This is a genomic window from Pseudomonas guariconensis (assembly GCF_900102675.1).
In the GTDB taxonomy this organism is placed as follows: domain Bacteria; phylum Pseudomonadota; class Gammaproteobacteria; order Pseudomonadales; family Pseudomonadaceae; genus Aquipseudomonas; species Aquipseudomonas guariconensis.
The window spans coordinates 343,762-400,045 of record NZ_FMYX01000001.1; the positions used below are offsets into that span (position 1 = coordinate 343,762).

The window sequence follows — 56,284 nt, forward strand, 5'->3', positions numbered from 1 at the left end:
CAGGCTCTGCAGGCACTGGGCCGGGAAAGCCGCCTGAGCCTGCGCTCGGTCCAGCCTTATCTGATGGCCGCCTATAACCGCTGCTCGGCGCAACTGGAGGAGGGCGATTTTCTTTTCGTGCTCGCCGAGCCACGGCGCAGTGTGCTGCTGCTGGCCGCTGGGGGGGCCTGGCAACAGGTATTGGCCCAAGGCTGCGCCGACAACGACCAGGCGCTGCAGGCGCTGATCGAGCGCACCTGTGAGCTGTACGGCGAGCACCTGCCCAGGGTCTACCTGCATGCGCCGGGGCGAGGGGATGTGCCGCGGTTGGCCGCCGTGCAACTGTGCCAGCCGGCAGGCGACAGCGATCCGCTGTGCGCCATGTGGCGGGCGGTGGCTTGATATGCGCCGCCTCGATCTGGAATTCCAGCCAGCCCCCGGCCGCCCGATCGCCTGGTCGCTGTTGACCCTGGGATGCGCCGTACTCGCAGCGATGCTGCTGATCGAGCAGCACTTGCAGGACGAACAGGCGGACCTTCAGGCCCGGGTCCATCTGCTCGAGCAGCAGCTGGGACGCCGCCCGGTCAGCGCCGCCCCCCTGAGCAGCGCCGCCAGCCGCGAGCAGGCCGAACAACTGGCGCAGATGCGCAGCGTCTCCCAGCAACTGCAACGGCCCTGGCAGCAACTGTTCGCCATGCTCGAGGGCATGCCCCAGGAAGACGTGGCACTGCTGAGCCTGACTCCCGATGCGCGCAAAGGCCAAGTCCGTATCGCTGCCGAAGCCCGCAACCTGGAAGCCATGCTCCAGTACCACCAGCGCCTGGAGCGCAGCGAGGAGCTGCGCGATGTCTCGCTGCTCAACCATGAGGTGGTGACCGGCCAGCCTGAGCATCCGGTGCGCTTCAACCTGACCGCGACCTGGGAGACCGGCCATGCGCGTCCCTAGTCTGATTCTCCATGAGCGCCTTGCACGCCTGGGCCGTGTCGGGTGCGCCGCAGTCGCCGTCGGCACCCTGGCGCTGTTGGTCGGGGTCACCTGGGTGCTGCCGCAATGGCAGGCCGTGCGGGAACTGCGGGCCAGCGAGGCGGACGCGGCGGTGCAGGTGCAACGGGTCAAGCGCGGCGAGCTCAAGGTGGCGCTTCAGCCTGAGCAGCAGGCGCTGGACAGTCTGCGTCAGCAACTGCCTGGACAACCCCAGGCCAGTGAGCTGATCGAGCGCCTGTATCACCTGGCCAGCGCCGAGCGCATCAGCCTGGCGCGTGGCGAGTACGCCCTGGGCGTCGACCCGAAAACCCAGCTGGCGCGCTACCAGATCGTGCTGCCAGTGCGCGGCAGCTATCCGCAGATCCGCGGTTTTCTCCAGGCGCTACTCGGCCAGGTGCCGACCTTGGTGCTCGAGGACCTGGAGCTGCAGCGCAAACGCATCGGTGAGCGCGAGCTCAACGGTCGTCTGCGCATGACCCTTTACCTGTCGAGGTCGTGATGAACACTCAACGCGCGGTGATGTGGGTCGGCTTTCTCGGACTTTCAGGCGCTCTGGCCTGGGCGCCAGGGCACTGGTTCGGCGAGCAAGACGGTGTCGAGCCCTTCGCGGGTAAGCCCGCGCCCACGACAACCAGCGCCCGCACAGCACCTGTGGCAGCGGATTTGCCCGCGATAGGAAAAGCAAAGGCCTCGACAGACCTGTTCCCGGCCCAGCAATGGACCGCGCCAAAAACCATGGCCACCGTCACCGAGCAACCCGTTGCCCCGGCGCCGGTGGTGGAGGCCGCACCCACCGCCCCGGTGTTGCCTTTCCAGTTCGTAGGCCGCCTGGGGGATCGCGACGACCTGCAGGTGTTCCTGCAGAACGGCGAGAAACTCTATGTCGTGCGCCAGGGCGATGTCATCGAACACACCTACCGCCTCGACCGGATCTCGGCCACCGAGCTGGACCTGGTCTACCTGCCTTTGCACCAGTCACAGACATTGTCTGTCGGGAGCGCACCATGAAGCCTTCGAAGTTGTGCAAGCCTGCTCCGTTCATGATGCTGGCTTTGTGCGTGGCCCTGGCGGGCTGCGGCTCCAGCGGTACGCGCAAGGACAGCGCCGAGCTGATGAAGGAGGGCCAGTACGAGGCGGGCATCGCCATGCTGGAAGACGCGCTGCGTGAAGACCCGCGCGACACTGAGCTGAACATCGCTCTGGCCCATGGTCGCCAGCAGGCTGTCGAAGCGCTGCTGACCCAGTCCGACGCCGACCGCATCCGCCATGACTTCGCCAGTGCACGCATGGGCTATGGCCGGGTCCTGACCATCGAGCCGAACAACCGTCGCGCCCAGGAAGGCATTCGCCAACTGGAGCTGGTGCGCAACCTCGACGAACGTGTGGCCATGGGCCAGGCCGCGCTGCGCCAGGGCGATCTGTTCGGTGCCGAACGCTACATGCGCGATGTGCTGCGCCTGGATCCGCAGAACCAGAAGGGCATTGCGCTGCGCAGCGACATCGAAAACGTTCAGGCGCGCACCGCGCAGCCGTTCCCGCAGTTGCGCAGCAAGCTGGAGCGGCCGGTGACCCTGGAGTTCCGCGACGCCAATCTCAAGACCATCTTCGAGGTGCTGTCCCAGGTCGCCGGGATCAACTTCATCTTCGACAAAGACCTGCGCCCGGACATGAAAGCCACCATCTTCGTGCGCGATGTGCGCATCGAAGACGCCGTGGCCCTGCTGCTGGAGCAGAACCAACTGCACCAGAAGATCGTCAACGACAACACCTTGCTGATCTACCCCGATTCCCCGCAGAAGACCAAGGACTACCAGGAACTGGTCATGCGCACCTTCTATCTGACCAGCATCGACGCCAACACCGCGTTGAACATGGTCAAGACCATGCTCAAGACCCGTGATGTGTTCGTCGATGAACGTCTGAACACCCTGACCATGCGCGATACACCCGATGCCATCCGCATGGCCGAGAAGCTCTTGCAGTCCCAGGACCAGTCCAACCCGGAGGTGGTGCTGGAGGTGGAAGTGATGGAGGTGGCCCGGTCACGCATCCTCGACCTGGGCCTGCAATGGCCCAGTACCTTCGGTGTGCTCAACGACGAGGGCAACCCGGTCAGCGTGCTCGACCAGCTGCGCGGCATCGACTCCAGCCGCATCAGCATCGCCCCGGCGCCCCAGGCCAAGATCAACGCCGCCGACAAGGACATCAACACCTTGGCCAGCCCAGTGATCCGCGTCAGCAACCGTGAGCAAGCGCGCATCCACATCGGCCAGCGGGTGCCGATCATCAGCGCCACTTCGGTGCCGTCGACCCAAGGCCCGGTGATCACTGAAAGTGTCACCTACCTGGATGTAGGTCTGAAACTCGAAGTGCAGCCCACCGTGCACCTGAACAACGAAGTGGCGATCAAGGTGGCCCTGGAAGTGAGCAACGCCACCCCGCTGGAGCCGACTCGCCAGGGCACCATCCCGGTCCAGGTCGATACCCGCAACGCCCAGACCAGCCTGCGTTTGCATGATGGCGAGACTCAGGTACTGGCGGGCCTGGTACGCAACGACCTGACCTCCAGTGGTAACAAGATCCCCGGCCTGGGTGACATCCCCGGCCTGGGGCGGCTGTTCGGCAGCAACCGCGACGACAAGAGCAAATCCGAGCTGGTGCTGGCGATCACCCCGCGCATCGTGCGCAACCTGCCGTACCAGAGTCCGTCGGACATGGAGTTCGCCACGGGTACCGAGTCGAGCCTGCAGGTCCGTCAGCAGATGATGGCCCCTGTCGTGCAGCCTGAGGCCGAGCCGACCCAGGGCACGGTCGCCACCGTCCCGGCCGCGATCACCACCCCAGTGGGCCCACGGCCATGAAACGCCAGCAGCGGGGGTTCAGCCTCATCGAAGTAGTGGTGACCCTGGCACTGCTCGGGTTGCTCGCCAGCATGGCCGCGCCCTTGACCGAAACCGTGGTGCGCCGGGGCAAGGAGCAACAGCTGCGCGAAGCGCTGTATCAGATTCGCGACGCCATCGACGCCTACAAACGTGCCTTCGATGCCGGCTACATCGAGAAGCGCCTGGACAGCAGTGGCTACCCGCCGAGCCTGGAGGTGCTGGTCGAAGGGGTGCGCGACGTGCGCAGTGCCAAAGGGGCGAAGTTCTACTTCCTGCGGCGCATCCCCCATGACCCGTTGGTGGCGGCCAAGCGTGAGGACGAAGGGGGCTGGGGGCTGCGTGCCTACGACAGCAGCGCCGACAATCCGCGTGATGGCAAGGACGTCTTCGATGTGTACTCCAAGGCCAGCGGCATTGGCCTGAACGGCATCCCTTACGGGCAATGGTGACGGTCATGAAACGCAACCGTGGCTTTACCCTCATCGAACTGCTGGTGGTCATGGCGATCATCGCCACCCTGATGACCATCGCCTTGCCGCGCTATTTCAACAGCCTGGAGGCCTCCCGCGAGGCCACGCTGCGCCAGAGCCTGGCCGTGCTGCGCGAGGCCCTGGACCATTACTACGGCGACACCGGCCATTACCCCGAGTCCTTGGAGCAACTGGTGGAGCAGCGCTACCTGCGCAACACCCCGGTGGACCCGATCACCGAGCGCAGCGATGCCTGGCAACTGGTGCCGCCGCCGGAGGGCGTGACGGGCGGGGTGGCCGATATCAAAAGCGGTGCAACCGGGAGGGCGCGTGATGGCAGCCTCTATGCCGAATGGTAAGGCCTGCGCGGGCTTCACCTACCTGGGCGTGCTGTTTCTGATCGCGGTCAGCAGCATGGCCCTGGCCGCCACCGGCACCCTGTGGGCCACGGCCGCCCAGCGCGAACACGAGCGCCAGCTGCTGTGGATCGGTGGCCAGTACGCCCAGGCGCTGCGCAGCTACTACCGTGCATCGCCTGGCCTGGCCCAGTACCCGCAGGCGCTGGCAGAGCTGCTGGAGGACAACCGGTTCCCATCGCCCCAGCGGCACATCCGCCGCTTGTACCCCGACCCGATCACCAACGGCGAAGATTGGGGCCTGCTGCGTTCGGAGGACGGGCGGATCACCGGCATTCACAGCCGTTCGGATGCCACGCCACTCAAACGCAGCGGGTTCGATGCCCAGTGGTCCGGTTTCGAGGGGCTCGAGCACTACAGCGACTGGCAATTCGTCGCCGAGCAGCCGTTCGCCGAGGGTAGCGGCGCAGCCCGTACCCACAGCGGCCCAGGAGATACGCCATGAAGCCGCTCGCTGCCCTGTGCTGCCTGTGCCTGCTGCTTGCCTTGCCTGGCACCCCGGCCCGTGCTGACGCCGAGGACGAGATGAAGGGGTTCATCGTCGACAACACCATCTCGCACATCGGCCATGACTTCTACAACGACTTCACCGACCGCCTGCGCGCCACGAGCCGCCTGGATTTCAACCTGGTGGTGCGCGAACGCCCCGACGCCCGTTGGGGCAGCCTGGTGACGGTGGAGTACGAACGCGAGGTGTTGTACCGGCGCTTCCTGCCACCCAATACCACGCAACTCAAAGACGAGGCCGTCGCGGCGGCGGACCTGGTCAAGCAGCAGATCATCCAGCGCAAGCTGCAACGGCTGCTGCAGGACACCACTGATCTGGAGAGGGACGAGCTATGAGCAACCACATTTCCCGGTGCGTCGCCGTCTGCCTGCTGGCCGGCGCCTTTGCCGGTCATACCCAGGCCACGGAGCTTGTGTACACCCCGGTCAATCCGGCGTTCGGCGGCAACCCGCTCAACGGCACCTGGCTTTTGAACAACGCCCAGGCGCAGAACGACCATGACGACCCAGACCTCAAGGACCGCGCCTCGGCCTTCGCCGGCACCTCGGCCTTGGAGCGCTTCAGCAACCAGCTCGAGTCGCGGTTGTTGTCCCAGTTGCTGGACAACATCAACGACGGCAAGACCGGCAGCCTCTCTACGGATTCGTTCCTGATCGATGTGATCGACGACTCCGGGGCCCTCAGCATCAAGGTCACCGACCGTGCGACAGGGGAAGTCTCGATCATCGAGGTCAGCGGCCTGAACCCCTGAGAGGGACGGGCCAATAGGGGAGAACGACCATGAAACGCTTGCTGAGCACACTGCTGATCCTCGCCACCTTGCAAGGCTGCGGCCTGCGCGAGCCGATGCCCGCCGAACAGGATACGGAGACCCCGACCCTGACCCCGCGCGCCTCGACCTACTACGACTTGATCAACATGCCACGGCCCAAGGGCAGGCTGATGGCAGTGGTGTACGGCTTCCGTGACCAGACCGGGCAGTACAAGCCGACCCCGGCAAGCTCCTTCTCCACCAGCGTCACCCAAGGCGCGGCGAGCATGTTGATGGACGCCTTGAGCGCCAGCGGCTGGTTCGTGGTCCTGGAGCGCGAGGGCCTGCAGAACCTGTTGACCGAGCGCAAGATCATCCGCGCTTCGCAAAAGAAACCCGACGCGCCCTTGAACATCCAGGGCGAGTTGCCGCCACTGCAGGCGGCCAACCTGATGCTCGAAGGCGGCATCATCGCCTACGACACCAACGTGCGCAGTGGCGGAGAGGGTGCTCGGTATCTGGGCATCGACCTATCCCGTGAGTACCGCGTCGATCAGGTGACCGTGAACCTGCGGGCGGTGGATGTGCGCAGTGGCCAGGTGCTGGCCAATGTGATGACCAGCAAGACCATCTATTCGGTCGGTCGCAGCGCCGGGGTGTTCAAGTTCATCGAGTTCAAGAAACTGCTCGAAGCCGAGGTGGGCTATACCACCAACGAACCGGCCCAGCTGTGCGTGCTGTCGGCGATCGAGGCGGCTGTGGGACACCTGCTGGCCCAGGGCATCGAGCGCCGGTTGTGGCAGGTGGCGGATGCAGGGGAGGGCAACGGGCAGGTGGACAAATTCCTGAGCCAGAACCAGCAGCAGTGATTGGCTTAACTGCCACTTCGCGGGACAACCCGCTCCCACAGGTACAGCGTCGCCTCCCGATGCGGTGCGATCCTGGTGGGCGCGGGTTCATCCGCGAACAGGTCAGAGCGCTTTCTATCGTCAACGCGCCTTGCGCAGTGTCAGGTTGATCCGCCGCTCACCCATTCTCGGGTGCACGCCAGGCTTGATCGGCATCACCCCGTGATAGCGCAGTCGATCCTCGCCTCCCCATACCAGCACATCGCCGTGGCTCAAGGGTATCCGTTGAGTCCGGTCCGAGCGCTGCAGTCCACCGAAGAGAAACACCGCTGGTAATCCCAAGGACAGCGACACGATCGGCTGGCCGAAATCGCGCTCGTCACGGTCCTGGTGCAAGGTCAAGCGAGTGCCGGGGACGTAGTGGTTGATCAGGCAGGCGTCCGGGACGAAGCCATCGAAACCGGCAGCGCAGGCGGCGCGATCGGCAAGATCGAGCAGAACCTGGGGCATGGCCGGCCAGGGCAGGCCGGTCTTGGGGTCGGTGGGGCTGTAGCGGTAGCCTTGCTCGTCGCTGACCCAACCCTGGGCGCCGCAGTTGGTCAGTGCCACGGCCATGTGCAGGCCGCCCGGGGTGCGCATATGGCGAAAGGGCGCGGCGCGCAATACCGGGCGCAGGGCATCGAGTACAGCCTCGATTTCGGCCAGGGCGAAGCCTGGCAGCAGCACCGTGTGGCTGGCCAGGCGTTGCGGCTGCGGGCCGAACAGGTCGAGGTCGGATTGGATCATGGGGTTGGCGTCGGTTGGGTCTGCACGCATTGTAATGCCGGCGGCCTGTCCGTGGGCCAGTCGAAGCGACGAACCGTTCAGCCTGCGCGGTGTGAGCGCTGCCCCCTTTGCGGGTGTATCCGGGAAGGAGCAGCGGCGACTTCAAGCCAAGCGCTGTGACAGGGGAGAGGGTTTACCGCCAAGGAAGGGGGAGTAAAAAGGAACCGCGGCGCCAGGGAGAGGGAACACCGCGGTCCAAGGGGGGACCCGCTACTGCTGGGTGACGATGGCAGTGTTGGTGCTGCCGTACTGGGTAATGGCGGCGTTCTGGTTCATGTTGCTCTGGGTGACGGTCGCCAGGTTGCCGGTGCCGCCCTGGGTGACATAGGCGACGTTGGCGACGTCGGTCTGGGTGATGTTGGCGGTGTTGCCACTGCCATACAGTTGGTAGGTGTAGCTTTGGTTGCCCTGGCCGGACTGGTCGAGGTTGATGACGTTGCCGTTACCGGCGCTCAAGCCCTCGGCGTAGTTGCCGCCGTCGCGTTGCGCGGCGATGAGCAGGTTGTCGCTGCCATTTTGCTCGAAGTACAGCTCGTTGTTGCCATCGACCTGGTTGGTCTCCATGGTGTTGCGGTTGCCGTTCTGCTCGAGCTTGGCCACCTGGTTCATGCCTTCCTGGTTGAAGTTGACGCTGTTGCCGTTGCCGTTCTGCTTGACCTGGGCTGTCTGGCTGCTGCCGAACTGGCCGCCGAACTTCTCGCCCTTCCAGTTGCTGGCCAGGACCTTGTTACCGTTGCCGGTGGTGTCGATGGTCAGGCTGTGGTTGTCGCCGGTCTGGTAGGTGAAGTGCAGGTTGTCCTTGCCGTTCTGGGTGATGTCGACCACCGAGTGGGTGGACTCGAACTGGTCCGACCAACTGGCGTTACGCTGGCCGCTCTGGGACAGATGGGCGGAGTTGGCCTCGCCGAAGCTCTGGTCGATGTAGCCCTCGTTGAGCTGGCCTTGCTGATAGACACTGGCCTGGCTGGCGACCTGGGTGTCCTGCCATACCTCTACAGAGTGGCCGCTACCGACCTGCTGGATGTCGATGGTGCCGCCCAGGCCGTTGCGCTGGTCGCCATAGGCCCAGCTGGCCTGGCCCTTCTGCCCGATGCGGATGTCGCCGTTGTCATGGAGGATGTGCTCGGCGGCGGCGGTATTGCCGGTGCCTTCCTGCATGATCTGGGCGCGGTTGTTGGTGCCGCCGATCAATTGTTCGACCACGGCATCGTTGGCACTGCCTTGCTGCAGCGTGGTGGCCTGGGCTCCAGTCTGGAACTCCTGGAACACCCTGGACATGTTGCCGGTGCCCTGCTGGACCTGCAGCACCTGGTTGTCCTGGCCCAGCGACTGGCTGGAGAAGTTGTCGTTCAGGCTGCCGCCGGAGCGCTGGAGGGTCTTGCTGCCGTTCTCCAGGATCTGGTCGGCGTAGCCGGCATTGAAGGAGCCGGTAGCGCTCTGGCTGATATCGCTGGTGCTGGTGTCCTGCACGGCCAGGTGGTTGTGGCCCTGGCCGTTCTGGTCCTGGGTGGCCGAGGCGTAGGGGGCGACGGTCTGCTGGACTTCGGCGATGTTCGCCTTGCCCTGCTGGCTCTGGGTCGAAAGGCTGTCATCGGCCATGACCTGGCCGGCGATCGCCAGGACAACGGCGGCGCTTAAGGGAGCGAGCTTGAACATGGTGGTGCCTCCAGGTCTAACGGTATTGAGTGATCTGAACATGTTGGCCATTGCCAGCCTGGGTCACGGCGCTGGTGAGCCCCGTGCCGCTTTGCTGGATGCTGGCGGTGTTGTAGCTACCGAACTGCTCGATCGAGGCGCTGTTGTTGCTACCGCTCTGGCGGATGGCAGCGTTGTTGCCCTGGCCCTGTTGCACGATCGAGGCCATCAGGTCGCTGCCTTCCTGCAGGATGTACGCCTCCTGCGCCCCCCCGGCCTGGACGATCCGGCCCAGCAGGGCCTGACCGTTCTGATCGAGGGCGGCGCGGTTGCCCGAACCTTGCTGCTCGATGACCGCCATCTGGCCGGCACCTGCGGGGATCAGGCGCACGATCACCGGTTCTCCCAGGTCGTTGCCCAGCGCAAGGTCGGCATTGTCCATCAGGTCGTCGGCCCAGCCGCTCTGGAGGGCCTGGCCCGCCAGGGCCAGGCAGAGCAGCAGTGGATTCAGGCGTTTCATGGCAGCCTCCCGGGCTTACTGCAGCCTGACCGGCACGGTGCGAACAGTGCCTTGGCTGGTACGGATGGTCGCTGACGGCGTGGCGGTCGGTACCAGGGTGGTGCTGTTGCTCACGATCACCCGCCAGCGTCCGGTCAGTGGTACTGCAGTGCTGCCCAGGGTCACCAGACCGTTACGGGTGGTCACCTGCACCGTGACGGTGTTGCCGGTGGTCACCGAGGACGTACCGCTGATGTCCCAGTTGTAACGGTTGTTGGAGCGTGCGGTGACCGTCGCCGCGGTGACCGTGAGGGTCTCGGTCGGCGGCTTGGGCGAGACCTGCACGGTGACGGTGCCATTGCCGGACAGCGCGCCGATCGAGTCCCGTACCACATAGGTGAACGTGGTGGTGAAAGGCGCGGTGACGGTGGCCGGTGGCGTGTAGGTGACCGTGGTGCCGTTGTGGCTGACCGTGCCGCGACCGACCGGTGGCTGAGTGACACTGGCCACGGCCAGCGGCAGGTTGCCTTCAGGGTCGGTGTCGTTGGCCAGCACGTTGATGGTCAGCGGTACACCCAGGGTCGCGACACTGTCGGCGACAGCGGTCGGTGCGCGGTTGGGCACGACGTTGACGGTCACCGTGGCAGGCTCGGACTTCAGCCCTTTGGCGTCCTGGGCGCGGTAGCTGAAGATCGCCGGGAAGGCCGTGGTGGCACCGACAGGCGGGGTATAGGTCACCGAGGTGGTGCCGTTGAGAACCACCGAGCCCAGGCCGGTACCCGGTTGGGTGAGATCGGTGATGGTCAACGGCAAGTCGCCGTCGGGGTCCGTGTCGTTGGTCAGCAAGTTGAGGGTCAGCGGTACGCCGACACTGGTCCCACCGACATCGGCCTGAGCCAGCGGCGGCTGGTTCTCGGCGACGACCGGTGCGTTGCCCACCACTGTTACCGGTTCGACGTCACTGCCGCCGCGGGCGGACTTGACCGTGACGGTGGCAGGTGGCTGGGTCAGGTCGGTGACGGTCAAGGTCTGCAACGTGCCGGACTTGGACAGGCGACCATAGCCCTGGGCTACCAGGTCCGGTATCAGCACTTCGTCACTGGAGCTGGCCTCGATCACCAGGCGTTTGCTGGCCCAGTCGAAATGCGCGGTGCGAATCTTCACCACGTCGCTGAGCTTGCTGGACAACGCTGTTGGCCGAGTGCCACCTGTGGTGCTGCTGGCGGTGACCACCAACACAGGTGGCGGTGCGGCTTGGTTCAACTGCTGGCTGAAGAACAGCCCGTTGTTGTCGGACAACAAGGTGAACTCGCAGGGCGAGCCCGGGGTGCCGACCAGGGCCAGGCCATAGCGCATGCACAGGCTGGCATCGCTCGGTGCCTTGGCGAACACCTCGACGCGGGTGCCGTTGCCGTTACGTTGATAGGTGGCACGCTCCAGGTTCACGGGTGTCTGCGCGCGCGGGTCGAGGACCTTGCCCGAGAGCGTGAACACGTCGGTCTGGATGTGTCCGGCCGGGCCGTCGATGGCCACGAAGTTAGTATTGAACGGGCTGCCGGTCACTGCCTCGGTGATATTGGGGTCGCCGATGAAGGTATCGGTGGCGCCGGTGTCCGGGTTGAGCTCGGTATAGAAGCCCGTGGCGCTGCGCAGGAACGGCCCGATGTCGCCTTTGAGTGCACCGCTGAAGTCACCTGGGGCGCCGATGCCGATGTCACGGGTGATGTTGATCGCGCGCCGGCCGGGGGTGTTGACCACCACGGTTTCGACGCCATAGGGGTGGGTGATGCGGTAGGTGCCAGCGGTCGGCACCGAGGCGCGGATACGAATGCGGGCGAAACTCTGCTGGTCGCCGTCAACCGGGTTCTCGGAGGCGAACGCCGCTTCGATGCCGGCGACGTACACCTCCAGTTCATAGCCGCTGTTGCCCACGGCAGGAATCGACGTTTCGGCCAGGAACCAGAACATCTCAGGCGGCCAGTTATCCGGGAATACCAGCGGCAGTGTGTCGTCATACACGCCCGGCTCTGGCAGCAAGGTGCACATGTACGCAGGTGCTCCGGGGGCGCCGGGTGCCCGTGAGCTGGTGGCGCGCGACTGGCACAGCTCCAGCGACAGTTCGCTGGCGTCCTTGTACCACATCGGATAACCGCCGGTGGCCAGGGTGTAGGGGCCTGGATCGACCTCGGTGAGCGCAGCCGATACCGCGCCGCTGAGAGAGAGGGAGAGCCCGGCGGCGTAAAGCGCCCGGCGCGGCCAAGTGTTCATGCTGCCTCCTTGAAGGCGAAGCCTTTGTCTGTTCATGGCACCAGCACCACGTCTTCGCTGTCGCTACCGCCGTTGTCGCTGGTGACGTGCACCTTCGCGGGCGGAATCGGCGAAAGCCCTGTGCTCAACGTCTTCACCGCACCGTCGCCGGAGAGGCTGCCGATCAGCGCGCCATTGCCGGTGCGCGCGACCATGGGCGGTGGGGAGGTCTCGTCGCTGCTGCTGGCGACCAGGGTCAGCTGACCGCTGGACAAGCTGTATTCGGCGCGGGTGATGGTCACCAGGTCGGTCAGCGGCAGATTGGCGGTGGTGGCGGTGCTGGTGGGAATGGCCAGGCTGTTGTCGGCGCTGAGGGTCAGGGTGGCCGGCAGCGTCGGGTCGAGCGTGGACTGGCCGTACCAGGTGCCGGTCTTGTTGGCTTCGGTCAGCGGCAGGTTGGGGGACTGGCTGGTCAGGCTGACCGTGGCCGGTGGCGGCGGCGCCAAGGCGAACACATCCTGCTGGGCGCGCAGGTCCCCATTTTCGGTGTGCCGTGAGTAGGTGCTGCGTTGAGGCAGCAACGGGGTCGGCAGGTTGACCGAGGACAGTTTGCCGGACACGGCGAACAGCTCGGTACGCAGGTCGATGCCGTTAGGGCCCTCGATGCGTACGAAGTTGGTATTGAACGGGCTGCCGGTCACGGCTTCGTTCAGGTTGGGGTCGCCGATGAACTGCTCGCTGGCCCCGGTGCTGGGATTGGTTTCGGTGTACGGGCCGTTGACACTGCGCAGGAACGGGCCGATGTCACCTTTGAGCGCACCGGTGAAGTTGCCTGGCGAGCCGATGCCGATGTCGCGGGTCATGTTGATGGCCCGACGGCCCGGGGTGGCCACGTCGAACACCTCGACGCCGTAGGGGTGGGTGATGATGTAGGTCCCCGCAGTGGGGACATCGACGCGGATGCGCACCCGGGCGAAGCTGACTTGGTCGCCTTCAAGAGGGTCGCCACCGCCGAACGCGGCCTCGATCGCCGAGACATAGCCCAGGTTGACTCCGCGGGCGGCATCATTGATGGCCGCGTCGGCGGTGAACCAGAACGCCTCGTCAGGGAAGTTGCTGGGGAAGACGATCGGCTGGGTATCGTCGAACACGCCCGGGGTCGGCAGCAACGTGCACATGTACGACGGCGCGCCTGGAGCACCTGGCACCCGTGAGCTGACCGCTTTGGTCAGGCACAGGTCCAATACCCGGCCATGGGTGTCCTGATACCACGCGGCGAAGCCGCCGTTCTCCGGTGTGTAGGTGCCCTGGTCGACTGCATTGAGCGCAGCCTGGGCCGGAAGCTGGAGCATGCTGGCGAAGATCGCCACTGCCAGCGGGTGGGGTGTCGGTCGGTGCATGAGTCAAACCCTCCTGCAAACGGGCCCATGGGTTGGGGCGTCTGCACAGGGATCGGCAACAGCCGTGCCAGTTTTTTGATATTGCGCTGCAGGCCTTGCAGGACTTGGCGTCTGGCACACTGCAGGTTGCTTTTTCGCCAGCCGGTGGTGGGCTGAGTCCCCCAGCATTGGGGAATTGGGGCGCGACTTGTGGGGCGTCGTCTTGGCGGTCAGGCCCGCTCCCTCAGGGGGCACGCCGACCGGTAGCGCGGATACACCTGCGAAAGGTCGCGCACCGGCAGTCAGTGCCTTTACGTAAACGTAAGCTTTATGCCAACCTCCACCTCAACCGGATGACGGCCCGGGGATTCTGACGCACACTGCAACAAGTCCCGGAGCCCTTCCCCTGTGGGGGCACAGCTGGAGTAAACGATGGCGCGACAATACCCAATAACAAACGCCTCTGACCCTTTGCAGGAATCCCGCCAGGCCCGGCTCAAGCTGGCCAACGAAGGCGAACTGCCCTCCGGGATGCTGCGCGAGGAGATCGATGCTTCCTGGCGCCGCAGCCTCGGCCATGGCCTGGACTGCCTGCAGGACGAACAGGTGGGCCTGGGCACCCAGCAGGGGCTCGACCTGCGCTCGCTGCTCGAACACAACCGCCTGCTGATCGACGCGGTCGCCCCGGAACTCGATTACCTGGTCAAGCGCCAGGGCAAAAGTGGCATCGTCATCCTCGGTGACGCCCAGGCCAACGTCCTGGCGATCGAGGGGCAGACCCACGTGCTCGGCCGTGAGGGCCTGCGTGATCTGCACCCGGGCAGTTGCTGGAGCGAGGCGCTGCGCGGCACCAATGCCATCGGCACGGCGGTGGTCGAAGGCCGACCGACCCTGATCAACTGCGGCGAACATTATCTGGACCGCCTGAGCCCGTTCTCGTGCACCTCGGTCCCCCTGCGTGACCCGCATGGCGAGGTGATCGGCGTACTGGACATCACCCGCGAAGGGGTGATGACGCAACCCCAGGACAACCTCTCCACGCTGATGCTCGCCGCCGGCAACATCGAAAGCCGGCTGTTCGGCCTGTGCCACCGCGAGCATCTGGTGCTGGCATTGCACAGCCGTCCGCAATACCTCACCAGCGCCTGGCAGGGGCTGTTGGCCCTGAGCCTGGACGGCGAAGTGCTGGCGGCCAACGACAACGCCTGCCAACTGTTGCAGGTCTCACGTCAGGCGCTGATCGGTCGGCGCAGCAGCGACCTGCTCGGCGAGCGCTCACCGGCGTTCATCGCCCGCTTGTGGCAGGGCGGTGTGAGCAGTGTGCAGACCGCCAAGGGCGAGTTCTTCTTCCGCGCCTTGCAACTGCCGCGTCACGGCAACCTCAGCGTCAACGTAGCGCCTGGCAGGGCGTCTGCCTCGAACCAATTCCCAGCCCTGCAAGCCCTGGCCGGTGGCGATGCGCGTCTGTCCCGAGGCCTGCGCATGGCGCGGCAGGGCCTGGTCAATGGCCTGCCCGTGCTGCTGCTGGGCGAGACAGGCACCGGCAAGGAAGTGGCCGCCCGTGCCTTGCACCAGGCCAGCCCGCGCGCGGACAAACCCTTCGTTGCCGTCAACTGCGCGGCGATTCCCGAAGGCCTGATCGAGTCCGAATTGTTCGGTTACCGGGAGGGCGCCTTCACCGGCTCGCGCCGCGGCGGCATGGTCGGACGCCTGATGCAGGCCCATGGCGGCACCTTGTTCCTCGACGAAATCGGCGACATGCCCCTGGCCCTGCAGGCCCGTCTGCTGCGGGTGTTGCAGGAACGCCGCGTGGCGCCCTTGGGGGCTGGCGAAGAGCAGGAGATCGACGTGGCATTGATTTGCGCCACCCACCGCGACCTCAAACGCCTGGTGGCCGAACAGCATTTTCGCGAGGACCTGTACTACCGGGTCAACGGCGTCTCCCTGCGCCTGCCGGCGCTGCGCGAGCGGGACGATCTGGCGAGCATCATCGAAGGCCTGCTGGACAAGTTCGGTGCCAAGGGCGTGACCCTCGACCCGCCCCTGGCCGAGCTGCTCGAGGGCTTCGACTGGCCGGGCAACATCCGCCAGCTGGAAATGGTGCTGCGCACCGCCCTGGCCATGCGCGAGGACGATGAGCAGGTGCTGAGCCTTGAGCACCTCACCGACTGCCTGCTGGACGAGCTGGCCAGCGGCGCGGCGCCCTCCGGCAGCCTGCGCGAAAACGAACTGGAACTGATCCGTGGGGCCTTGACCCGGCACCAAGGCAATGTTTCGGCCGCCGCCGAGGCCCTGGGCATCAGCCGCGCCACGCTGTACCGCAAGCTCAAGCAGCTGCGCAGCTGACATGGGCGGGCTGTTCGCACGGCTGGTGGAAACCAGTGACCCGCAACTGATGCGCCAGGCTCTGGCCTGGTTGTACAGCTTCGTGCGCCCGCACCGGCGGGCCATCGCCATGCTCCTGGGCTTGTCGCTATGCGCCTCGCTGTTGGCCCTGGCCCAGCCTTGGCTGGTCAAGACCCTGATCGACGAGGGCCTGTTGGCACGCGATTACACGACCCTCTGGCACATGGCTGCGGTGATGATCCTGGCCGGCGTGTTCGGCACGCTGCTGGCGGGCATCAACCGCTACCTGCACACGCGCTTGTCGGGGCGCATCCTGTTTGCCCTGCGCGATGACCTCTATCGGCATTTGCAGCAGCTCTCGCCGACGTTCTACGGGCGTCGACGTACCGGCGACATCCTCTCCCGGCTCGACGGCGATGTCGCCGAGATCCAGCGCTTTGCCGTGGACTCGCTGTTCTCGGCGGTGTCCAGCGTGATCGGCTTGCTCGGCGCGTTGGCACTGATGCTGATGCTCTCCTGGCAATTGTCGCTGTTGCTGGCGCTGTTGATTCCCATCGAAGTGCTGTGGCTGCGCTGGATGCGGCGCAAGGTCGAGCGCGAGGTGCGCAGCCTGCGCGAGCGTTCGACGGATGTGTCGTCGTTTCTGGTCGAAACCTTGCCGGCCATGAAGTTCATCCAGGCGGCGGGGCAGCAGGCCCGCGAGGCCAGGCGCCTGGAGCAGCTCGGTCAGGGCTACATGGGCCAGTTGCTCAAAGTCCAGGTCACCGAGTTCTTCACCCAGGCGGTGCCCGGGACGCTGACCTCCCTGTGCCGCGCCTGTGCGTTTCTGGTCGGTGGTTGGTGGGTGATCCAGGGCACCTGGCAGTTGGGCGCCCTGATCGCCTTTTCCACCTACCTGGGGATGGCAGTAGGGCCGGTACAGAGCCTGCTGGGCCTTTATGTGGCGGTGCAGCGTATGGCGGTGAGCCTGGGCAGGGTGATGGAGCTCAAGCAGGAACCGCTGGCGGTGCATGAGGCCCAGACGCCCAGGCCCATGCCCGATGGTCCGGGCGAGCTGCGTCTGGAGCAGGTGGCTTTCGCCCACGAAGGACGCCAGGGCGCGGTGCTGCAGGACGTGAACCTGTGCATACCGGGCGGGCTGAAGGTTGCCATCAGCGGCGCCTCGGGCGTGGGCAAATCGACCCTGATCGACCTGCTGCAACGCTTTTACGACCCCGATGCCGGGCGCATCCTGCTGGACGGCACGGACCTGCGCGAGCTGGACCTGCAGGCGCTGCGCCGACGTATCGCCGTGGTCAGCCAGGACATCGTGCTGTTTCGTGGCACCTTGGCGCAGAACCTGGCCTACAGCACGCCCGAGGCCAGCCTGGCCGATCTTGAGCGCGTGGTGCGTCTGACCCAGCTCCAGAGCCTGGTGCAAAGCTTGCCGCTGGGCCTGGATGGCCTGCTCGGCGAGCGTGGCCAACAGTTGTCCGGCGGGCAGAAGCAACGCATCGCCATTGCCCGCGCGCTGCTACAGGACCCTGCGATCCTGGTGCTCGACGAGGCCACCTCGGCGGTGGACGAAGCCACCGAACGTGAAGTCATCGCGGCCATCGACCAGCTGTTCGCCGGCCGCACTCGCATCCTCATCAGCCACCGTGCCTCGACCCTTGCCGATGCCGACCTGCACCTGCAGGTGCAGGATGGCCAACTCAAGGTCAGGCCCCGGGAGGTTGCCGGCCATGGCCACTGAACTGCGCATCGGCGTGATCGACAGCGGCTGCTCGCCTGAGCAGGCCGCGACGTTGGTGGCGGCTCGGCGCTTTCGGCTCGAAGAAGGTGTGCTGTGCGAAGGGGAGCCGGTGCCCGACCACCTGGGACATGGCAGTGCGGTGTTGGCCCGCCTGCAATCGGAGGCCGGCCAGTTGCCGGCGCTGATGGCCCAGGTCTTCGATCGACAGTGGAGCACCAGCGCCCTGCAGGTCGCCGGGGCATTGCTCTGGCTGGTGGAAGAGGGCGCGACCCTGGTCAACCTGAGCCTCGGCCTGCATCAGGACCGACCTGTGCTGCGCCAGGCCTGCGCAGAGGCACAGGCCGCTGGCGTGCTGCTGTGCGCCTCAAGCCCCGCCCGGGGTGGGCCGGTGTATCCGGCCAGCTATCCTGGCGTGCTGCGTATCACCGGCGATGCCCGTTGTGCGCCAGGGCAGTGGTCCTGGCTGGGCAGCGGCCAGGCCGACCTCGGCGGGTATGTCGGCGGGCAGGGCATGGCCGGTGCGAGCCTGGCCTGCGCGGCCTTGAGCGGGCAGATAGCGCGTCTGCTGGCGCAACACCCGGACATGGATCATCCGCAGTTGCTGGCGCACCTGCGCGACGCGGCCGCCTTCACCGGCCCTGAGCGCAGAGGTGCCTACAATGGCTGACCCGCGCATCCTGGTATTGGGCGCAGGCCCTGCGGGCGCGGCTACGGCCCTGGGCCTGCGGCGCCTCGGCTACGCCGTCACGGTCGTCTCGGACTGGCGCCGTTTCGCCGCGGTCGAGGGGATCTCCGAGCGGGTGCTGGAGGGGCTGCGCCATGCCGGTCTGGGCAGGGCGCTGGGCGAGGCGGTGAGCCTGGCGAAGCGCCAAGTGCTCTGGAATGGCGAGCATCTGCGACTGAATCAGGAATACTTGCTCGACCGCCCAGCGTTCGACCGTGCCTTGCGTGGCGATCTGCTGCGGGCAGGCGTGACCGTGATCGAAGGCCGGGTGCGCGAGCTCCTGCACGAGGACGGGCACCAGGTACGGCTGGAAGATGGCCAGGTTTTGCGGGCCGATTTTCTGGTGGAAGCCCGTGGCCGCCAGGCACCGCTGGCGGCTGACCGATCACGCGGTCCGGAAACCGTCAGCCTGCTCAACCGTTGGCAGGGTGCGCCCGGGGAAACGGCATCGGCGGTGCAGAGCCTGGACGACGGCTGGGCCTGGATGGCACGCCTGGCTGATGGGCAGTGCTACTGGCAGATCACGCTCGATGCCGGTGCGGCAAGCCTGCCGGGCAAGGCCGCGCTGCCGGCGTACTGTGCCGCGCGGCGTCGGCAGTCGACGCTGGTGGCACAGCTATTCGATGAGCAGGCGTTGCTGCCTTGCCAGGTGCATGCCCGTAGCAGCACAGCGATCCTGGCAGGCGAGTGTGTGGGCAATGATTGGATCCGGGTGGGCGATGCGGCCATGGCCGTGGACCCGCTGTCGGGCAATGGCATCTTCCAGTCGCTATCGTCAGCGCTGCAGGCACCGGTGGTGATCAATACCTTGTTGCGCCGGCCCGAGCGCGCGGTCTTGGCGCTGCAGTTCCACCAAGCGCGGGTCGAGCAACTGTTCCTGCGCTTTGCCCGCATCGGCCGGGACTTCTACGCCCAGGAGCAGGGCCGTGCCGAGCACATGTTCTGGGCCCGGCGCCGCGCGTGGCCAGACGCTCAGCCGATGCACGCCGAGGCGCACTGGCAGGCTGTGCAGGTGGCGCGTCGACCGGTGCTGCGCGACGGCCTGGTGGAGGAGGCCGAGGTGGTCGTGACCCGGGACCAGCCATTGGGGATCTGGCATCTGCAGGGGGTCGAACTGGCACCGGTGGTGCGAGCTGTGCAGGCGGGCGAGGCGTTGCAGTCGGTACTGGCCGGGATGGCTGTGGAGCAGCAGGGGATGGTGCGCCGGTGGTTAGCCGAGCAGGGGTATCGGTGAGAGCGTTGAGGCCCATCGCAGGCGAAGCTGCGAAGGGCCGTTCAGCAGCTGCGCGTTGCTAGAAGAAGGTCCCGACCAGCAGTTGCAGGTAGGTTCCGGTATCCCGCCCACCCAACTGAACGCCGCCGTCACTGGCGCTGCGCTCAGGTTTGTAGAACCCCACCAGAGGGCTGATCAAGACGTGGTCATTGACCATCCATTCCACATACAGGTCCAGTTCACGCCCGCCCAGATTGCCCTGGTCGGTTTCGAGGGTATCGAAGTCGAAATACAGTGCGCCCAGGGTCAGGTTGTCCCTTGGCTTTGCCTTGAGCCCCACGTGATGCACCTGGGTGTTGCTGTTGAATGGCCCGGCATAGTTGGCCGCTACCTCGCCCTGGAACCAGGTGCCATAGCCACGGCTGGCGCCATAGGACAGCGGGTCGAAGTCTTCGGAGAAGCGGCTGTAGCGGTAGGTGGCCGTCGGCGACCAGGGCACGTCGGAGAAGGTCCAGTTACCTTCCAGGTACCAGGCGTCCTCGCGCCCGCCGGTACGGTCCTGGGTGACGTATTCCGCTGCCAGTTCCAGGTCTTTCACTCCTAGGCTGCCGCGCCCGCGCAGGCTGTAGGTATCCATACCGTCGCGGTGCTCCAGGCCCATGATCTGGGCATAGCGCCGGTCGACGTCCAGCCCGCGGATCCAGCTCACGCCAAGGGTACCTGCGTCGGCGACATGCTCCAGATTGGTCACGGCCAGGGAGGTGTCCGCCTGGTAGTGGTTGTCGGATTTGAGCCACATCAGATCGCCTCGCCAGCCCTGGCTGCCACCCAGGCGCAGCACGGCGGTACGGTCGAAGGCCTTGCGTGCGGCCAGGTAATACGCGCCACCTCGGTCGAAGTTGGCGCCCAGATCGACGTTGCCGAGATTGACCGGGTCGCCCTGGATCAGGAAACCATCGCCCAACGTCACCACCTGGCGTCCGCCGGAAACATCGATGCCATCTTCGCCCAATGCCGGGAACAGGGTACCCGAGCGCCAGCCCAGGTAAGCGTCCTCGACGGCGGTGCGGCGCTCATCGCCCAAGGACAATCCGGCAGCATCGCCATCGCCCCAGGTCGCGGAACTGAGCAGGCTGAAGGCGCCATACAGCGTGCCGGTGCCGGCCAGCGCCTGGCTACCGCTAAGCCCATACTTGACGTAGCCCTCGCGCCAGTCACTGCTGCCCGGTCGGCGGTTGCCGGCCAGGTTGAAGCTCTCGTCACTGTGGAACGCGCCGAACAGGGCCTCGAGCTCAGCGTTCAGGACGGTGCCCTCCTGGTTGTAGAGTTCGTGGGCCTGGGTCAGAGGGGCGGCGGCCAGCAGGGCCAACGTGCAGGCGAGTGTGTGCCTCATGGTGTGCTCCATGTTTGTTTTTGTTGTGTGTGTTGCCTGCTCCGGCCTGTTCGCGGGGGTTCACACAAACCCCGTGGGAGCGGGTCTACCCGCGAACGGACCGCAACGGCGTGCGCGTCAGAGCTTGATCAGCACCGACTTGAGCTCGGTGTAGTGCTCGATGGCATTGGCCCCCATCTCGCGACCGACCCCAGAGAGCTTGTAGCCGCCGAAGGGCAGGGATGGGTCCAGGGCGCTGTGGCAGTTGACCCACACCGAGCCGGACTTGATACGCGGAATCATCCGGTGCACCGCGCCCAGGTCGTTGGACCAGATGCTCGCGCCCAGCCCGTAGGGGTTGTCGTTGGCCAGGCGTACCACTTCGTCGATGTCGTCGAAGGGCATGGCCACCAGCACGGGCCCGAAGATCTCCTCCTGCACCAGGCGATGGCGTTGGTCGACATCGACGATCACCGTCGGCTTGACGAAGTAGCCTGGCCCGAAGCCCTCGCCGCCGCAGGCAATGGTGGCGCCCAGCTCACGGCCGAGCTCGATGTAGCCGGTAACCCGATCCTGTTGCTTGGCCGAAATCAGCGGGCCCATCTGCACCGACGGGTCCAGGCCATTGCCTAGCTTCATGCCATTGGCAATGCCGGCGATGTCGGCGACCACATTGTCGAAATGCTTGCGGTGCACATACAGACGCGAGCCGGCGCAGCACACCTGGCCCTGGTTGAAGAAGATCGCCGTGGCGGCGCCGGCGGCGGCCACCTGCAGGTTGGCGTCGGGCATGACGATGGTCGGCGATTTGCCGCCCAGCTCCAGGGTGACCCGGGTCATGTTGTCCATGGCCGCCTTGCCGATCTGTTTGCCGACTTCGGTGGAGCCGGTAAAGGTCAGTTTGTCCACCCCAGGATGGCTGCTGAGGGCGGCGCCAGCGTTAAGACCGGTGCCGGTGACTACGTTGAAGACCCCGGCCGGATAGCCGGCTTCATCCACCAGCTCGGCAAGCTTGAGCGCGGTCAGCGGGGTTTCGTCGGCGGGCTTGAGCACCAGGGTGCAACCGGTCGCCAGGGCCGGCCCGAGTTTCCAGCAGGCCAGCAGCAGCGGGAAGTTCCAGGCCACGATGGCGCCGACCACGCCCACCGCCTCGCGGCGGATGAACCCATGGAACTGCTCGTTCGGCATCAAAGGCAGGGACGGCTCGACCGTGCTGCCTTCGATCTTGGTCGCCCAACCGGCCATGTAGCGCAGAAAATCGATGGCCAGCTGCACGTCCATCACCTGGGCCACGGCAGCGCTCTTGCCGTTGTTCAGGCACTCGAGCTCGGCCAGTACCTGGGCGTCGCGCTCCATCAAATCGGCCAGGCGCCACAGCAGGTTCTGCCGCTCCCGTGGGCGCAGGCGGCTCCAGGGCGAGTCGTCGAAAGCCTGGCGCGCGGCTTTGACTGCGCGGTCCACATCCTGCGGGTCGGCCGAGGGCACTTCCCCCAGTACCTCGCCAGTGGCCGGGTTGCGAAAACTCATGGTCCGTCCGCTGGCGGCGTCCTGCCAATCGGCGCCGATGCGCATTTTCAGCTTGCGCTCGAGAAACGCACGGGTGGCAGGGAGGAGGGGCAGTTCGCAATGCATGGTTCGTTGCCTCTTGTCATGGGAGTGTGAAGGCACCTGCGCAATGGCCGTGCCAAGGCCGGGCGGGTGCGGCAATGGCCTTGAACGACAGGGGTTTGGTGCTGGGTGGAGGTCGACTGCCAAGGGCTATGCTGTTGCACATTGAGACGGGATGAGACGGTGCTGAAACAGTGGGGCCGGGCCGGGTGCTTCGCGGGTTTGGCGCCGCGAAGCGCCCGATGCCGGAGCTGTGTCTCACACTGAAACAGTCTGTCGCGAAATGGGACGTTCCGGTTTGCCGGTGGCTAGATGAAATCCTCGGAGAAAAGCCCCCAATCTATTGAAAACAAAGGTTTTTGCGCAGGCTGGCACACTTTCTGTATCAGCCCTCGTCACATGCACCAGCGGTATCAGAGCGTGCGATAACGATAAGAACAACACCGTGGAGGTCTGACCTTGAAGACGACTCGACTCCGGCGGCATGCGGGCAAACTGGCGCTGGTCGCCGCCGCACTGCTGAGCACCCAGGCCATGGCGGCCGAGCAGGGCCCGAGCCTGTTGCAATCGAAGTGCATGGGGTGCCACATCCCCGAAGGTAACGACAGTTACAGCCGCATCAGTCACCAGCGCAAGACCCCCGAAGGCTGGCTGATGAGCATTGCGCGCATGCAGGTGATGCATGGGCTGCAGATCAGCGACGATGACCGTCGCACCCTGGTCAAGTACCTGGCGGACAAGCAAGGCCTGGCACCCAGCGAGACCGAAGGCGTGCGTTACGCTATGGAGCGCCGGCTCAATACCGTCGAGCATTTCGACGACCAGACCAGCCAGATGTGCGGCCGTTGCCACTCCGGTGCCCGCGTCGCCTTGCAGCGTCGCCCGGCCCAGGAATGGGAACACCTGGTCAACTTCCACCTCGGCCAGTGGCCGTCCCTCGAATACCAGGCCCAGGCCCGCGACCGCGACTGGCTGGACATCGCGCTCAAGCAGATGGTCCCGGACCTGGCCAAGCGTTACCCCCTCGACAACCCGGCCTGGACCCAATGGCTCAAGAACCGGCCCAAGGCCGATGCCTTGCCGGGCCAGTGGGCCTTCAGCGGGCACATGCTGGCCAAGGGCGATGTGCGCGGTGTGATGAGCGTGACTGCCGACAAGGACGACACCTTCAAGGTCGAGGTCAAGGGCACCTACGCCGACGGCACGCCGTTCAACGGCAGCGGCTCGGCGATTCTCTACAACGGCTATGAGTGGCGCGGCACTGTGAAGGTCGGCGACAGCAACCTGCGTCAGGTGTTCGCCGCACTCGATGGCGAGATGAAAGGCCGCATGTTCGAGGCCGAGCACGACGAGCGTGGCCTGGACTTCAGCGCGGTGAAGGAGGGCAAGGCACGCCTGCTGGCGGTGCAGCCGGCGTTCATCAAGGCTGGCAGCGAAAGCGAGATCACCCTGGTCGGCAGCGGCCTGTCCGGCAAGCCGGCATTGGGCGCCGGGGTCGAGGTGACCGAGGTGCTGGAGTCCACGCCGACGCAGGTGCGGGTCAAGGCACGCGCTGCGGCCGATGCCGCGCCGGGTCAGCGCGAGGTGGCCATTGGCGCGCTCAAGGGCGTGAATCTGGCGGTGTACGACAAGGTCGAGGAGGTCAAGGTGGTCCCGGCCTTCTCCATCGCCCGTATCGGTGAGAATGGCGGCTCCACGCCCAAGGTCCAGGGCCGCTTCGAGGCCGAAGCCTGGGGCAAGGACGCCAGTGGCCAGCCACTGCGTATCGGCTACCTGCCGGCCAAGTGGAAGGTCGAGCCGTACAACGAGCGCGCCGTGGAAGACGAGGACGTGAAGTTCGCAGGCCAGATGCAACCTGACGGCATCTTCATGCCGGCCGGTGCCGGCCCCAACCCCGAGCGCAAGATGATGACCAACAATGCCGGCAACCTGAAGGTCATCGCCGAACTCGAAGACGGCGGCCAGAAGGGCGAAGGCCACATGATCGTCACCGTGCAGCGCTGGAACAACCCACCCTTGCCATGACGGCCGGTTGTCGCGCGTGCCATCCAAGAACGGGCTGAAGAATCATCGAGAGGTCGCCATGGGCGCACTATTGAACCTGGTCGAACGCAACCTGCACGAGGTGCGGGTGGATGCCGACCGCATGCTCTTTCATATCCCCAGCAGTTCGCTGTTCGCCGCCGACGCGGTGACCGGCGACATCATCGACACCCTGCGCCAACAGGGCTGCTCGGCCGAGGAGCTGGTACAACGCCTGGGCCAGCGCTTCGCCGGCCAGGACGTCGAAGACACGCTGCGCGAGCTGATCGCCTTGGAGCTGGTCAGCGACGGCTCGCCACTGACGCCGGAGATCGCCCTGCGCAAGGTCGAGCGCACGGCGCTCAACACTGTGGTGCTCAACGTCAATACCGGCTGCAACCTCAGCTGCACCTACTGCTACAAGGAAGACCTGGACAAACCCTCGGCCGGCAAGAAGATGAGCGCCGCCACCGCCGAGGCCTCGGTGGAGATGCTGCTCAAGGAATCGCCCGACGAGCAGCGCTACAGCGTGGTGTTCTTCGGCGGCGAGCCGCTGTCCAACCGGCCGCTGATCGAGCACATGGTCGCCTACTGCGAGCGGCGTTTCGCCGAGGCGGGCAAGCAGGTCGAGTTCATCATGACCACCAACGCCACGCTGCTGACCGAAGAGATCGTCGACTGGCTCAACGCCCATCGTTTTGGCCTCTCGGTGAGCATCGACGGACCCAAGACCGTGCACGACCGCAACCGCATCACCGTGGGCGGGCAGGGCACCTATGACGTGGTGCGGCGCAAGGTCGACATGCTGCTGTCGCGCTACCACAGCCGGCCGGTGGGTGCGCGGGTGACCCTGACCCGTGGCATCACCGATGTGGAGACCATCTGGAACCACCTGTTCAACGAGCTGGGGTTCGCCGAAGTCGGTTTCGCCCCGGTCACCTCAGGCGACATGGCCAGCTTCAACCTGACCGGCGAGGAGCTGGTGCAAGTCTTCGCCAACATGAAAGCCCTTGGGCAGCGCTACCTGGAGGCGGCACTGGAGCATCGCAACATCGGTTTTTCCAACCTGCATCAGCTGATCACCGATATCCACGAGGGCCACAAGAAGGCCCTGCCGTGCGGTGCCGGGCTGAAAATGCTGGCCGTGGACCACGAAGGCGAGCTCAACCTCTGCCATCGCTTCACCGGCTCCAGCCTGCCCACCTTCGGCAATGTGCGCCAAGGCGTGAAGCAGGCGCAGCTCAATGATTTTCTGTCCCAGCGCCTGGACCGCAGCGGCACCGGTTGCGACAGCTGCCGTATCCGCAACCTGTGCTCCGGTGGCTGCTACCACGAAAGCTACGCGCGCTATGGCGACCCCACCCACCCGACCTATCACTACTGCGAACTGATGCGCGACTGGGTGGACTTCGGCATCGAGGTCTACAGCCGCATCATGGCCGCCAATCCGGCCTTCATCGATCGCTACATCACTCCGCGGAAGGCGCACTGACATGAAGCACTTGAAGCCCCTGAACAACAAGGCCCGCATCCTTGAGCAGGCCGCCGCCGAAGACCGTGTGGAAGAGGTCGTGGCCATGAGCGCGGTGGCAGGCTGCACCGCCACCACCGACCCGGGCTGGGAAGTGGACGCCTTTGGCGGCGTCAGCTCCCTCTGCCAGCCGATGGAGGCGGACCTGTATGGCTGCTCCGACCCGTGCTGGTGGCCTGCCCAGGTGCCGGACATGATGAGCACCTACCAGGACTGGAACGCCCAGGCCACCAACTCGATGGAAGACTGGCGCAACCTGGGCACCGTATTCCCGAAAGACAAGTGACCGGCCAGACAAGAACAACAAGGGGAAACCGCATGAAACCTGGATTCTGCGCACAGCTCGCGCTCACCGCCGCCGTCTGTGCCGGCGCCTGGACGGCCCAGGCGGCCGACACCGGGCCCGCCCTCAAGGCCGGCCACGAATACCTGATCGCCACCAACTACCCGAACAACCTGCACGTGGTGGACGTGGCCAGCGACACGCTCTACAAGACCTGCCGCATGCCCGACGCCTTCGGACCCGGCACGGCGATGATGGCGCCGGACAAGCGCACCGCCTACGTGCTGAACAACCATTTCGGCGACATCTACGGCATCGACCTGGACACCTGTGGCACCACCTTCCATGCCAACCTGTCCAATGTGCCGGGGGAAGTGGGGCGTTCGATGTTCTCCTTCGCCATCAGCCCCGACGGCAAGGAAGTGTATGCCACGGTCAACCCGACCCAGCGCTTGAACGATCACTACGTGGTCAAGCCGCCGCGCCTCGAGGTGTTCCGCACTGCCGATGGGCTCAATGCCAAGCCGGTTCGCCACTTCCCCATGCCGCGCCAGGTCTACCTGATGCGCGCCGGGGACGATGGCAGCCTGTACGTGGCCGGGGCGGACATCTACAAGATGGACGTGAACACCGGCAAGTACGAAGTGGCCTTGCCCCTGCGCAACTGGAACCGCCCAGGCTATAGCGCGCCGGACGTGCTGTACTTCTGGCCGCACCAGACTGGCCGTCACGAATTCTCGATGCTCTACACCGTGGCCAAGTTCAAGGACGCCAAGCAGGACCCGAACGAGGCCGCGCTGCTGTATGGCTACCTGAGCGTGGACCTGAAAACCGGCAAGACCCACACCCAGGAGTTCGCCGACCTCACCGAGCTGTACTTCACCGGCCTGCGCTCGCCCAAGGACCCCAACCAGATGTACGGCGTGCTCAATCGCCTGGCCCGCTATGACATCAAGGAGCGCAAGCTGATCCAGGCTGCGAATTTGGACCACACTTACTATTGCGTAGCGTTCGACCGTGCTGGCAGCAAGCTGTACCTGGCCGGGACCTTCAACGACATCGCGGTGTTCGACCCGCAGACGATGAAGAAGGTGAAGAACATCAAGCTGCCCGGCGGAGACATGGCGATCACCACCACCCAGGTGTTCGTCCGCTAGGTCGGTGTGGGCTTCTTCGCGGGTTTACCCGCGAGGAGGCCGATCGGTAAACGCCAGAACAACAAGAGAACCCCCATGCCTGAGCCAAGCTACTCCCAGGGCAGCCCGGACAAGGCCTTGCTCACTCACTGTATCGGCGATGCCTTCGACGCCACCGTCGCGCGCTTCCCTGATCGCGACGCCCTGATCGTCCGTCACCAAGGGCTGCGCTACACCTGGCGCGAGCTGGCCGAGGCCGTCGACCGCCATGCTCGTGCATTGATGGCCCTGGGTGTACAGGCCGGCGATCGTCTGGGCATCTGGGCACCGAACTGCGCCCAGTGGTGCATCACCCAGTTCGCCAGCGCCAAAGTCGGGGCCATCCTGGTCAACATCAATCCGGCGTATCGCAGCAGCGAACTGGACTATGCGCTGGGGCAGGCTGGTTGCCGCTGGGTGATCTGCGCAGGTGCCTTCAAGACCTCCGACTACCACGCCATGCTGCTGAGCCTGGTGCCGGGGCTGCAGGGCAGCCGCCCAGGTGAGCTGCACTGCGAACGGTTGCCTGAGTTGCGCGGGGTCATCAGCCTGGCCAAGGAACCCCCGGCGGGCTTTCTCGCCTGGGATGATTTGCAGGCACGTGCCGATGAGGTCAGCGCACAGGCGTTGGCCGAGCGCCAGGCGCAGTTGCAGCCAAACGATCCGATCAACATCCAGTACACCTCGGGCACCACCGGTTTTCCCAAAGGGGCGACCCTGAGCCACCAGAACATTCTCAACAACGGCTACATGGTCGGCGAAAGCCTGGGCCTGACCGAGCACGACCGCCTGGTGGTGCCGGTGCCGCTGTATCACTGTTTCGGCATGGTCATGGCCAACCTGGGCTGCCTCACCCACGGTAGCACCCTGATCTACCCCAACGACGCCTTCGACCCGCTGGCCACCCTGCGCGCGATGGCCGAGGAACATGCCACCGCGCTCTATGGGGTGCCGACGATGTTCATCGCCGAGCTCGATCATCCTCAGCGCGGTGAATTCGACCTCTCCAGCCTGCGCACCGGCATCATGGCGGGCGCCACCTGCCCGATCGAGGTGATGCGCCGGGTGATCGACGAGATGCACATGGCCGAGGTACAGATCGCCTACGGCATGACCGAGACCAGCCCGGTGTCGCTGCAGACCGGCCCGGACGATGAGCTGGAACTGCGCGTGACCACGGTGGGCCGTACCCAGCCTCGGCTGGAAAACAAGATCATCGACGCCGAAGGTGCCACCGTGCCCCGAGGGCAGATCGGCGAGCTGTGCACCCGCGGCTACAGCGTGATGCTCGGTTACTGGAACAACCCCAAGGCCACCGCCGAGAGCATCGACGCCGAGGGCTGGATGCACACCGGTGACCTGGCGGTAATGGACGAGCATGGGTATGTGCGCATCGTCGGGCGCAGCAAGGACATGATCATTCGTGGCGGCGAAAACATTTATCCGCGTGAGTTGGAGGAGTTCTTCTTCACCCATCCGGCGGTGGCCGATGTGCAGGTGATCGGTATTCCGTGCAGCAAGTATGGTGAGGAGATCGTGGCCTGGATTCGCTTGCATCCTGGGCATGTCGCCAGCGAAGAGGAACTGCGCGAGTGGGCCAAGGCCCGCATCGCGCACTTCAAGGTGCCGCGTTACTTCCGCTTCGTGGAGGAGTTTCCGATGACGGTGACGGGGAAGGTGCAGAAGTTTCGGATGCGGGAGATCAGTATCGAGGCGTTGAAAGGGTAGGTTTGGGTTTTTTTGGTTGTGTCCATTTTTTTGTGGTGGCACGGCTGACGCTTTCCGCCTTTACTGCGGGTTACTTTGGTCTTGGCCAAAGTAACCAAAGCCGTTGGCTCCCCCATACGGCCCCTGCGCTGCGCCCCGGGGTTCCCTGCGCTCCGGTGCCTTGCGGGGCTTCGCGACCTCCGGCTTGCTGCGCAAGCCTCCATCTCGCGACTTCGGCTGCGCCGAAGGGCGCTGCGCGCCAACCCCTCCAGACACCTCCACTTGGCCTTCTGAGGTCGCGATTGGTGGTGTCTGGACTGGCGTGTAGTAAGTATCCGTGCGGTCGGTGGTGGTGTCTGGGCTGGCGTGTAGTAAGTATCCGTACGGTCGGGGATGGCGCCTGGGGGTACTGGCCAAGCCTGCTATGGGCCGCGCAGCGGCCTTGGTCACTGTTCGAGCCACTGGGGGCTGTTGAAGTTGCTCAGCCGACTATCTGTCTCGGTACATTCCAGCCCTTGCACGGACGTGCGCAACAGGGCCTTCTGCAAGCTCCGTTCGCCAGTGCTCCAGGCCTGTTCCAGCAGCGGCAATACCTTGCGTGGCAACACACTGAACATCGGCTGCCAGAACCCACCTTGGCGCACCATGGCCGGGCTGTCGTGCTCGACTGCCAGGCGCAGCAGGTCGGTGACCAACGCTTGATCCAGGCGTGGGGCATCGCACGCCAGCACCACCACCCAGTCATGCCGTGCTGCCGCGAGCCCGGCGATCACGCCGGCCAGCGGGCCGGGGAAGTCCGCCTCGGCGTCGGACACCAACTGATCGGCATAGGCCCGGTATGCCTCGTGGTTGCGGTTGCACGAGATCACCACATCGTCACTCAGCGGCCGTACCACCCGCTGCACATGGGCCACCAGCGGCTCGCCGTGCCAGGGCACCAGGCCTTTGTCGCGGCCGCCCATGCGCTGGCCGCGGCCGCCGGCAAGAATGAGAACGGAACAAGGGGGCAGGGGAGCAGACATGAAAAAGGGTTCCAGGCAGTCATTGCCCGGAACCCTCCCATGTCACGCAGGTGTTGTCCAGTCAGGCTTCGTGGGGCTGCGCCTGGCTGTCCTTGGCCTGGCGTCGCCCGGCCAGGCGCATCACCACCACGAAGAACACCGGCACGAACACCACCGCCAGGGTGGCGCTGAGCATGCCGCCGATCACGCCGGTGCCGATGGCTTGTTGGCTCGCCGAACTTGCGCCTGTGGCGATGGCCAGGGGCACCACGCCGAGGATGAACGCCAGCGAGGTCATCACGATTGGCCGCAAGCGCAGACGCGCGGCCTGCACCGCGGCGCTGACCGGGTCTTGGCCCTGGTCCACCAGGCTTTTGGCGAACTCGATGATCAGGATGGCGTTCTTCGCCGACAGGCCGATCAGGGTGATCAGGCCGACCTTGAAGAACACATCGTTGGGCATGCCGCGCAAGGTCACCGCCAGCACGGCGCCGAGCACGCCCAGCGGGACCACCAGCAACACTGCGGTGGGGATCGACCAGCTCTCGTACAGCGCCGCCAGGCACAGGAACACCACCAGCAGCGACAACGCCATCAGCAGCGGCGCCTGGCTGCCGGACAACCGCTCCTGCAGCGATAGGCCCGTCCACTCAAGGCCTGCGCCGGCCGGCAACTGGTCGACCAGGCGCTGGATTTCGGTCATGGCCTCGCCGGAGCTGTAGCCAGCGGCGGGCTCACCGGAGATGGACACCGCCGGGTAGCCGTTGTAGCGGGTCAACTGCACCGGGCCACTGACCCACTTGGCCTGCACGAACGCCCCCAGAGGCACCATCTTGCCGCTGCTGTTGCGCACGTGAATCTTGAGCAGATCTTCCACCTGACTGCGTTGATCGCCTTCGGCCTGCACCACCACCCGCTGCATGCGGCCCTGGTTGGGGAAGTCGTTGACGTAGTTCGAGCCCACGGCCGTGTCGAGCACCGCGCCGATGTCGGCGAACGACACGCCCAACGCGTTGGCCTGGCGTCGGTCGATCTCCAGCTGGACCTGCGGGCTCTCGGCCAGCGAGGCTTCGCGCACGTTGGTCAGCACTTTGCTCTTGCGGGCCTCGTCCAGCAATTGGTCTCGGGCTGCCATCAACGCCTCGTGGCCCATGCCGCCGCGGTCCTGCAAGCGGAACTCGAAGCCGGTGGACTCACCCAGCCCGTCGATGGGTGGTGGCAGCACGGAATACGCCACCGCGTCCTTGAGTTGGGCAAAGGCCTCGGTTGCGCGGTCGGCGATCGATTGGGCGCTGTCCTTGGCACCGCGCTCGGACCAGTCCTTGAGCGTGGTGAATGCCAGTGCGGCGTTCTGCCCGCTGCCCGAGAAGCTGAAGCCCAGGATCAGCGTGGTGTTGCCCACGCCAGGCTCGCCGGCGTTGTGCGCCTCGATCTGCGCGGCCACCTGCTCGGTGCGCATGCGACTGGCACCTGGCGGCAACTGGATGTCGGTGATGGTGTAGCCCTGGTCCTCGGTGGGCAGGAAGGCGCTCGGCAGTTGGCTGAAGCCATAGCCGAGCACCGCCAGCAGTACGCCGTAGACCAACAGGTAGCGGCCGCTGCGCTTGAGGGCATGCACCACCCAGTGTTGATAGCCTTCGCTCATGCGTTCGAAGCGACGGTTGAACCAGCCGAAGAAGCCCTTGCGCTCGTGGTGCTCGCCTTTGGCCAAGGGCTTGAGCAGGGTCGCGCACAGGGCCGGGGTCAGGCTCAGGGCCAGGAACGCCGAGAACAGGATCGATACCGCCATCGACACCGAGAACTGCTGGTAGATCACCCCCACCGAGCCCTTCATGAAGGCCATCGGCAGGAACACCGCCACCAGCACCAGGGTGATGCCGACGATGGCGCCGCTGATCTGGCCCATGGCCTTGCGCGTGGCCTGCTTGGGCGAGAGGCCTTCCTCGGCCATGATCCGTTCGACGTTCTCCACCACCACGATGGCATCGTCCACCAGAATGCCGATGGCCAGGACCATGCCGAACAACGTCAGCACGTTCACCGAAAAGCCCAGTGCGAGCATCGTGGCGAAGGTTCCCATCAGCGCCACGGGCACCACCAAGGTCGGAATCAGCGTGTAGCGGATGTTCTGCAGGAACAGGAACATCACCAGGAACACCAGCAGCATGGCCTCGAACAGGGTGCTGATCACTTGCTGGATCGACACCTTGACGAAGGGTGAGGTGTCGTAGGGGATGTCATAGCGCACGCCCTCGGGGAAGTAACGTGCCAGCTCTTCCATCTTGGCCCGCACCAGGGTCGCAGTCTCCATGGCGTTGGCGCCCGGTGAGAGCTGGACGCTGAAGGCGGTGGACGGTTTGCCGTTGAGGCGTGTGCCGTACTGGTATTCCTGGGCGCCGATCTCCACCCGGGCGACATCGCCGATGGTCACCGTGGAGCCGTCGGGGTTGGCGCGCAGGACGATGGCGGCAAATTCCTCGGGTGTGCCCAACTGGCCCTTGACCACCACGTTGGCGGTGATTTCCTGAGTGCCGCGCCCCGGCAGATCGCCGATGCTGCCGGGGGCGACCTGGGCGTTCTGCGCGGCAATGGCGTCGGCCACGTCATTGGGCGTGAGGTTGAAACCGATCAGCTTCTGCGGGTCGATCCAGATCCGCATGGCTCGCTCCGAGCCATACAGCTGGGCCTTGCCCACGCCCTTGAGGCGGCGGATCTCGTTCATCACGTTGCGCGCGAGGATATCGGAGAGGGCGGTCTCATCGAGGCTGCCGTCCTCGGAAGTGAGGGTGGCCAGCAGCAAAAAGCCCGTGGAGACCTTCTCCACTTGCAGGCCCTGCTGCGTCACCGGGCGTGGCAGGCGTGACTCGACCACCTTAAGGCGGTTCTGCACGTCCACCTGGGCCAGGTCCGGGTGGGTGCCCGGCTCGAAGGTGGCAGTGATGGTGGCGCTACCCAGGCTGCTCTGGGACTCGAAGTACAACAGGTTGTCGGCGCCGTTGAGCTCCTGCTCGATCAGGCTGACCACGCTTTCGTCCATGGTCGCCGCCGAGGCGCCCGGGTAGACCGCGTAGATTTCCACCTGTGGCGGCGCCACGTTGGGGTATTGGGCCACCGGCAACTGGGGCAGGGCCAGGGCGCCGGCAAGCAGGATGAACAGCGCGACCACCCAGGCGAACACCGGGCGGTCGATGAAGAACTGCGGCATGAATCAGGCCCTCACTGGCCAGTGTGCTGAACGATGGGCAGGGCATCTGGGGCAGTGTCGACCTGGACCTGGTCGCCTGCCTTGACGTGTTGCAGGCCTTCGATCACCACGCGCTCGCCTGCGGCCAGCCCCTGGGTGACGATCCAGCGATCGCCCTGGGCGTTGCCCAGTACCACCTGGCGTTCGCTGATGCGCGCCTGCTCATCGACCACCAGCACCTTGGGCACACCGGCGCTGTCGCGCAGGATCGCGCGCTGCGGCACGCTGATGCCCTTCGGTTGCACGGCCTGGTCCAGGCGCACGCGCACATAGCTACCCGGCAGCAGGTCGAGGTCCGGGTTGGGGAACTCGCTGCGTAGGGTGATCTGGTTGGTGCTCGGGTCGACGCTGATGTCTGAGAACAGCAGCTTGCCCGGCAGCGGATAGGCCGTGCCATCGTCCTGGATCAAGGTCGCCCTGGCCTGGCCTTCGCCGACCTGCTGCAACTCGCCGGCGCGCATGGCCCGGCGAAGGGTGTTGAGCTCGCGGGTCGACTGGGTGACGTCGGCGTGGATCGGGTCCAACTGCTGGATGGTCGCCAGCGGTGTGGTTTCGTTCTGGCCCACCAATGCGCCCTCGGTGACCAGGGCCCGGCCGATGCGTCCGGAAATCGGCGCGGTGACCGTGGCGTAGCCCAGGTTCAGGCGGGCACGTTCCAGGGCTGCCTTGGCCTCGGCCACGACAGCGCCGGCCTGGAGGAAGGCGGCGCGGGCATTGTCGTACTCCTGGCGGCTGACCGCCTTGTCGTCCACCAGCTCGCGGTAACGCTGCTCTTGCAGGCGCGCCTGGTACAGGTTGGCCTCGGCTTTGGCAAGGGTGGCGCGGGCGGCGTCGTGGTCGGCCTTGAACGGCGCAGGATCGATCAAGAACAGGACATCGCCCTGTTTGACGTCGCTGCCTTCGCGGTACACGCGCTTGAGCACCACGCCGCTGACCCGTGCGCGGACCTCGGCGGTGCGCGGCGCGAGGATGCGACCGCTGAGCTCAGTGCTGATGGCCAGGGGCTGAACCTGCACGGTTTCGACCCGGACCTGGGGCGGGGGTGTCTGTGCGTCCTGCTCGGCGGCGTCGTCGCAGCCGGCCAACGACAGGGTCAGCAGCGCCAGAAGCGCCAGGGGGCGCAGACGAAAAGGGAAAGAAATTGACATGCGGATCTTCCGAAAATGACCGAGCCTATGCTAAGGCAGCCGCTCCTGCGTTGGCTGTGAAGCTATGTAGGGCGAATGTGAAAAAGTGTAAGAATTCTCATTGACGGCCATGGGATTCTATATCCTGCAGCGCGTCAATCCTCTTCATTCACCCGTTCTTCTCACCGCCTATGCCGAATATTCTCCTGGTCGAAGACGACAGTGCCTTGTCCGAACTGATCGCCAGCTACTTGCAACGAAACGATTTTCACGTCCGGGTGATTGCCCGAGGCGACCACGTGCTGGAAGAGTTCCGCCGGCAAAAGCCCGATCTGGTGGTGCTTGACCTGATGTTGCCGGGTCTGGATGGCCTGCAGGTATGCCGCTTGCTGCGTCAGGAGTCGCAATCCCTGCCGATCCTCATGCTCACTGCCCGCGACGACAGCCACGACCAGGTGTTGGGGCTGGAGATGGGCGCCGACGATTACGTCACCAAGCCGTGTGAGCCACGCGTGCTGCTGGCACGGGTACGCACTTTGCTGCGTCGCAGCACGGTCAACGAACCTCGCCTGGACAGTGACCTGATCCAGGTCGGGGGCTTGCGCATCGACCTGGCCGAGCGTGTCGTCACCTGGCGCGGCGACGAGGTGGAGCTGTCCAGCAGCGAGTACAACCTGTTGGTGGTGCTGGCCCGCAATGCCGGCGAGGTGCTCAGCCGCGACCGCATTCTCCAGCAATTGCGCGGCATCGAGTTCAACGGCACCGACCGCTCGGTGGACGTGGCCATCTCCAAGCTGCGGCGCAAGTTCGATGACCACGCCGGTGAGGCGCGCAAGATCAAGACTGTGTGGGGCAAGGGTTATCTGTTCAGCCGGGTCGAGTGGGAGTACTGACACGCCATGCTGAAGATTCTGGTGCGCCTGTATCTGGTGATCATCGCCGCCTACGCCGGCGCCCTGCTGTTCATCCCCGACACCATCGTCGGCCTGTTCCATGACCGCTTCATGGCCTACAACCTGGAGCAGGCCAAGGGCGTGCAATCGCTGCTGGTGCGCCAGTTCCAGCAAACCCCGCGCGAGCAGTGGCCGCAGGTGGAGCGGCAATTGGCGCAGAGCTTCGCGCCACTGGAAATCAAATTGCTGCGCATGGACCAGGCCGAACTGACGGCGCCGGAGCGCGCGCGCCTGACGCAAGGCCAGAACGTGGTGCGTATCGCCGACTGGGGCTACTACGACACCGCCCTGGCGCCGTTGGACCAGGACTGGCTGGTGAGCCTGTACACCCCACCGGACCCGTTGGACATCAACCTGTTGTCCTGGGGAGTCACGGTGCTGATCGGCGCCGCCATGCTCGGTTGCCTGCTGCTGTGGGTGTGGCCGCACTGGCGTGACCTGGAACGCCTGAAGGAAACCGCCCGGCGTCTGGGCCAGGGGCAGATGGCCGAAAGGACACATATTTCACCGCGCTCGAACATCGGCGAGCTGGCCGGGGTGTTCGACACCATGGCCAGCGACCTGGAGCGGCATGTCAATCAGCAGCGCGAGCTGCTCAATGCGGTGTCCCACGAGTTGCGCACACCGCTGACTCGGCTGGATTTCGGCCTGGTGCTGTTGTTCGATGAGGTGCCACCACCGTGCCGCAAGCGCCTGCTGGAACTGGTCGGGCACGTGCGTGAACTCGATGAGCTGGTGCTGGAGCTGCTGTCCTACAGCCGCCTGCAGAACGCCGACCAGGCCCGCGAGCGGGTCGAGGTGTCATTGCTGGAGCTGGTCGACAGCGTGCTCGGCGGGTTCGCCGAAGAGCTCGACGGGCGGGGCATTCAGTGGGAAGTGCGGGCCGAGACCCGGTTGCCGCGTTTCGTGCTCGACCCCCGTCTGACCGCGCGCGCCGTGCAGAACCTGGTGCGCAATGCCATGCGCTATTGCGACGAGAGCCTGCTGCTGCGCCTGCGCGCGGAAGAAGACGGCGCGTGCCTGGTAACCGTGGAAGACGACGGCATCGGCATTCCTCCCGAGGAACGCGAGCGGATCTTCCAGCCGTTCTACCGGCTGGACCGTAGCCGGGACCGCAGTACCGGTGGCTTCGGGCTGGGGCTTGCCATCAGCCGGCGGGCCATCGAGGGGCAGGGCGGGACACTGACCGTGGCCCAGTCGGCGCTTGGTGGCGCGCAGTTCAGGATTCGTCTGCCGGCAGGTTAGAGAACGGCCAGGTTGGTCTGACACCAAGGTGCGTTCTTGGCGGGTAAATCGGAGTGCGCAACCCAGCCACTAGGCACCTTTTGCCAGTTGCGCCGACCAGCAGACGAACCGGTCCTTGCCACTGTGCTTGGCTTCGTACAGCGCCTGGTCGGCCCGCACCAGCGCCATGCTCAGGGTGTCACCCTGCTCGACGCGGGTCAGGCCGATGCTGATGGTCACCGGGTGCGCGTTCAGGTCTTCGCGCACCCGCTGACACAGCGCTCCCACTTGCCGCTCGGCACCTTGCTGATCCAGCCCTTGGAAATAGATGGCGAACTCTTCGCCGCCCAGGCGTGCATAGGCATAGCTGGCCATGCTCGCCTTGATGTGCGCGGCCACACGCTTGAGCACCTCATCACCGATGTCATGGCCGAAGCGGTCGTTGACCCGCTTGAAATTATCGATGTCGATCATCGCCAGGTACTGCCCGGATGGGGCCTGTTGCAACTGCTGTTCGGCCTTGAGCATGAACGACCGGCGGTTTGGGATTTCAGTCAGGGCATCGATGTAGGCCTGCTCCATCAGGACCTTGGATAGGTAGAAGTTGTGCAGCTTGGCTTGGCGCATCCGCAAATAGGCGTAGATCACCAGCCCGCAAAGAAACACCGCATAGCTCGTCAACATCGCACCTTCGAGTTCGAGAAACTCGATACGCGTGTGCTGGAAAGGATTGAGCACCAGCCAAGTGATGGCCATGGCACAGAAGAACGACCAACGCTGTACCGGCAGCACCGAAACGCTGTAGAGCACCGTCGACACCCCCAACACCAGCCACACGGGGCGCAGGGCAATGGGAATGCCGTCTATCACCAGGCGCATGCCCAGGGTGATGGTCGCGATGAACATCAGGTTGAGTACGTCGAAATGCTGGCTTTTGCGGATAAACCCAAGCACGACCGTGATGGCGCACAGTGCAGCGAGAAACACCATCGATCGCCAGGTGAATTCCTGATCGCCCAGGTAGCTGACGATCAGGTCGAAGATCAGCCAGATGACGATGCTGACGCTGAATATCAGCAGGCAGAACCGGCGCATGGCCTCGAATTCGTGCTGGCGGAATTCGGCGCGCAGCGCAGCGGGGGCCACCTGCTTGCGCAACTGGTCTTCGATGGTCTTGAACATGCTGGACGGGAACTCCTTGAAGTTCTCTGGTGTTTGATTGGCGCTGTGCTGCAGCGGATGTCTCCGCCCTCAGAGAGTCAAGCCCAGACTGCTCAACTGGTCCAGCCAAGTGCTGGCGTCCCGTCGGGCGAACGTCTGCTACTGCTACCGCGGCGTCGACTGCCGCTCGCCAAGCGCTAGATTGACGCGCTTAATGCCTGGCGGGGAATTTACCTGAAAGAGGAGGTGTTGACTTCCTACGGGGTGGCGGGCTAATTTCCCAACCCATGAACCCATACCTGCAGCGTCGCGCCATTATTATTACCGCCATTATCGGATTGGCGGGCTAGCGCGTACGTGCACCGAACCCGCCCTGGAGGCGGGTTTTTTCTTTCCGACTCCTGGGCCCTCGAAAACACCAGGAGTCATCGATGACCAACCTCAGCGTCAGCCCTCGTAACACCGCCTCGCCCGCGCAGCTGCTTTCAGAGCAGGTGCGCCGCATTCTCAGCGCCCCGGTGTACGACCTGGCCATCGAGACACCCCTGCAACTGGCACCCGCGCTGTCGGCCACCTTGGGCAACCAAGTGCTGCTCAAACGCGAAGACCTGCAACCGACGTTTTCTTTCAAGATTCGCGGCGCCTATACCCGTTTGTCGCGCTTGACCCCAGCCCAGCGCGAGCGCGGTGTGATCACGGCTTCGGCGGGCAACCATGCCCAAGGCGTGGCGCTGGCCGCCTCACGGCTGGGCATGCGGGCGACCATCGTCATGCCGACCACCACCCCGGAACTCAAGGTGCAAGGAGTGCGCTCGCGCGGGGGGCACGTGGTACTGCATGGCGAAAGCTTCCCTCATGCCCTGGCCCATGCCCTGCAACTGGCCGACAGCGACGGCGCGACCTTCGTGCCGCCGTTCGATGACCCGGACGTGATCGCCGGCCAAGGCACCGTGGCGATGGAAATCCTGCGTCAGCAACCCGGCGCCCTGGACGCGATCTTTGTGCCGGTGGGGGGCGGCGGCCTGGTAGCGGGCATCGCGGCGTACGTCAAGTACCTGCGCCCGCAGGTCAAGGTGATCGGGGTGGAGCCAGAGGATTCCAATTGCCTGCAGGCTGCCCTGGCGGCGGGCGAGCGGGTGATCCTGCCCCAGGTCGGTACGTTCGCCGACGGCGTGGCAGTGGCGCAGGTCGGTGCCCATTGCTTCGAGTTGTGCCGCCATTTTGTCGATGAGGTGGTGACGGTCAGCAGCGACGAGTTGTGCGCGGCCATCAAGGACATCTACGACGACACCCGCTCGATCACCGAGCCCTCCGGTGCCCTGGCGGTGGCCGGGATCAAGAAGTACGTGGCCCGCGAAGGCGTCCAAGGCCAGACCCTGGTGGCGATCGATTCCGGCGCCAACGTCAATTTCGACCGCCTGCGTCACGTGGCCGAGCGCGCCGAACTGGGTGAGCAGCGCGAGGCGATCATCGCCGTTACCATCCCCGAGCGCCCCGGCAGCTTCCGGGCGTTCTGCCAGGCGCTGGGCAAGCGCCAGATCACCGAATTCAACTACCGCTATTTTCCTGGGAAGGAGGCGCGGCTGTTCGTGGGCGTGCAAACCCACCCCCAGCACGACCCGCGCGAGCGCCTGCTGGCCAGCCTGCGCGAACAGGGCTACAACGTGCTGGACCTGACCGACAACGAACTGGCCAAGCTGCACGTGCGCCATACGGTGGGCGGCCATGCTGCGCCAGGGGCGGATGAGCGGGTGCTGCGCTTTGAGTTCCCCGAGCGCCCCGGGGCATTGCTGGGCTTTCTCGAGCGCTTGGGCAAGCGCTGGAACATCAGCCTGTTCCACTACCGCAACCACGGTGCGGCTGAGGCGCGGGTGTTCGCTGCGCTGGAGGTCCCGGGCGATGAGCTGCCAGGCCTGCCCCAGGCCCTGGATGACATGGGCTATCGCTATTGGGATGAAACCGACAACCCGGCGTATCGGTTGTTCCTGGGCTAGGGCAGCGCTCGAGCGCGGATACATTTCGTGCAGAACCTAGCGCGCAGGGACCGCTTTGCGGCCCTTCAGCGTGTCAGCCACGCTGCGTTTGTAGGCGTGGCCTTGCGCTGGATCAACACCCCTCACTGCAATCAGGCAGATCCTCGAAGACAAACAGACTTTTCGCGAGGGTTCGGCCATGAGCAGCACGTTCTTCATTCCCGCCGTCAACATCATGGGTATCGACTGCCTGGAGGAGGCGATGGCCGCCATCGCAGGTTTCGGCCTGCGCAAGGCACTGATCGTCACAGACCCTGGGTTGGTCAAGGCCGGGGTCGCCGAGCGTATCGCCGGCATGCTGGCCATGCGCGACATCGATTCGGTGGTGTTCGATGGCGCCAAGCCCAATCCGAGCATCGCCAACGTCGAGGCGGGGCTGGCCTTGCTGCGTCAGGCGCGGTGCGACTGTGTGGTTTCCCTGGGCGGTGGTTCGCCCCACGACTGCGCCAAGGGCATCGCCCTATGCGCCACCAATGGCGGTCACATCAGTGATTACGAGGGCGTCGACCGTTCCAGCAAGCCGCAGTTGCCGCTGATCGCGATCAATACCACCGCCGGCACCGCCAGCGAGATGACGCGGTTCTGCATCATCACCGACGAGGCGCGGCACGTGAAAATGGCCATCGTCGACCGCAACGTGACGCCGATCCTGTCGGTAAACGACCCGGCGTTGATGGTCGGCATGCCGCAGAGCCTCACCGCCGCGACCGGCATGGATGCCCTGACCCATGCCATCGAGGCCTATGTGTCCACGGCGGCAACGCCGATTACCGACGCCTGTGCACTCAAGGCCATTACCCTCATCAGCGACAACCTGCGTCAGGCCGTGGCCGATGGTGGCGACCTGAAGGCGCGGGAGAACATGGCCTACGCCCAGTTCCTCGCCGGCATGGCGTTCAACAACGCTTCGCTTGGGTATGTGCATGCCATGGCGCACCAGTTGGGTGGTTTCTATGACCTCCCTCACGGCGTGTGCAATGCGGTGTTGCTGCCCCATGTGCAGCGCTTCAACGCCCAGGTCAGCGCTGCACGGCTGCGTGACGTGGCCAAGGCCATGGGCGTGAAGGTCTGTGCGCTGGATGCCGAGCAGGGCGCTGGCGCGGCGATTTCGGCCATCGAGCATCTGGCGGCGGCGATCGGGATCCCGGCGGGGCTGGCGGAGTTGGGGGCGAAGGTCGAGGATGTGCCGCTGCTGGCGGCCAATGCCCTGAAGGATGCCTGCGGGCTGACCAACCCACGCCCTGCGAGCCAGGCGCAGATCGAGGCGATCTTCAAGGCGGCGTTCTAGGCCAAGTCTTGGGGCGTCTGTACTGACGCTTTGGCGGGTAAACCCGCCCCCACTGGCACCGCGCTGTGCTTCAGGGCAACAGCGAACCTGTGGGAGCGGGTTTACCCGCGAAGAGGGCAGCGCAGGCTTCAGCGCTCGCGCATGAAGAAGCCAGCGACGAACTTGCGGAAGGTCTCAAGGCTCTTGAAGTCGGCGTAGCGCTTGAAGTTCTCGGTGTCTGGCTCAGGTCCGATCGGTTGTTCGAGCAGTGACACCGACAGCACCCGGTCCTGATCCGAGGTCAGCACCAGCTCATCCATCACCTGGCCGCCGATCACCGGCCTGCGCATCAACACCTTGACCCCCTTGCTCGCCATCCAGTCGATCAACGACACCAAGGCTTTGAGCGGCTCGCGCTCTTCGTCGCGGTACACCGGGAACAGGTGCCCACGTGACAGCACCGGGACGCTCGCCACGTGGATCAGCTCGTAGAAATGGCTGCCGGCGGTGGTCGGTGAATAGAGCATCAGTGCCAGCAACGGCCCGCGCGTCTTGCCGCCGTCCCAATACAGGTGGTGGCCCTGGAAGTCAAAGCCGTCCTCGGTGCGGGCGTTGAAGACCTTGCGTCCCTTGATCTGGTCGACACAGTCGAGCAACAACCCATGACGGCGATGATTACCGAAGGCCTTGGCTTCGCGCAGACGGGACTTGAGCATCATCATGTGCTTCATGTCCAGGCGGGTTTCCAAGTAGTTGCTCGCCGGTACACGCTCGACCAGCGGGTAACGGGCAGCCACGCCGCGCAGGTCGGCGAACTGAGCGGTGAGGTCTTTCTTCACATGCGTGGCATAGACGTTGAGCCCGCTGGCTTCCATCCAGGTCAGCAGCACCGAGAGCAAACGCTGCTGTTCGCGACGTTCCGTAGCGGTTCCGGCGCTGGCTGGGCCACCTTCGCTGGCAGCGTGGAAGTCGCCCAGCAGACGCAGTGGAGTATCGGGCGCCAGCCACGCGGCAGGTTGTGCGGCCTGCTCAGTGCGCTCACTGGCTTCGCGCTCGACCTTCGTGAACGGGCAGCCCGGAGCGTGCTCGGGGGTGTCAGGGTTGTTGCGCAGGAACAAGGTGCCGGTACTGCCGTTGAGGGTGATGTTGAGCACCGGCAGGGCATCGCGCCGGCAATCGCAGGCCAACCACTGGTTGGCGCTGCGCACTTTCATCAGCCACTGGTTGGCTTGCAGCAGTCGCGGGCCGGCGAGGGCGCCAGTGGCAAAGCCGACCAACAGTTCCTCTTCGGCCGGGGTCAGGCTGCGCACTTGCGCGGCGGTTTTGTCGATGATTCGCATGAAGCAGCTCCAAGCTACGAGCGACAAGCTTCAAGCAAACGCGCCGCGCATTCAACCGTGCTCAGTTGCCGCCGAACATCTTCGCGGCGCGGGCGCGGATTTCGTCGGGGGTGAGGTCTTCTTTGTGGGTGGAGACGAACCAGATGTTGCCGAACGGGTCTTTCAGACTGCCGCTGCGGTCACCGTAGAACTGGTCCGTCACCGCGTGCAGCTGTGTCGCGCCAGCAGCGAGGGCCTGGGCGAAGACCTTGTCCGAATCCTCCACATACAGATGCAGGCCGACACCGGCGCCGGCGAGCTTCTGGCTGGCGGTCAGGCCGCCTTCCATATCGCAGGGATCGCCAAGCATCAGCGAGGAGTCGCCGATCTTCAGCTCGGCATGGCCGACGCGTCCGCCGGGGGCTTCCAGGCGGAACATTTCGACCGCGCCAAAGGCTTTTTTGTAGAACTCGATGGCCTTGGCGGCGTCGTTGATGGCCAGGTATGGGGTAAGACTGTGCTGGCCTTCGGGAATGGGTTTGACTGCCATGTTCGATTCTCCTTCGCGTGAGGGCGCCGGTTGGCGCCCTGTTGCTTAGAGTCGTTTGCGCACAGAGAAAATCGACAGGTCGGTTAGATCGATTTTCTATAAGCGCCGGCGTCAGAAGATGTAATCGGTGGTCAGGAAACTCGACTGACGGTTGCGGATGATCTCGCTGATCAGCTCCTTGTTGGCTTGCTGGAACTTGGTCGCCACCAGGGTTCGGATCGAGAACACGCGCAGTGCGTCATGCACCGACAGGGTGCCTTCGGCGCTGTTCTTGCGGCCGTTGAACGGGTAGGTGTCTGGCCCGCGTTGGCATTGGGCATTGAGGTTGATACGCCCGACCTGGTTGGCGAAGGTGTCCACCAGCATGCCGATGGTCTGCGGGTCGTTGCCGAACAGACTCAGCTGCTGGCCGTAGTCGGAGTCGAGCACGTAGTCGATCACCGTTTGCAGGTCGCGGTAGGGCACCACGGGCACCAGGGGGCCGAACTGTTCTTCATGGTAGACGCGCATGTCGGCGCTGACAGGGTAGAGCAAGGCTGGGTAGAAGAACGAGCCGCGGCTGAGCCCACCCCCTTCGTTGAGTACCCGCGCACCCTTGGCGGTGGCATCGGCCACTAGACCGTCCAGGTAGTCAATCTTGCCCGGCTCAGGCAGCGGCGTGAGGGCCACGCCTGGCTCCCACGGCATGCCGGGCTTGAGCGCAGCGAGCTTGCGCTGGAACTTGTCCAGGAACGGCTCGACCACGTCTTCATGGACGAACAGGATCTTCAGGGCCGTGCAGCGCTGGCCGTTGAACGACAGGGCGCCGGTCACGGCCTCTTCGACGGCGTTGTCCAAGTCCACCTGGGGCAGGACGATGCCGGGGTTCTTGGCGTCAAGGCCCAGGGCTGCGCGCAGCCGATGCGGGCGCGGGTGTAGCTTCTTGAGGTCGCTGGCGGCTTTGTGGGTGCCGATGAAGGCGAACACGTCGATCTTGCCGCTGGCCATCAGGGCGCTGACCGTCTCGCGGCCACGGCCATAGATCACGTTGATCACCCCTGGCGGGAAGCTGTCGCGAAATGCCTCCAGCAGTGGGCGGATCAGCAGCACGCCGAATTTGGCCGGCTTGAACACGACGGTATTGCCCATGATCAACGCCGGAATCAGCGTGGTGAAGGTCTCGTTGAGCGGGTAGTTGTAGGGGCCCATGCACAGCGCGACGCCCAGCGGTGCGCGGCGGATCTGGCCGAGGGTGCCTTGCTCGAGCTCGAAGCGGCTGGAGCGCCGGTCCAGGTCTTTGAGGGCGTTGATGGTGTCGACGATGTAGTCACAGGTGCGGTCGAATTCCTTTTCCGAATCCTTGATGTTCTTGCCGATCTCCCACATCAGCAGCTTGACCACCGCCGTGCGCTGCTCGCGCATGCGCGCCAGGAAGGCTTCGACATGCTGGATACGCTCGGCCACGCGCAGGGTCGGCCAGGTGCCTCGCCCTTTATCGTAGGCCTGTACGGCGGCGTCCAGAGCGGTGAGGGCGGTGTCGGCATCGAGCAGCGGCGCACTGCCGAGGATCACCTGGCGTTCCTCGTCGCCTTCCTTTAGCCAGACCGGGCTGCGCACCGTGGCCAATGGGCCGTCCCAGCGGCGCAGTTGGCCGCCGACCAGGTAGTCGCGTTGCTCCAGCGGGGCGCCCAGGCGCCAGGCTTCGGGAATGTCGTCGGCAGCAGGAAACAGCGAATCGAGCAAAGGATCCATGGGTACGGCACCTCACGTTGTTTTTGGCTTGGTGAAACGCTTCAGCTGGTGAGCATGCACCCTGTCGTAGAAAAACACCAGTGTGGCTCAAATTTGCCCCCCGCACGCCGATACAGGATCAATCGAACTCGACCGTGGCCCATGAACACTCTTCAGCTCTCCCTCGATGAACCGGCTCCGCCCGCAAAATGCGCGCTGCGGCGCACGCTCCATCGCCTGTTGCCGGTCGGTTTCGCCGTGGTCGGCATCGGCCTGTCGGTGGTACTTGGACACTTGGACAACCAGCGTGAGGAAAGCGAGCAGATCGCCAATATCTCGGCGCGTTTGTCTGGGGTGCGTGGTGCCCTGGAGGCCCAGTTGCGCGCAGCCTTCGGCGAGGCCGAGGGCATTGCGCAACTGATCGCCACCGATGGCCGCATCAGCGAGGCGCATTTTCAAGGCATGGCCTTCGATGCCCTCGAGTCGGTGCCCTACATGCATCACATCGCCCTGGCTCCGGATGATGTGATCACTGATGTCTACCCGCGTGAAGGTAACCTCGCCATCATTGGGTTGGATTACCGTCGCCTGCCCGACCAGTTCCCCATGCTGCAATCGGCCCGTGAGCATCGCCAAGCGGTGCTGGCCGGGCCGGTCCAGCTGTTCCAGGGCGGCCGGGCGCTGATCTATCGGCGGCCGGTATTCGTCACGGGCAAGCGAGGGGTGAGGTTCTACTGGGGCAATGTATCGATCGTCGCGGATATCGATCGCTTGCTGTGGGCTGCGGGCCTGCGACCGGACATGGACTTCCAGGTGGCGGTCCGCGGTACGGACGGCAAAGGCGCCGAGGGTGCGATGATCTGGGGCGATCCGCATTTGTTCGATGAGCCGCTGCTCAGCCAGGTGGTGGAGGTGCCCGGCGGCCATTGGCAAATGGTCGCCGCCCCACAGGGCGGATGGCCAGTGCTGGGCTTGTTCACGTCGCCGCTGTTCATGTTTGCCTTGACCTGCACGGGGCTGTTCAGCGTGTTCGTCGCTCAGCTCAACGGCAACCAGCGCCTGCTGAAACAGCGTAACCGCGAGCTGCGACAGTCCCAGGCTCAGCTCGAACGCCTGGCCCATTACGACACTATTACTGGCTTGCCCAACCGTGTCTTGTTTCAACGCCAACTCGCCGAGGCGATTGCCCAAGGCCATGGTCTGGCGGTGCTGATGCTCGATATCGATGGCTTCAAGCAGGTCAATGACAGCCTCGGTCATCCGATGGGCGATCTACTGTTGCAACAAGCCACTGCACGTTTTCTGCAGGAACTGCACAGCGCCGATCGGCTCTGCCGTCTGGGCGGTGACGAGTTTGTGTTCATGCTTCAGGGCAGCCAAGGCCAGGTCAATCTCCAGATACAAGCCTTGTTGCGGTGCCTGCAGCGGCCGTTCGACCTCAATGGCAATGCCGCGTTGGTCACGGGCAGCATTGGCGTGGCCCGGTGCCCGCAGCATGGGGAGGACGCCGACAGCCTGCTGCGCCACGCCGACACGGCGATGTACGCGGCCAAGGAGGGCGGGCGTAACGCCTGGCGCCCCTACCAGGCGGAGATGACCGAGCGCCTGCAACAGCGCCTAGAACTAGAGCGCAACCTACGCCGGGCATTGGAATGCGATGAGTTCGAGCTGTGGTACCAGCCCAAGGTGGACCTGTTCAGCGGTCGGCTTGAAGGGGTCGAGGCCCTGTTGCGCTGGCGCGATCCTGACCATGGACTGGTCTCGCCGGGCGAGTTCATCCCCTTGGCCGAGCGCACCGGGCTCATCATCCCCCTCGGTGAGCGGGTGCTGGAACTGGCCTGCGCCCAGCTGGCAGCCTGGCGTGCGGCGGACTGCCTGCCTGGGCCGCTGGCGATCAATGTGGCGGCGTTGCAGATCGAGCGCAGCGACTACGTCGCCAGCTTGGCCACGGCCCTGGCGCGCCACGAACTACCGGCCAGCCTGCTGGAGGTGGAAATCACCGAAAGCCTGCTGATGGAAAGCCAGCAACAGGCCTGTGCGGTGCTGGCGCAATTGCAGGCCATGGGCGTGGTCACGGCGGTGGACGACTTTGGCACGGGCTATTCGTCGTTGGCCTATCTGCGGGCACTGCCGATCGATCACTTGAAGATCGATCGGGCGTTCATCAAGGACCTGCCAGGCGATGATGACGCCGAAGCGGTGGCCCGAGGCATCATCGACCTGGGCCATGCCCTGGGCTTTCGGATCACTGCCGAGGGGATCGAGACCCAGGCGCAGTACGAATTCCTGCGCAACGTTGGCTGCGACCAAGGCCAGGGCTTTTTGCTCGGGCGGCCGATGCCAGCGTCAGTGCTGGAGCGTTGGCTGGCCGACCACCAAACCAAGGGGCGTTCGCTGGGCCTCTGACCGGCTCTGGCGCCATCGTTTTTGAACTTTGCCGCGCTGGGCGATTCCACCGGATGCCGGGGGCGATTTCGTCCGCCCGGCATTGTCAGAGGAGCGGCGCTATGAATACCGATACCGAATTCGACGAACTCAATCAGCTTCCTCAGGCCAGCGAGCGACCCGAGGACGATCCAGAGGTCATGCCCGACGACCCTGACTTGCAGGGCCTGCCAGGCGAGGACAAGCTGCCGGGCTGATGCCGGTAGCAAGGGAGGACCGCCGGCATGAAATTCGACCGTTTCGCCCAATGGCTGGCCAAATGGGCCGGCCGACCGCTGACCTTCGCCATCGCCTTGTTGTTGATCCTGGCCTGGGCCGTGAGCGGGCCGTTGTTCGACTTCAACGACACCTGGCAACTGGTGATCAATACCTCGACCACCATCATCACCTTCCTGATGGTGTTCCTGATCCAGAACACCCAGAACCGCGACAACGACGTCTTGCACATCAAGATCGACGAACTGCTGCGTACTACGCACAAGGCACACAAGGCGCTGCTGGACCTGGAGCACATGGATCCGGCCAAGTTGCACGCCCTGCGCAAGCAGTACCAGCAGATGGGCGAGGGCTGCGACGACTTGCCACCGGCCGCCACCGACGAGTCCGACTGACCGTCTGCCCGCTTCACTGGACTGATTTCGCCAACTTTGGAGGCAAGCATGGCCAGACACATCATTCACTTCACCGGCCCCATCAATTCATCCACCTGCGGCAACCTGATCACCACCTGCACCCGCGCCCTGCAACAGGGCGCGGATATTCTGCAAATCAACATCGCGACCATGGGCGGGGAATGCAGCTACGGCTTCACGCTCTACAACTTCCTGCGCTCGTTGCCGGTGCCGGTGCATACCCACAACCTGGGTACGGTCGAATCCATGGGCAATATTCTGTTCCTGGCGGGCGAGCGGCGCACCGCATGCGTGCTGAGCAAGTTTCTGTTCCATCCGTTCCACTGGACCTTGCACGGCTCGGTGGACCACTCACGGATGGCCGAATACGCCATGAGCCTGGACTACGACCTGCGCCTGTATGCCCAGATCGTGGCCGAACGGACCGAGGGGGCCAGCGAAGTGCTCGATGTGCCGCGTTACCTGATGGCCTATCCGCGCATCCTGGGCGCCAAGGAGGCCCTGGCCAGCGGCATGATCGACGCCATCGACGAAATGCCGATCGAGGCCGATGCCTGCCAGCACAGTGTCCATGCGTGATTCGGGCTGATGTGCCCTTTTCGCGGTAAACCCGCGAAGGGGCACCGCCGAAAACCGGTCAAGTATCAACGCACGGATTCAGCCAGGCCACGATCACAGGCGAGCAGCGACTGGATCAGCAGCCTGATGTCATCTTTGAGTTCGGGCACCTGATCCAGATGCGCGAAGCAGCAATCGGCGATCTCGTGGCTGGCCGTGGGCCGCGGGGCGTCGGCGAATTCGGCTTCGAAGACGTAATGCACCCGGGCGGGCGACTCATAGCGCATCAGGAAGGTCAGCTCCCGGGCCCTGAGCCCGGTTTCCTCCAACAGCTCGCGTTCGGCCGCCTCCACCGGGGTCTCGCCTGGCTCGATCTTGCCGCCTGGCAATGTCCAGGCGGCTTTGGGCTTTCTGACCCATAACCACTTGCGGGTTTTCCTGCCATGGCGGCAGATCACGGTAGCGCGATGCTTGAGGGGCTTCATGCAGACTCCAGGCAAAATCCAGTATTCCTACTGAATTGGGCCTTGGGTGCCAGCTGGAAGTTGTACCCGCCAGGATGAGCGGTCAGTAAGGCTGCGAACCGCTCAATGCCTCGATCGCTTCCACGAGCTCGTCGTAGGCCACCGGCTTGTTCAAATGGCGGTCGAAGCCTGACTGGCGTGATTTGTACTGGTCAGCGCTGGCGCCATAGCCGGTCAGGGCGATGGCGGGTATGTCATGCAGGTGCGGGTGCTCGCGCAATGCCTTGATCAGCGCATGGCCATCCATGACCGGCATGCCGATGTCCGAAAGAATGATGTCGTACTGCCCGTTGGCCGCGGCCTTCAGCGCCGCGCGCGGATCAGTGAAGGCATGGACCTGCGCCCCTTCCATCTCCAGCAGCTGTTGCATGATTTCCAGTACATCCGGTGAGTCGTCCACCAACAGCACCCGGGTATTGTCCAGCCGTGGGGCCATCTGCTGCTCGCCTGGGTTGTGCTGCGGTTGCGGACTGAAGTGGCACAGCGGCAGGCGGACGGTGAAGGTGCAGCCTTTGCCCAGCCCCGGCGAGCTGGCCTGAACGCTGCCGCCATGGGCTTGGGCCAGCTGGCGTACCAGCGACAGGCCGATGCCCAGGCCTTCGCGGCTGTGGCTGGTGACTTGCGGGGTGGCCTGGGTGAACAGGTCGAAGATGTTCTCCAGGCTTTCCTCGCTCAGCCCCAGCCCCTGGTCGATCACCTGCAGCAGCGCCTGTTCGCCGTGGTTGGACAGCACCAGGCGGATCTCGCTACCGGCGGGGCTGAACTTCAGCGCGTTGTTGAGCAGGTTCCAGATGATCTGCTCCAGGCGGGTGATGTCCCCCTCTATGAACAGGGCGTTGTCGTCTGCCGGCAACTCCAGCACCACGTCGCACGGGTGTTGCTCGCTACGCACCACGGCATGGATGTCACGCAGGATGGTGCACAGGTCCACAGGTTCGGTCTTGAGCTTGAGCTTGCCGGTGCGGATGCGTGCCACATCGAGCAGGTCGTCGATGATCCGCGCCTGGCTGGCGACGGCTTCGCAGATGGTGCCGACGGCCTTGCTGGCGGCGCTGGTGTTCTTCACCGAAGGCAGGCGGCGCAAGATTTCGGCATTGAGCTGGATCAGGTTGAGGGGGTGCTTGAGCTCATGGGACATGATGGCGAAGAACTCGTCCTTCATGTGGCTGCTGCTCTGGGATTCGGCCAGTTGCTTGCTCTGCTCCTCGTGCAGGCGCTTGTGGCCGGTCAGGTCACGGGCGATCTTGACGTAGCCAAGCAGGCTAGTGCCTTTGAGCAGGGAAACTTCGCCGCTGCAGAAGAAGCGGCTGCCGTCCTTGCGCACGTGCCAGCGCTCGTCCTGGCCACGACCGTTGAGGCGGGCACCGCGCAGCTCTCGGCTGGGCACGCCGTTGGCGCGGTCCTCCTCGGTGAAGATCAGCTCGTAATGGCGGCCGACCACCTCGTCTTTTGCGTGGCCGAAGATCAGCGTGGCGCCGGTGTTCCAGTCGGTGATCACCCCGTGTTCATCGAGCAGGATGATGGCGAAGTCATGGGTGCTTTCAGCCACCAGGCGCATGCGTTCTTCGCCCAGGCGCAGGCGCTCCTCGGCGGCACGGCCTTTGCTGATATCGATGAACGTGAGCACCGTACCGTCGATCTTCTGCTCGTTGGCCCGATAAGGCAGCAGGCGGGCCAGGTACCAGTGCTGGTTTTCACCGCACACTTCGCGCTCGATGGACGTGGTGCCCTGGGCCACGGCGCGGGCATCGTCGGCCAACTCGGGGTAATCCAGCCGGTGGGTGATGTCGAGCAACGAGCGCCCGGTATCCACGGGCAGGATGTTGAAGATGTCGGCGGCGCGGGGGGTGAACCAGCGAATGCACAGGTTACGGTCGACGAACACCGTGGCGATGGCGGTGGAGGCGATCAGGTTGCTCAGGTAGTCGTTGACCTTGTCGGTCTCCTCGACCTTGTTCTTGAGTTCATAGTTGACGGTCAGCAGTTCTTCGTTGATCGACTGCAGCTCTTCCTTGCTGGTTTCCAGCTCCTCGCTGGCCGAACGCAGCTCCTCGTTGATCGCCTGCATTTCTTCATTGGAGGCGGTCAGCTCTTCGCTGGAAATTTCCGATTGCTCGATGGTTTCCTGCAACTGAAGGCGGGTGCGTTGCAGCTCGCGCTCCAGGTTGTTCAGGACCATGCTGTCGGTCTGGCGAATGGCGCTGGTTGGCAGCAGGGAAGGGTCGGGCACGCGCTCCTCGAACACCACCAGCAGGCATTCGCTGCCGCTGGGTTCGTCCTTGTGCGGATGCACGGCGATTTCCACCTGCATCTGGCCCAGTTCTACCGGCCGCGAGGTCACCGCCTCGTTGCCATGGCGAGCCTGGAACAAAGTGCTGCGCAGGGCCAGGCGCAGTTCTGGCAGCACCAGGTTGATCAGGTTGCGGCTGGGCTCGCCGCCGACCAAGTGCAGGAAGCGCCCGACGCCATCGCTCATGTGCAGGATATTGCCGTCGCCATCGAGAATGAGGCTGGGCGGGGTTCGCTTGGCCAGGGCGCGGTGATGCACCTCGGCATAGGAGATCTTCCGGCCGGGACGTAGCTTGGCCTGGCTGTCCTGCAAGGCGACGGATACTTCGGCGCCCGGCAGCTGCCGGCCGGAAGAGCGAATGACCGGTCTGGCCGGGCTTGCGCGGAAGATACGGTTGCGCTTGTCCACCGGGATGAACAGCTCGCTGGCCACATCCACCGATTCGGACGTGCCCAGGAACAAGTGCCCACCCGGGCGCAGGGCGAAGTGGAACATCTGCAGAATGTCGCGCTGCACCTCGCGATCCAGGTAGATCAGTAGATTGCGGCAGACGATCAGGTCGATTTGCGAGAACGGCGGATCGGACAGCAGGTTGTGCCGGGCGAACAGCACTTTTTCGCGGATTTCCTTGCGCACCCGGTAATGCTGGTCTTCCTTGACGAAGAACTGGCGCAGCCGGGCCGGCGGCACATCGGTGACGATCGACTCTGGATAGAGGCCGGTACGGGCGGTGCCGATGGCACGCTCATCCAGGTCGGTGGCGAACACCTGGACCTTCGCTGCGCGCCGCTCCAGCGCCAGTTGCTCGCATACGAGCATGGCCAGGCTGTACGCCTCCTCACCGGTGGAGCAGCCGGCCGACCAGACACGCACCTCGCTTGGTCCCTCACCGCTTTCGCCATCGCTGACCAGCTCCGGCAGGACATGGCGCTCCAGGGATTCGAACGCTTCGCGGTCGCGGAAAAAGTTGGTCACGCCGATCAGCATGTCTGCCAGTAGCTCGGCAGATTCGGCCGGGTGCTGCTCGAGGTAGCGCTGGTAGGCAGCCAGGTTCGGCTGCCCGGTGACGTGCAGGCGCCGCTCGATGCGCCGCAGTACGGTGGCACGCTTGTAGTGCTGGAAGTCATGGCCGGTATTGGTGCGCAGCAGCAGGAGGATTTCATCGAGCAGCGGCTCGGCCTGGGCGGGGTCGCCGCTACGGGTGCCCAGGGCAGGGGGCAGGGTGTCGTCCTCGATGGTCGGCAGCCTCACCTGGCGAGCGTTGCGCCATAGCTCCATGAGCTTTTGCGGCATCTCGGCCACCGGCAGCACGGCATCGACCATGCCCGTCTCCAGTGCCGCCCGCGGCATGCTGTCGTAGAGGGCATCATCGGGGGACTGCACCAGAGTCACGCCGCCCTGTTCTTTGATCCGCGACAAACCTACCGCTCCGTCGGCGCCGGTGCCGGAGAGGACCACGCAAAACGCATGGTCCTTGTGCACATCGGCCAGGTCGCGGAAGAACAGGTCGATCGCCACATGATCGCCCCGGCGACGGTTGGCCGGGCTGACACGCAGGTAGCCATCGTTGGTGGACAGGCGGTTGGCCGGTGAAATCACGTAGACATGATTGCGCTCGATCGGCACCGGTTCGCTGACCTGCCGCACCGGCATGGCGGTGGTTTCCTGGATGATGCGGTCGGCGACGCTCTGGTGGTCCGCCGACAGGTGCAGCACCACCACGAAGGCCATGTCGCAATCGGCGGGCATTTGCTTGAAGAAAGTGCAGATCGCCTCCAGCCCACCTGCCGAAGCGCCGATGCCGACCACCGGAAAGTCCAGGTGGCTCGGGCTCAACGTCGGATTCTGAGGCGAGGCGACGGCGGGCTTGGAGGATGACTTCATGGGTGCAGCCTTCTGCAGTCCTAACGATTCGGCCCATCGAAGCATCGCCGGGCGGTTGATGCGCGATTATAGGCCCGCTCTCAACGGCGCGGCGAGTGCTCCTGGGCCTCGTTGCCCGCGTCGAACGTTCGCTCGATCAGTGCCAGGTGTTCCAGTGCCTCCTGATAGCGTTCGGCCGCCTTTCGCCGCAACGTTTGGTAGCGGTCGAAGCGGCCGGCATCGAGCCCGGGGCGGTCAAGCAAGGCGAAGGCAGTGTGGTCGAGTTGGTAGGCCTGCTGGAGCAGGCGGCGGTTCTGTTCCAGGGCGAGTTGTCGGCAGGCGTGGGCGGGGTGGGCATGGATCATGGCACGGTTCCTGGTCGAGGAATAATGGGCGTCCCTGTATGACCGCGCCGCCACTTTCAAAGTGCCAAAAAATCCTCCACCCAGAGACTCGCGTACAAATGTTTGGCTCAAGCATTGTTTGGCGCCACTCGTCCGAGCCTCGACAGACCGATTGAGCAGAGCCTGCCCTGACCGGTTCGGAACTACTGCACGGTGCGATTCCGTGCCCAGCTAATCCACTTGTAAGGAGAAACGACATGGCTCGTGATCAAGAAAACAGCGGACAACGTGGCGGCACCAAGGAAACCAACCCGGGCAACTTCGCCAACGACCGCGAAAAAGCCTCCCGCGCAGGCCACAAAGGCGGGCAGAACTCCGGGGGCAACTTTGCCAACGACCGGGAGCGCGCTTCCGAGGCCGGCCGCAAAGGTGGCCAGCACAGCCACGGCGGCGGTCGCAATCAGTGATGCACGCCCGCTCCAGCCCGGTGTAGTACCTGCCGGGCACCGACCCTGGGCAAGTAGCCACGTGCCGCTTGCCCAGGGTCGTTCCTGTTCTGATGGGAGATTGAAGCATGCGCGCACTCACTTACCACGGCGCCGGAGACGTTCGGGTCGACACCGTACCGGACCCGGTCATCGAGCAGAACGACGACATCGTGCTGCGGGTGACCGCCACGGCAATCTGTGGCTCAGACCTGCACCTTTATCATGGCAAAGTCCCGGCGATGGAGTCCGGTGACATTCTGGGCCACGAATTCATGGGCATTGTCGAGGAGGTCGGCAGCGAGGTGACCGCTGTGCGTCCCGGCGACCGGGTGGTGATTCCCTTCGTGATCGCCTGCGGCAGCTGCTTCTTCTGCCAGCATGATTTGTTCGCGGCCTGCGAGACCACCAATACCGGACGCGGCGCCATCCTCAACAAAAAGAGCATTCCACCGGGGGCGGCCTTGTTCGGCTACAGCCACCTCTATGGCGGTGTGGCCGGTGGCCAGGCCGACTACGTACGGGTACCCAAGGCCAATGTTGGGCCGTTCAAGGTGCCGGGGCAGTTGGCGGACGATAAGGTGCTGTTTCTTTCGGACATCCTGCCGACGGCCTGGCAGGCGGTTCTCAACGCCGAGGTCGGGCAGGGCGCGTCCCTGGCCATCTACGGGGCGGGGCCGGTGGGCCTGCTGTCGGCGGCTTGCGCACGTCTGCTGGGCGTCGAGCAGATCTTCATGGTCGATGGCTGCGGTTATCGGCTGGAGTACGCACGCCAGGCCTATGGCGTGATTCCGATCGACTACACCCACGATGACGACCCGGCCGACACTATCATCCGCCAGACCGCGGGCATGCGTGGCGTGGATGGGGTCATCGACGCGGTGGGCTTCGAGGCCAAGGGCAGCACCACCGAGACCGTGCTCACCGCGCTGAAACTCGAAGGCAGCAGTGGCAAGGCGCTGCGCCAGAGCATGGCGGCGGTGCGTCGAGGGGGCGTGGTGAGCGTACCGGGTGTCTATGCCGGCTTCATCCACGGTTTTCTGTTCGGCGATGCCTTCGACAAGGGGTTGACCTTCCGCATGGGGCAGACCCACGTGCAGCGCTATCTGCCTGAGCTGCTCGAGCACATCGAAGCGGGGCGGCTCGACCCTTCAGCCATCGTCACCCATCGCCTGGCGTTGGAAGAGGCGGTGCGCGGCTACGAAATGTTCGATGAGCAACAGGAGCGTTGCCGAAAGGTCATTCTGGTGCCTGGCGCCGCACCGAGCGCCTAGCAAGATTCAGGTATCGGGCCACTCATTCGAATTGTTCGACAATCTTTTGAATCTTCGCGCAAAACCTTGATCCATCTGGATGTCATCCATGGAGAAGAGGAGGGCCCCTACGATGCCAACCCCACAGCTGTACATCATCGACTACCGGCTGCATGGCCAGCCGCGCAGTTTCATCATCCGTCTGGAGCGCATGGACAATGCCGAGGCCTGGCATTGGGCAAGCTGCGATGCTGGGGTGGGGATCATTCCGAAGTTCGGCCGAGAGAAGATCCGCAAGGTAAGCCGGCCCTTGGCCGAGCGCTATGGCCTGAGTGACGTGAGCTGGCGACTTTCGGGCAGCGGACCGGCCTTCGTACCGCGGTCGGGCCCAGGCGATGGCCAGGGTCAACCTGAGGTTGGTTCAACCCAGGAAGACGCGGCGACCGCCTGACCTGCGGCTGATCCATGCGGGGCAAGTCTGCATTCCTGCACCTGCAGGGACACAGGCTTGCCCCGTGTACGTTCAGGCTCCTGATTCAGGGTCGCTGGCTGGAACGCCGGGGCGGTTGCCGTCGTCTTCCAGGTCCGGATCGGTATCGGGATCATCGGCGCGGTCGTTGCGCTGATCAGGGTTAAGTTCTGGCCAGTCGTCCTGGACGTTGCCGCCGCCCATCTGCAATGTGGTGTGCATGGTGACCTCCTCGGGTTCGAAAAAAGGGCCCGCCAGAAACGCGGGCCGAACACAGGAGTGGAGGCGAAGCCGTTGCCGCACCTCTCATGGATTGAGAGCCTTGATGGGACGAGTGCGATCGGTTTTTCGTGCAGGACCTGCGACCAACGGTCCTGTGGGGCTTGGCCGTTTACCCGCGAATGGGCCGATACGGCGCTCAGCCATCGGACTGCTCTTCTGGGGGGACCTGGCCTTCCGGCCAGTCGGGGGCCTCCTTCTCCGGTGGTGGCACCGGTTCTCCGGGATTGTGAGGGATGTTGTCCACATAGGGATCGGGATCATTGGGCTGCTTGGGATCTGCCATGACTGGCCTCCGAGACGGGTTGGCTTGCCTGGCATTAGGTTCGTGGGCCGAGGGATGCGTTCACTGCGGCGGTACGAACGGCAGCTCACCCCGAAGGGTGATGGTCGCCCTGGTCAGTGCGTGAAAC

49 protein-coding genes and 1 pseudogene (1 of these 50 cut by a window edge) are annotated in these 56,284 nt (G+C 64.8%); 31 read left to right on the plus strand and 19 right to left on the minus strand.

Features of this window, described 5'->3' with window-relative positions; genetic code table 11:
* The 11 genes in view from BLS27_RS01500 to BLS27_RS01550 are tightly spaced (at most 29 nt apart) and all read left to right on the plus strand, a layout consistent with a single transcriptional unit that may run on beyond the window.
* Positions 1-381 carry the 3' end of a hypothetical protein gene (locus BLS27_RS01500; RefSeq protein WP_090342617.1) on the plus strand. 402 nt of this gene lie to the left of the window's left edge, so only the last 381 of its 783 coding nucleotides appear in the window; its start codon lies off the left edge, out of view; the stop codon is at positions 379-381.
* Between the two features lies 1 nt (position 382).
* Positions 383-925: a pilus assembly protein gene (locus BLS27_RS01505; RefSeq protein ID WP_090342620.1), complete on the plus strand. Its 543-nt coding sequence runs from the start codon at positions 383-385 to the stop codon at positions 923-925.
* Entirely contained in the window at positions 912-1,463 is a 552-nt protein-coding gene (gene pilO / locus BLS27_RS01510; protein ID WP_090342622.1) for a type 4a pilus biogenesis protein PilO, read from the plus strand. Before BLS27_RS01505 ends, pilO begins: the two co-directional genes overlap by 14 nt.
* Entirely contained in the window at positions 1,463-1,972 is a 510-nt protein-coding gene (locus BLS27_RS01515; RefSeq protein ID WP_090342625.1) for a hypothetical protein, read from the plus strand. The genes pilO and BLS27_RS01515 overlap by 1 nt, the downstream gene beginning before the upstream one ends.
* Complete coding sequence (locus tag BLS27_RS01520) at positions 1,969-3,825, plus strand: secretin N-terminal domain-containing protein (protein ID WP_090342629.1); 1,857 nt, start codon at positions 1,969-1,971, stop codon at positions 3,823-3,825. The genes BLS27_RS01515 and BLS27_RS01520 overlap by 4 nt, the downstream gene beginning before the upstream one ends.
* Complete coding sequence (locus BLS27_RS01525; RefSeq protein WP_070575883.1) at positions 3,822-4,295, plus strand: type II secretion system protein; 474 nt, start codon at positions 3,822-3,824, stop codon at positions 4,293-4,295. The genes BLS27_RS01520 and BLS27_RS01525 overlap by 4 nt, the downstream gene beginning before the upstream one ends.
* A 5-nt stretch (positions 4,296-4,300) precedes the next feature.
* A complete protein-coding gene (locus BLS27_RS01530; RefSeq protein WP_043214435.1) occupies positions 4,301-4,675 on the plus strand; it encodes a type II secretion system protein in 375 nt (124 codons plus the stop codon).
* Complete coding sequence (locus BLS27_RS01535; RefSeq protein WP_090342632.1) at positions 4,650-5,177, plus strand: type II secretion system protein; 528 nt, start codon at positions 4,650-4,652, stop codon at positions 5,175-5,177. Before BLS27_RS01530 ends, BLS27_RS01535 begins: the two co-directional genes overlap by 26 nt.
* Complete coding sequence (gene csgE, locus BLS27_RS01540; RefSeq protein WP_043214441.1) at positions 5,174-5,575, plus strand: curli production assembly/transport protein CsgE; 402 nt, start codon at positions 5,174-5,176, stop codon at positions 5,573-5,575. Before BLS27_RS01535 ends, csgE begins: the two co-directional genes overlap by 4 nt.
* Positions 5,572-5,991: a curli assembly protein CsgF gene (locus BLS27_RS01545; protein ID WP_043214444.1), complete on the plus strand. Its 420-nt coding sequence runs from the start codon at positions 5,572-5,574 to the stop codon at positions 5,989-5,991. The genes csgE and BLS27_RS01545 overlap by 4 nt, the downstream gene beginning before the upstream one ends.
* Before the next feature lie 29 nt (positions 5,992-6,020).
* Positions 6,021-6,860, plus strand: coding sequence for a CsgG/HfaB family protein (locus BLS27_RS01550; protein WP_043214446.1), 840 nt, complete (start codon positions 6,021-6,023; stop codon positions 6,858-6,860).
* Between the two features lie 120 nt (positions 6,861-6,980).
* On the opposite strand, the gene alkB is transcribed toward BLS27_RS01550, so the two are convergent.
* The 5 genes from alkB to BLS27_RS01575 all read right to left on the minus strand — a co-directional run bounded on the left by alkB (position 6,981) and on the right by BLS27_RS01575 (position 13,445).
* On the minus strand, positions 6,981-7,625 hold the full coding sequence (gene alkB / locus BLS27_RS01555; protein WP_043214478.1) for a DNA oxidative demethylase AlkB: 645 nt from the start codon (positions 7,623-7,625) through the stop codon (positions 6,981-6,983).
* A 249-nt stretch (positions 7,626-7,874) separates the two neighbouring features.
* A complete protein-coding gene (locus tag BLS27_RS01560; RefSeq protein ID WP_090342634.1) occupies positions 7,875-9,320 on the minus strand; it encodes a curlin in 1,446 nt (481 codons plus the stop codon).
* Positions 9,321-9,336: 16 nt separating this feature from the next.
* Entirely contained in the window at positions 9,337-9,819 is a 483-nt protein-coding gene (locus tag BLS27_RS01565; protein WP_090342635.1) for a curlin, read from the minus strand.
* 15 nt (positions 9,820-9,834) lie between these two features.
* The gene (locus BLS27_RS01570) at positions 9,835-12,066 is read right to left on the minus strand and encodes an Ig-like domain-containing protein (protein WP_090342637.1); all 2,232 of its coding nucleotides are present in this window, start codon (positions 12,064-12,066) and stop codon (positions 9,835-9,837) included.
* A gap of 32 nt (positions 12,067-12,098) precedes the next feature.
* Positions 12,099-13,445 (minus strand): hypothetical protein, encoded by a 1,347-nt coding sequence (locus tag BLS27_RS01575; protein WP_090342639.1) that lies wholly within the window; start codon positions 13,443-13,445, stop codon positions 12,099-12,101.
* Between the two features lie 411 nt (positions 13,446-13,856).
* Here BLS27_RS01575 and BLS27_RS01580 point away from each other — a divergent pair, with 411 nt between their 5' ends.
* Genes BLS27_RS01580 through qhpG form a run of 4 tightly spaced genes read left to right on the plus strand, consistent with a single transcriptional unit; the run spans position 13,857 to position 19,463 of the window.
* Positions 13,857-15,770 (plus strand): sigma-54-dependent Fis family transcriptional regulator, encoded by a 1,914-nt coding sequence (locus tag BLS27_RS01580; protein ID WP_090342641.1) that lies wholly within the window; start codon positions 13,857-13,859, stop codon positions 15,768-15,770.
* Position 15,771: 1 nt separating this feature from the next.
* Positions 15,772-17,505 carry an ABC transporter ATP-binding protein gene (locus BLS27_RS01585; RefSeq protein ID WP_043214456.1) on the plus strand — a complete coding sequence of 578 codons (1,734 nt, stop codon included), beginning with the start codon at positions 15,772-15,774 and terminating at the stop codon, positions 17,503-17,505.
* The gene (qhpE, locus tag BLS27_RS01590; protein ID WP_043214459.1) at positions 17,495-18,172 is read left to right on the plus strand and encodes a subtilisin-like serine protease QhpE; all 678 of its coding nucleotides are present in this window, start codon (positions 17,495-17,497) and stop codon (positions 18,170-18,172) included. Before BLS27_RS01585 ends, qhpE begins: the two co-directional genes overlap by 11 nt.
* Complete coding sequence (gene qhpG, locus BLS27_RS01595; RefSeq protein ID WP_090342643.1) at positions 18,165-19,463, plus strand: flavin-dependent monooxygenase QhpG; 1,299 nt, start codon at positions 18,165-18,167, stop codon at positions 19,461-19,463. Before qhpE ends, qhpG begins: the two co-directional genes overlap by 8 nt.
* A gap of 58 nt (positions 19,464-19,521) precedes the next feature.
* Here qhpG and BLS27_RS01600 read toward each other — a convergent pair whose 3' ends face one another.
* The gene (locus BLS27_RS01600; RefSeq protein WP_090342645.1) at positions 19,522-20,835 is read right to left on the minus strand and encodes an alginate export family protein; all 1,314 of its coding nucleotides are present in this window, start codon (positions 20,833-20,835) and stop codon (positions 19,522-19,524) included.
* A gap of 117 nt (positions 20,836-20,952) precedes the next feature.
* Entirely contained in the window at positions 20,953-22,446 is a 1,494-nt protein-coding gene (locus BLS27_RS01605; RefSeq protein WP_090342647.1) for an aldehyde dehydrogenase family protein, read from the minus strand.
* Positions 22,447-22,881: 435 nt separating this feature from the next.
* Between BLS27_RS01605 and peaA the strand changes: the two genes are divergently transcribed.
* The 5 genes from peaA to BLS27_RS01630 all read left to right on the plus strand — a co-directional run bounded on the left by peaA (position 22,882) and on the right by BLS27_RS01630 (position 29,161).
* Entirely contained in the window at positions 22,882-24,447 is a 1,566-nt protein-coding gene (peaA, locus tag BLS27_RS01610; protein ID WP_043214467.1) for a quinohemoprotein amine dehydrogenase subunit alpha, read from the plus strand.
* Between the two features lie 58 nt (positions 24,448-24,505).
* The gene (gene peaB, locus BLS27_RS01615) at positions 24,506-25,936 is read left to right on the plus strand and encodes a quinohemoprotein amine dehydrogenase maturation protein (RefSeq protein WP_090342649.1); all 1,431 of its coding nucleotides are present in this window, start codon (positions 24,506-24,508) and stop codon (positions 25,934-25,936) included.
* A 1-nt stretch (position 25,937) separates the two neighbouring features.
* Positions 25,938-26,261: a quinohemoprotein amine dehydrogenase subunit gamma gene (gene qhpC / locus BLS27_RS01620; RefSeq protein ID WP_043214471.1), complete on the plus strand. Its 324-nt coding sequence runs from the start codon at positions 25,938-25,940 to the stop codon at positions 26,259-26,261.
* Between the two features lie 32 nt (positions 26,262-26,293).
* Positions 26,294-27,415, plus strand: a complete 1,122-nt coding sequence (gene peaD / locus BLS27_RS01625; protein WP_090342651.1) for a quinohemoprotein amine dehydrogenase subunit beta — start codon at positions 26,294-26,296, stop codon at positions 27,413-27,415.
* 75 nt (positions 27,416-27,490) lie between these two features.
* Positions 27,491-29,161, plus strand: coding sequence for a fatty acid CoA ligase family protein (locus tag BLS27_RS01630; RefSeq protein ID WP_090342653.1), 1,671 nt, complete (start codon positions 27,491-27,493; stop codon positions 29,159-29,161).
* A 425-nt stretch (positions 29,162-29,586) separates the two neighbouring features.
* On the opposite strand, the gene mobA is transcribed toward BLS27_RS01630, so the two are convergent.
* The 3 genes from mobA to BLS27_RS01645 form a co-directional block, all read right to left on the minus strand.
* A complete protein-coding gene (gene mobA, locus BLS27_RS01635; protein ID WP_043215940.1) occupies positions 29,587-30,162 on the minus strand; it encodes a molybdenum cofactor guanylyltransferase MobA in 576 nt (191 codons plus the stop codon).
* Positions 30,163-30,223: 61 nt separating this feature from the next.
* Complete coding sequence (locus BLS27_RS01640; RefSeq protein WP_090342656.1) at positions 30,224-33,346, minus strand: efflux RND transporter permease subunit; 3,123 nt, start codon at positions 33,344-33,346, stop codon at positions 30,224-30,226.
* Positions 33,347-33,357: 11 nt separating this feature from the next.
* Positions 33,358-34,533, minus strand: a complete 1,176-nt coding sequence (locus BLS27_RS01645) for an efflux RND transporter periplasmic adaptor subunit (RefSeq protein ID WP_090342658.1) — start codon at positions 34,531-34,533, stop codon at positions 33,358-33,360.
* A gap of 170 nt (positions 34,534-34,703) precedes the next feature.
* Between BLS27_RS01645 and BLS27_RS01650 the strand changes: the two genes are divergently transcribed.
* Both BLS27_RS01650 and BLS27_RS01655 read left to right on the plus strand, forming a co-directional pair.
* The gene (locus BLS27_RS01650) at positions 34,704-35,405 is read left to right on the plus strand and encodes a response regulator (RefSeq protein WP_043213365.1); all 702 of its coding nucleotides are present in this window, start codon (positions 34,704-34,706) and stop codon (positions 35,403-35,405) included.
* 6 nt (positions 35,406-35,411) lie between these two features.
* Complete coding sequence (locus BLS27_RS01655) at positions 35,412-36,710, plus strand: ATP-binding protein (protein WP_043213362.1); 1,299 nt, start codon at positions 35,412-35,414, stop codon at positions 36,708-36,710.
* A gap of 69 nt (positions 36,711-36,779) precedes the next feature.
* Here the strand turns inward: BLS27_RS01655 and BLS27_RS01660 are convergent, their stop codons facing one another.
* Positions 36,780-37,871, minus strand: coding sequence for a GGDEF domain-containing protein (locus tag BLS27_RS01660; protein ID WP_043213361.1), 1,092 nt, complete (start codon positions 37,869-37,871; stop codon positions 36,780-36,782).
* A 410-nt stretch (positions 37,872-38,281) separates the two neighbouring features.
* Between BLS27_RS01660 and ilvA the strand changes: the two genes are divergently transcribed.
* Positions 38,282-39,844 carry a threonine ammonia-lyase, biosynthetic gene (ilvA, locus tag BLS27_RS01665; RefSeq protein ID WP_043213359.1) on the plus strand — a complete coding sequence of 521 codons (1,563 nt, stop codon included), beginning with the start codon at positions 38,282-38,284 and terminating at the stop codon, positions 39,842-39,844.
* A 178-nt stretch (positions 39,845-40,022) separates the two neighbouring features.
* The gene (gene yiaY / locus BLS27_RS01670) at positions 40,023-41,171 is read left to right on the plus strand and encodes an L-threonine dehydrogenase (protein WP_070573835.1); all 1,149 of its coding nucleotides are present in this window, start codon (positions 40,023-40,025) and stop codon (positions 41,169-41,171) included.
* A gap of 128 nt (positions 41,172-41,299) precedes the next feature.
* Here yiaY and BLS27_RS01675 read toward each other — a convergent pair whose 3' ends face one another.
* The 3 genes from BLS27_RS01675 to BLS27_RS01685 form a co-directional block, all read right to left on the minus strand.
* Positions 41,300-42,490 (minus strand): hypothetical protein, encoded by a 1,191-nt coding sequence (locus BLS27_RS01675; protein WP_090342661.1) that lies wholly within the window; start codon positions 42,488-42,490, stop codon positions 41,300-41,302.
* Positions 42,491-42,551: 61 nt separating this feature from the next.
* Positions 42,552-43,019 (minus strand): VOC family protein, encoded by a 468-nt coding sequence (locus BLS27_RS01680; RefSeq protein ID WP_090342663.1) that lies wholly within the window; start codon positions 43,017-43,019, stop codon positions 42,552-42,554.
* 111 nt (positions 43,020-43,130) lie between these two features.
* Positions 43,131-44,750, minus strand: coding sequence for an NADP-dependent glyceraldehyde-3-phosphate dehydrogenase (locus BLS27_RS01685; RefSeq protein ID WP_090342665.1), 1,620 nt, complete (start codon positions 44,748-44,750; stop codon positions 43,131-43,133).
* 141 nt (positions 44,751-44,891) lie between these two features.
* Here BLS27_RS01685 and BLS27_RS01690 point away from each other — a divergent pair, with 141 nt between their 5' ends.
* The 4 genes from BLS27_RS01690 (at position 44,892) to BLS27_RS01700 (ending at position 48,385) form a co-directional block, all read left to right on the plus strand.
* Positions 44,892-47,135: a putative bifunctional diguanylate cyclase/phosphodiesterase gene (locus tag BLS27_RS01690; protein WP_043213347.1), complete on the plus strand. Its 2,244-nt coding sequence runs from the start codon at positions 44,892-44,894 to the stop codon at positions 47,133-47,135.
* A gap of 101 nt (positions 47,136-47,236) precedes the next feature.
* Positions 47,237-47,371 carry a hypothetical protein gene (locus BLS27_RS24035; protein WP_256664376.1) on the plus strand — a complete coding sequence of 45 codons (135 nt, stop codon included), beginning with the start codon at positions 47,237-47,239 and terminating at the stop codon, positions 47,369-47,371.
* Between the two features lie 27 nt (positions 47,372-47,398).
* On the plus strand, positions 47,399-47,785 hold the full coding sequence (locus BLS27_RS01695) for a low affinity iron permease family protein (RefSeq protein ID WP_043213346.1): 387 nt from the start codon (positions 47,399-47,401) through the stop codon (positions 47,783-47,785).
* Positions 47,786-47,833: 48 nt separating this feature from the next.
* Positions 47,834-48,385, plus strand: coding sequence for an ATP-dependent Clp protease proteolytic subunit (locus BLS27_RS01700; RefSeq protein WP_043213344.1), 552 nt, complete (start codon positions 47,834-47,836; stop codon positions 48,383-48,385).
* A gap of 65 nt (positions 48,386-48,450) precedes the next feature.
* On the opposite strand, the gene BLS27_RS01705 is transcribed toward BLS27_RS01700, so the two are convergent.
* The 3 genes from BLS27_RS01705 to BLS27_RS01715 all read right to left on the minus strand — a co-directional run bounded on the left by BLS27_RS01705 (position 48,451) and on the right by BLS27_RS01715 (position 53,406).
* The gene (locus BLS27_RS01705; RefSeq protein WP_043213342.1) at positions 48,451-48,849 is read right to left on the minus strand and encodes an NUDIX domain-containing protein; all 399 of its coding nucleotides are present in this window, start codon (positions 48,847-48,849) and stop codon (positions 48,451-48,453) included.
* Positions 48,850-48,931: 82 nt separating this feature from the next.
* Positions 48,932-53,062, minus strand: coding sequence for a CheR family methyltransferase (locus BLS27_RS01710; protein ID WP_090342667.1), 4,131 nt, complete (start codon positions 53,060-53,062; stop codon positions 48,932-48,934).
* A gap of 80 nt (positions 53,063-53,142) precedes the next feature.
* Positions 53,143-53,406 (minus strand): hypothetical protein, encoded by a 264-nt coding sequence (locus BLS27_RS01715; RefSeq protein WP_090342670.1) that lies wholly within the window; start codon positions 53,404-53,406, stop codon positions 53,143-53,145.
* A gap of 290 nt (positions 53,407-53,696) precedes the next feature.
* Between BLS27_RS01715 and BLS27_RS01720 the strand changes: the two are divergent.
* The 3 genes and pseudogenes from BLS27_RS01720 to BLS27_RS01730 all read left to right on the plus strand — a co-directional run.
* Positions 53,697-53,852 (plus strand): annotated as a pseudogene (locus BLS27_RS01720) (con-10 family general stress protein); the annotation flags it as partial.
* Positions 53,853-53,959: 107 nt separating this feature from the next.
* Entirely contained in the window at positions 53,960-55,144 is a 1,185-nt protein-coding gene (locus tag BLS27_RS01725) for a zinc-dependent alcohol dehydrogenase (protein ID WP_043213335.1), read from the plus strand.
* 112 nt (positions 55,145-55,256) lie between these two features.
* The gene (locus BLS27_RS01730) at positions 55,257-55,574 is read left to right on the plus strand and encodes a DUF6555 family protein (RefSeq protein WP_244155182.1); all 318 of its coding nucleotides are present in this window, start codon (positions 55,257-55,259) and stop codon (positions 55,572-55,574) included.
* Between the two features lie 72 nt (positions 55,575-55,646).
* Here BLS27_RS01730 and BLS27_RS23755 read toward each other — a convergent pair whose 3' ends face one another.
* Positions 55,647-55,814: a hypothetical protein gene (locus BLS27_RS23755; RefSeq protein ID WP_167358052.1), complete on the minus strand. Its 168-nt coding sequence runs from the start codon at positions 55,812-55,814 to the stop codon at positions 55,647-55,649.
* Between the two features lie 196 nt (positions 55,815-56,010).
* Entirely contained in the window at positions 56,011-56,157 is a 147-nt protein-coding gene (locus BLS27_RS23760; RefSeq protein WP_167358054.1) for a hypothetical protein, read from the minus strand.
* Positions 56,158-56,284 lie beyond the last annotated feature (127 nt).

What these genes read in the sequence shown, in the direction of transcription:
- BLS27_RS01505 (WP_090342620.1), top strand. Translation starts at nt 383, where the DNA reads ATGCGCCGCCTCGATCTGGAATTCCAGCCAGCCCCCGGCCGCCCGATC.
- pilO (WP_090342622.1), top strand. Translation starts at nt 912, where the DNA reads ATGCGCGTCCCTAGTCTGATTCTCCATGAGCGCCTTGCACGCCTGGGC.
- BLS27_RS01515 (WP_090342625.1), top strand. Translation starts at nt 1,463, where the DNA reads ATGAACACTCAACGCGCGGTGATGTGGGTCGGCTTTCTCGGACTTTCA.
- BLS27_RS01520 (WP_090342629.1), top strand. Translation starts at nt 1,969, where the DNA reads ATGAAGCCTTCGAAGTTGTGCAAGCCTGCTCCGTTCATGATGCTGGCT.
- BLS27_RS01525 (WP_070575883.1), top strand. Translation starts at nt 3,822, where the DNA reads ATGAAACGCCAGCAGCGGGGGTTCAGCCTCATCGAAGTAGTGGTGACC.
- BLS27_RS01530 (WP_043214435.1), top strand. Translation starts at nt 4,301, where the DNA reads ATGAAACGCAACCGTGGCTTTACCCTCATCGAACTGCTGGTGGTCATG.
- BLS27_RS01535 (WP_090342632.1), top strand. Translation starts at nt 4,650, where the DNA reads ATGGCAGCCTCTATGCCGAATGGTAAGGCCTGCGCGGGCTTCACCTAC.
- csgE (WP_043214441.1), top strand. Translation starts at nt 5,174, where the DNA reads ATGAAGCCGCTCGCTGCCCTGTGCTGCCTGTGCCTGCTGCTTGCCTTG.
- BLS27_RS01545 (WP_043214444.1), top strand. Translation starts at nt 5,572, where the DNA reads ATGAGCAACCACATTTCCCGGTGCGTCGCCGTCTGCCTGCTGGCCGGC.
- BLS27_RS01550 (WP_043214446.1), top strand. Translation starts at nt 6,021, where the DNA reads ATGAAACGCTTGCTGAGCACACTGCTGATCCTCGCCACCTTGCAAGGC.
- alkB (WP_043214478.1), bottom strand. Translation starts at nt 7,625, where the DNA reads ATGATCCAATCCGACCTCGACCTGTTCGGCCCGCAGCCGCAACGCCTG.
- BLS27_RS01560 (WP_090342634.1), bottom strand. Translation starts at nt 9,320, where the DNA reads ATGTTCAAGCTCGCTCCCTTAAGCGCCGCCGTTGTCCTGGCGATCGCC.
- BLS27_RS01565 (WP_090342635.1), bottom strand. Translation starts at nt 9,819, where the DNA reads ATGAAACGCCTGAATCCACTGCTGCTCTGCCTGGCCCTGGCGGGCCAG.
- BLS27_RS01570 (WP_090342637.1), bottom strand. Translation starts at nt 12,066, where the DNA reads ATGAACACTTGGCCGCGCCGGGCGCTTTACGCCGCCGGGCTCTCCCTC.
- BLS27_RS01575 (WP_090342639.1), bottom strand. Translation starts at nt 13,445, where the DNA reads ATGCACCGACCGACACCCCACCCGCTGGCAGTGGCGATCTTCGCCAGC.
- BLS27_RS01580 (WP_090342641.1), top strand. Translation starts at nt 13,857, where the DNA reads ATGGCGCGACAATACCCAATAACAAACGCCTCTGACCCTTTGCAGGAA.
- BLS27_RS01585 (WP_043214456.1), top strand. Translation starts at nt 15,772, where the DNA reads ATGGGCGGGCTGTTCGCACGGCTGGTGGAAACCAGTGACCCGCAACTG.
- qhpE (WP_043214459.1), top strand. Translation starts at nt 17,495, where the DNA reads ATGGCCACTGAACTGCGCATCGGCGTGATCGACAGCGGCTGCTCGCCT.
- qhpG (WP_090342643.1), top strand. Translation starts at nt 18,165, where the DNA reads ATGGCTGACCCGCGCATCCTGGTATTGGGCGCAGGCCCTGCGGGCGCG.
- BLS27_RS01600 (WP_090342645.1), bottom strand. Translation starts at nt 20,835, where the DNA reads ATGAGGCACACACTCGCCTGCACGTTGGCCCTGCTGGCCGCCGCCCCT.
- BLS27_RS01605 (WP_090342647.1), bottom strand. Translation starts at nt 22,446, where the DNA reads ATGCATTGCGAACTGCCCCTCCTCCCTGCCACCCGTGCGTTTCTCGAG.
- peaB (WP_090342649.1), top strand. Translation starts at nt 24,506, where the DNA reads ATGGGCGCACTATTGAACCTGGTCGAACGCAACCTGCACGAGGTGCGG.
- qhpC (WP_043214471.1), top strand. Translation starts at nt 25,938, where the DNA reads ATGAAGCACTTGAAGCCCCTGAACAACAAGGCCCGCATCCTTGAGCAG.
- peaD (WP_090342651.1), top strand. Translation starts at nt 26,294, where the DNA reads ATGAAACCTGGATTCTGCGCACAGCTCGCGCTCACCGCCGCCGTCTGT.
- BLS27_RS01630 (WP_090342653.1), top strand. Translation starts at nt 27,491, where the DNA reads ATGCCTGAGCCAAGCTACTCCCAGGGCAGCCCGGACAAGGCCTTGCTC.
- mobA (WP_043215940.1), bottom strand. Translation starts at nt 30,162, where the DNA reads ATGTCTGCTCCCCTGCCCCCTTGTTCCGTTCTCATTCTTGCCGGCGGC.
- BLS27_RS01640 (WP_090342656.1), bottom strand. Translation starts at nt 33,346, where the DNA reads ATGCCGCAGTTCTTCATCGACCGCCCGGTGTTCGCCTGGGTGGTCGCG.
- BLS27_RS01645 (WP_090342658.1), bottom strand. Translation starts at nt 34,533, where the DNA reads ATGTCAATTTCTTTCCCTTTTCGTCTGCGCCCCCTGGCGCTTCTGGCG.
- BLS27_RS01650 (WP_043213365.1), top strand. Translation starts at nt 34,704, where the DNA reads ATGCCGAATATTCTCCTGGTCGAAGACGACAGTGCCTTGTCCGAACTG.
- BLS27_RS01655 (WP_043213362.1), top strand. Translation starts at nt 35,412, where the DNA reads ATGCTGAAGATTCTGGTGCGCCTGTATCTGGTGATCATCGCCGCCTAC.
- BLS27_RS01660 (WP_043213361.1), bottom strand. Translation starts at nt 37,871, where the DNA reads ATGTTCAAGACCATCGAAGACCAGTTGCGCAAGCAGGTGGCCCCCGCT.
- ilvA (WP_043213359.1), top strand. Translation starts at nt 38,282, where the DNA reads ATGACCAACCTCAGCGTCAGCCCTCGTAACACCGCCTCGCCCGCGCAG.
- yiaY (WP_070573835.1), top strand. Translation starts at nt 40,023, where the DNA reads ATGAGCAGCACGTTCTTCATTCCCGCCGTCAACATCATGGGTATCGAC.
- BLS27_RS01675 (WP_090342661.1), bottom strand. Translation starts at nt 42,490, where the DNA reads ATGCGAATCATCGACAAAACCGCCGCGCAAGTGCGCAGCCTGACCCCG.
- BLS27_RS01680 (WP_090342663.1), bottom strand. Translation starts at nt 43,019, where the DNA reads ATGGCAGTCAAACCCATTCCCGAAGGCCAGCACAGTCTTACCCCATAC.
- BLS27_RS01685 (WP_090342665.1), bottom strand. Translation starts at nt 44,750, where the DNA reads ATGGATCCTTTGCTCGATTCGCTGTTTCCTGCTGCCGACGACATTCCC.
- BLS27_RS01690 (WP_043213347.1), top strand. Translation starts at nt 44,892, where the DNA reads ATGAACACTCTTCAGCTCTCCCTCGATGAACCGGCTCCGCCCGCAAAA.
- BLS27_RS24035 (WP_256664376.1), top strand. Translation starts at nt 47,237, where the DNA reads ATGAATACCGATACCGAATTCGACGAACTCAATCAGCTTCCTCAGGCC.
- BLS27_RS01695 (WP_043213346.1), top strand. Translation starts at nt 47,399, where the DNA reads ATGAAATTCGACCGTTTCGCCCAATGGCTGGCCAAATGGGCCGGCCGA.
- BLS27_RS01700 (WP_043213344.1), top strand. Translation starts at nt 47,834, where the DNA reads ATGGCCAGACACATCATTCACTTCACCGGCCCCATCAATTCATCCACC.
- BLS27_RS01705 (WP_043213342.1), bottom strand. Translation starts at nt 48,849, where the DNA reads ATGAAGCCCCTCAAGCATCGCGCTACCGTGATCTGCCGCCATGGCAGG.
- BLS27_RS01710 (WP_090342667.1), bottom strand. Translation starts at nt 53,062, where the DNA reads ATGAAGTCATCCTCCAAGCCCGCCGTCGCCTCGCCTCAGAATCCGACG.
- BLS27_RS01715 (WP_090342670.1), bottom strand. Translation starts at nt 53,406, where the DNA reads ATGATCCATGCCCACCCCGCCCACGCCTGCCGACAACTCGCCCTGGAA.
- BLS27_RS01725 (WP_043213335.1), top strand. Translation starts at nt 53,960, where the DNA reads ATGCGCGCACTCACTTACCACGGCGCCGGAGACGTTCGGGTCGACACC.
- BLS27_RS01730 (WP_244155182.1), top strand. Translation starts at nt 55,257, where the DNA reads ATGCCAACCCCACAGCTGTACATCATCGACTACCGGCTGCATGGCCAG.
- BLS27_RS23755 (WP_167358052.1), bottom strand. Translation starts at nt 55,814, where the DNA reads ATGCACACCACATTGCAGATGGGCGGCGGCAACGTCCAGGACGACTGG.
- BLS27_RS23760 (WP_167358054.1), bottom strand. Translation starts at nt 56,157, where the DNA reads ATGGCAGATCCCAAGCAGCCCAATGATCCCGATCCCTATGTGGACAAC.